Raw genomic sequence first — 41,881 nt, forward strand, 5'->3', positions numbered from 1 at the left:
GCATAGCCCCAGAGCCGATCACCACCTCCATAGGAGGTGGTTTTAAATTGACAATCAAAAAAGGAGCTTCATAGCTCCTTTTTTCTTTTTGGTTGACGCATCCTGATTGAACAGTCCTCATTTACGGCACAGCGCAACATCACCTTGTGCTCGTATTAACCACACACCTGATCCCGGCCCTGGGCTTTGGCCTGATATAACAGGGTATCTGCTCTGGAAATCAGCTTATCATAATGCAACAGGCCGGTATTGACCGCCACACCAAAACTGGCTGTGACTGTTAAACCTGGCGCCAGATCCTGCCATTCGAGCTGTGCTATACCATGGCGCAACCTTTCACAAACTTCGCGGCCTTGTTCCAGACTGGTTTGAGGCAATAACAAAGCAAATTCTTCGCCGCCCCAGCGCGCCGAAATATCGATGTCACGGCACTGGGCTTTAATCAGACCCGCCAGACGTCTTAGCACGGTGTCACCGGTCAGGTGGGAATAGGTGTCGTTAATACGTTTAAAATAATCAATATCAATCAGCACCAGACAAAGTGGCTGCTGTAAACGAGCCGCTTTGGCAAATTCAGCCGCCAGTTGTTCATCAAAAGCCCTTCTGTTGGCAAGACCTGTTAAGCCATCCTCCCTGGCCTGCAAAGCAAATGCTTCGGCTTGCTGCCGTAATTGTTCTGCCAGCGCCGATTTTTCCGTCACCACCTGGCGAAGTTCAGTCGCCTGCTGCTGCAAAGCAGCGGTTTTTTCGCTGACTTGCTGACGCAGCCGCATTTCGTTATGACGCACACTGAGCATACGGGCGCGATACAGCAGTACCAGCAGCAACACAAACGCTAGACTGACACTGACAATAAAATCCGTGCGCTGCCACAACCTTGGCTCAATGACAAAATCAAATTGTGCCGGCTCTACCGACCAGTCTCCATCCGGATAAGCGGCGCTGACCAGAAATCGATAAGCGCCTGGCGCCAGATTGGTATATTCCGCCACCTGCTGCGGACCACGCTCAACCCAGTGCTGATCAAAACCCAATAGCTGAGTGCGATATTGAATACGGGTGGGCATTACGTAACTTAAACCGGCAAATTGCAGTGCAATACGGCGGGTGCCGGGCGGAAAAGTTGCCGCAGAAGTTGTATACAGCTGACCATCGGCACTGATTTTCTGCACCACCACGGGCGGAGTTTTTACCGCAAAATCGGCCAGTCTTGACGGCTCTACCATGGCCACCCCCTGCGACGTAGCGAACCATAAAGCACCACTGCTAAGCGCAGCAGCAGCCGGCATAGAACCGCCATTACACTGGGCACTTTGCATGCCATCACTTTCGCCATACAGCTCGTAATTCACCAGTTTTGGCAGGGCGCCACTGGTAACAGCCACAGCGTCTTGTTGCCTGATGCGTAGCACTCCTCTGTTGCTGCTCAGCCAGAAGTACTGATCCTGCTCGGGCACTATGGCAAAAATTTTATCAAATGGCAGGCCTTGTGCCAGACCAAGTTGTTGTATCACTTGTTTAGCCGCATCAAAACGCAATAAGCCCCTGTCAGTTGCCAGCCAGACATCGGCAGAGCTTTTTGCCTGATAAAAACTAAACACATAATGTACATCTTCAAATTGCTGCAATTGCAATGGCTGGATCTTGCCGTTTGCAAACACAGCACCACCACTACCGGTGCCAATCCAGATGCGGCCATCAGGCGACTGATGCAGTGCCGTAATAAACTCACCGGGCAAACCGTCAGGCACATGATAATGCTGCATATCACCATCTTTGAGCCGCGTTAAACCGCCTGAACTGCCGATCCAGACGGTGCCATCGGCAAGCGGCAACAAAGCCCGGATTTCGTTGGAAACAAGGCCATCCGCTCTGTCATAGTGTGCAATCAGCTCAGTGCCACGGTAACGCAACACCCCTTCGGCGTAGCTGCCCACCCAGACATCACCATCTGGCCCCTGCGCCAGACTCAGTGCTGACACCGGATTTGCATCAAGGCCCTGTACAGAATCGATCTGTTGCCCCACCACTCTGTTCAGGCCATTGCTGGTACCCACCCAAACCGAACCATCCTGATGCTGCAATAAAGTGCGCACATAGTTGTCAGCTAAACCTTTGCTGGTGGTGAGATTAGTAAAAGGTGTATCACGCAGCCTTAACACCCCACCATTGGTGCCAATCCAGATGCTGAGCTCTTTGTCTTGCCACAGCGCCAGCACCCTGTTATTGGGCAAACCTTCACTGACGGTCAGTTGTTCCAGGCCTAAATCGGATAAGCGCATTACACCGCGGTTGATGGTGCCGATCCAAAGATGTTGTTGCTGATCCAGCATCAGGGTCGCCACAGCAATACCGGCCAGTTGTGGATGCAACGGCACAAATCCGCTGCCGTCTTTTTTAAACACACCTTGCTCAGTACCAATCAGTAGCTGGCCGGCTCCGGTTTGTGCCAGCGCAAACACAGAAGTCAGTGGCACACCGGCTTCAGTGGCCACCAGTGTGAACACAGGGCTTGGTGCTTTTGGATCAAACCAATACAACCCTTGCTGAGTTGCCAGCCAAATCAAACCGTCTTTGTCTTGTAGCACACGGTAAATTACAGAGGGGCGCAGGCCGTCTTTGACGGTAAATTGTGTTTTTGTGCCATCGTGCGACAGCCGGAATAAACCGCCGCCTTCGGTTGCCATCCATAAATCGCCCTGATGGTCTCGCAGTAAGTCGTTGATCAGCGTGCCTATTGCAGGTAAATGTTGCCATTGGCTATCTTTGAGCAGTGCCATGCCACCGCGGGAGCCACCCAATAATAAATCGCCGTTGGCAGCCAGATGAAAGGCCCGGATCCCCAGATCCGGCAGACCGGTTTCAGCGGTACGGCCAAATAAACTGAAATTACGGCCATCATAACGGGCTGCCCCTTCCCAGGTGGCAAACCATAAATAACCGTCTTTGCTTTGGGTAATGGCGTTAATGGTATTGTGGGGTAAACCATCGCGGGTGGTCAGGCTTTCACGGAAATAGTCACTGAGTGGCGTGGTGCGGGCCCAAACCTGAAAACTGCTCATCATCATAAGCAGAACTAAGCTAACTACACTGCGCCAAAATAACATCTGCTTGCATCTGCACTTATCAACAACAAGGAAAGTTACGATAACGCAAAGCGGGGGCAAAGCGCAAAATAATAGCCTTTGTTGGTTTATTTTTGTGACCAAACCGTCAGGTAACAACTGCCCTGTGCTTTGACTTGTCGCCAAATAAAGCTAACAGCGACTGAGGCTGTCAGCCTTTGCCGACCTGATGCAATGACAACAACCTTTGTCTGAGCCATAAACCGGCTGGCCCCAGTTTTTTCGTTTGATGTTGCCAGAGTTCCAGCTGCACAGGTAACAACGAAGGTTCATCTTTGAGCTGCAGTTGAGTTACCTTGTGCTCTGCCAGCGCAGGTTGCAACACAGACAGTGGTAACCAGGCCCAGCCCAGATTCTGTTCAAGCAGCGCCAGCACCGCCATATCCCCTTCCAGCCACCAGACCTGGCTGCAAATCCGGCCGCGTTGGCGCTCCAGACTTTCACCCCGCCCTGTTACCATCAGTTGCCGGTATTGTTGTAAATCCGCCACTGTGACTTGCGCAAGCTGCGCCAGCGGATGCTCAACCGACACTGCAGCAGCAAATGTCAGCTGCTGCAGTGGCCAGCGTAAAAATTGGCTGCCCGCCTGCTGTGGCTGAAAACAAATGCCCAAATCTGCGTTGCCGCTGTCGAGCAGTCGGGTTAAATCTTCCAGGAGCGGAAATAATATTTGCAGCTCAAGCGCCGGAAACCGCTGCGCCAGCTCAGCCAGTACAGGCGCCAGCCAGGGCAGCTGGCCTTCGTCATCGACGGCAAGACACAACCGGCTTTCAACAGCGCCGGACAAATCTGCCGCAAGCTCACTCAGCTGCTGCATTTGCCGGCGTACCAGCTGGGCCTGCGCCACAATACGGGCACCGGCCTTGGTTAGCACAGGGTAACGGCCGCTGCGGTCAAACAGCTGCAGATTTAAATCAATTTCCAATTCACTGATGGCATGACTGACTGCCGACTGCGCTTTATTCAGCTTGCGCGCCGCCGCCGAAAAAGACCCGGCCGCCACCACCGCCAACAAAATATCCAGCTGCTGCATATTCATCTATCTGATTTCCAGATGGGTTCTAACTTAGTTATCTACAGAATGACAGATAGAATAAGCCGCAGCAACACTGAGTCCATCACATAGCAACAGGAGCAAAACGATGAGCCAAAGAGCAGCAGCCACAAGAACAACGGCAGCATCGGCAGCTTCAGGCCGCAGCCGCAAAGACAGGCTCAGGATGGCGCTGGGTTTTGAAGGCATAGGCTTGCTGTTGTTGGTTCCGCTCAGCAGCCTGTTGTTTGACAAATCTGCAGTGACCCTGGGTGTGCTGGCGGTGTTAATGTCGCTCTTAGCAACCTGGTGGAATTATCAGTTTAATCTGTGGTTTGACCGCTATTATTTAGCGCCCAAAGGCCGGAGTTATAAAACTGCGCCGGAGCGCCTTGGTCATGCACTGCTATTTGAACTGGGTTTACTGGCGGTGTTTTTGCCGCTGACCGCCTGGTATCTGGCGATCAGCTTATGGCAGGCGCTGCTGCTGGATTTAGGTTTTATGCTGTTTTATCTGCTGTACGGTTATTTGTATCACTGGGCTTATGATCTGCTTTTTCCTATCCCCGAGCAGCCGGCGAACAGCTAACAGCGGGGTGGCAGCGGCTTCACCTTCATGCTCAAAGCCGTATGCCACTAAGTCGGTTTTTTTGCTAAGCCGCCCCAGCACAGATGTTTAATTTCCAGATATTCATCAATGCCATAACGCGAACCTTCACGACCCAGCCCCGACTCTTTGACGCCACCAAAAGGGATCACTTCAGTGGAAATGGCGGTTTCGTTGATGCCCACCATGCCTACCTCCAGCGCTTCACCAAGCCGCCATAACCTGCTCAGATCCTGACTGTAGACATAAGCCGCCAGCCCGGCGGCACTCTGATTGGCAAGGTGAATTGCCTGCTGCTCGGTATCAAAGGGCATCACAGCAGCCACAGGACCAAAAACTTCTTGTTGCATCAGCTGCATCTGCGGCGTCACTTCTGTAAGCAGTGTGGGCTGATAAAAGTGTGGCCCAAGTTCGGACTGCTGCCCACCACAGTGTAATCTGGCGCCTTGTGTAACAGCGTCCTGCACCAGAGCCCGTACTTTGTGCACTGCAGCGGCATTGATTAAAGGCCCAATCTGCACACCAGGGGTGAGTGCATCCCCCAGCTTCAGCTGCTGAATTTCAGCGAATAACAATGCATTAAAGCGCTCGTACACGCAGCGTTCAACATAAATACGGTTAATACAAACACAGGTTTGGCCGGCATTTCGAAACTTTGCCGCCATCACACCGGCCACAGCCTGGCTTAAATCTGCATCGGCAAACACCAAAACCGGGGCATTGCCGCCAAGCTCCAGTGATAACCGTTTTACCGTATCGGCGCACTGGCGCATCAGTAATTTACCCACCGAAGTTGAGCCGGTAAAAGTCAGTTTGCGAACCATCGGACTTTGGCACAACACCTGCGCCACTGCAGCGGCGTTCTTGGTCGGCAACATCTGTAACACACCGGGTGGAAAACCGGCGCGCTGTGCAAGTTCCCCGAGCGCCAGCGCTGTCAGAGGTGTCAGCTCTGACGGTTTTAAAATCACAGTACAACCGGCGGCCAACGCCGGTGCTAATTTGCGGGTGACCATAGCGGCCGGAAAATTCCAGGGGGTAATAGCAGCTACGACGCCAACCGGCTGTTTGATGGTGAGCAGCCGCCTGCCCTGTGCAGTCGTTGGGATCAGATCGCCATATAACCTTTTGGCTTCTTCAGCAAACCACTCAATAAAACTGGCGGCATACCTTATTTCGGCGTTGGCCTCAGCCAGCGGTTTGCCTTGTTCAGTTGCTAAAATCAGCGCTAAGTCGTGCTGATGCTGCAAGACCAGCTGATACCAGTTTTTTAATAACAAAGCACGCTCAGAGGCCAGTTGTTGCTGCCATAAAGACTGTGCCTGCACCGCATGCACTATGGCCTGCTCAGCATCAGCAGCACTGGCATTATTCACCCAGGCGACATCTTTTAAATTGGCCGGATTGGTCACCACAAAATGATGAACACTAGTATTCACTTCAGCAGAGGCGTTACCGCTCAGGCCAATGTCAGGTTTTTGCAGCCAGACACCATTGAGTAATAAACCGGTTTTTATTAAAGAAGGATCCGCAAGTTGCATCCGAAACATCATCCAAAAACATACCCAGGGCCAGAGTATAACCTCAACTGCGGTCGCTGACGCCAGTTGCCTTCACCAGCGCCCTGTTTAGCCAGGCCGATAAAAAACCGGCAGCAAGAGCTTCTGCACTTGTCGCAAATTTAAGCTTTGAATTGGAGAAATTTTCAATACAGGCCAATACTTGCGACAAGAAAAACCAAAACAGGGAGACGCAGATGAACCTGCACAGTATCAGAGTAAAAAGCACAGTACCTATGGTGCTGCTCGCTTTCACCTTAGTGGTTGTGGTGGCGATGTTCAGCTATTTATCCGCCATGCAAAAAAGTGCGCTGGACGCCCAGGCCAATAATTTTCTAAAAGCCATTTCTTTAGTACTGAACGCCGACCGCGATTTATATCAGGCCAAACTTGCCACCACTTATGCGCTGAATAAAACCGGTGATATTGCCGCGCAGCAGCAGGACGCCCGCGACAACGCCGCTCAGGTCAAACAACGTTTTGCCGATTATTTAAAACATCTGTCGCAGTATCCGGACATCAGGGGCGAATTTTCCGGTTTTGACAGCCAGTTTAACCAGTGGCAACAAGCCAGCGAACAGCTGCTGAGCGCCGCCGCCAATGGCGCCGATACCTCGGTTTTACTCAGTGATGAAGAGCAAAAATTTGCTTCATTGCGTGATGTGCTGGATAAAGCCGGTGAAGCTGCACTCAATAAATCCATCAGCGAACAACAAGTGTTAAGCAGTGCTATCAGCCGTTTTCAAACCCTGGCTTATGGCATTTCAGCGCTGATTTTACTGATAGCCGGCTGGTTCAGTTATCAGATCCCGCGCCAGCTCACCTCACAAATTAACTTTTTAACCCGTCGTATTCACGAAATTGCCTCTGGCGAAGGTGATTTAACAGCCCGGCTCAATGTACAAAGCAAAGACGAGTTTGCCGAGCTCGCCCACGAATTTAACGCTTTTGTTGCCAACCTGTGCCAGCTGATCGCATCTGTTTTAAAACAGGCCGGCCAATTGAGTGAACTAACCGAACATTTGTCGGCTTCCGCATCCAGCACCAAAGACATTACCAATTCATTAAACACCGCGTCCGACACTATTGTCAGCGCGGTGCATGAAATGACCATCGCCAATAAAGAGATGGCCAATGTGGCCACCAATTCAGCGCAGGAAGCCGAAGCCGCCAGCCGCAATGCCGAGCAAGGTTTAACTGTGGTGAATAACGTCAACGACAGTATGCAGGCGCTTTCCACTGACGTAGACACTGCGCTTGAAAGCTCAGCTGAACTGCAAAACAGCTCGGCCAATATAGCCTCAGTGCTGGATGTGATCCGCGCTATTGCCGAACAAACCAATTTGCTGGCGCTGAACGCAGCGATAGAAGCAGCCCGTGCCGGTGAACAAGGCCGTGGTTTTGCGGTGGTGGCCGATGAAGTACGCACCCTGGCGTCGCGTACCCAACAAAGCACCAATCATATCCAGGAGATGATCCAAAAACTGCAGAGCAGGGTGAATGAAGCCTCAGGCGCTATTCAAAGCAGCAAAGCAAATGCTGACCGCACCCTGGCATTTTTTGCCAAAGCCGATGAAGTCTTCCATCAACTGCAACAATCATCACGTCGTGTCAACGATATGGCGACCCAAACGGCAGCTGCAACCGAAGAGCAAAGTCTGGTGTCGGAAGAAATTACCAAAAACCTGTATGCACTGAACGATCAGGCGGTGGCAGCAGGTGGTATTGCCCAAAAGAACGAACAGTTGTCGATGCAAATCAGGCAGTTATCGGACACCCTTTTTGGTCTGGTCGGCCGTTTTAAAGTGAACTAAACACCACAACAGCAAGAGTGCCAAAACAACAATGCCAGCATAAGCTGGCATTGTTGTTTGCTGTGCTCTGTGAAAAAAACGGTTAATCCGGCTTTTTCGACACACCCACCATGGCTGGACGTAATAAACGGCCGTTCAGTTCATAACCTTTTTGCATCACAAACATCACGGTATTAGGTTCCAGCTCAGCGCTTGGCTGAATCGACATCGCCTGATGGAACTCAGGGTTAAATGGCTGACCCTGTGGATCAATCTGCTGCACACCATATTTACCCACAGTGTCGAGCAAACCTTTTAATGTCAGCTCAACACCTTCAGCCAGCGCTTTGACCGCTTCATTGGCCGGGTCAATAAAACCTAAAGAACGCTCAAGGTTGTCCAGTACGGGTAATAAATCACCGGCAAATTTTTCCAGCGCAAATTTATGGGCTTTTTCCACATCCATGGCCGCACGGCGTTTGGTGTTTTCCGCATCAGCTTTGACCCGTAACGCCAAATCCTGTTGATCGGCGGCGTGGGCACGGGCGGCCGCTAATTCTGCTTCCAGCTTGGCAATCACTGCCTGCTCACCCGATAATTCCACTGTATCAGTGGCTTGGGTGGTTGCGTTTTCAGCCTGTGGCTCGTTATGTACCTTTTCTTGCTCGCTCATCTGTTCTTCACTCCAAACTTGGTGCGGCTATTATGGGGATTGTCACGCCCGATTCAAGTGCTTTGATAATTGTTGGCCACAGGCTTCCACCAGCGGGATCAGCCTGGCGTAGTTCATGCGTCTTGGGCCTAATAAAGCTAAAAATCGTTGTGGATCAGCCTGATACCTGACAGTAATCACACTGACATTATAAAGTTGTGCTATGCCCGACTCTTTACCCAAAATAAGTTTGGTATTGTTGTCTGTGGCCAGTGGTTGTAATAACTGCATCAGACAAGAAGGCTGCTCCAGCAATTGCACCACCTGTTGCAACGCCGGATCTTTAAGCGATTCAGCAGCTTGCAGTAAATGATGCTGACCAAATACCAGCGGCTGGTTTTGTTGCAGCTCATCCAGACTTAATTGCGCCATCACATCTTTTAATAATGCCGTAATGGTTTCATCTTCAGTGTTCAGCATCAGGCTCAGTCTGGAAATACCATCCAGCCACTGCTGATTACAAAGGGCGGCATTGAGCAAACACAGACTGCGGCTTAGCGTGTTGGCATGAATCCCCTGCGGCTGCCATAACACCCGGTGCAAAATGTCGCCCTCTTCGTCAATCACCACCAACAGCAGCCTGTCGGGGGCCAGCCGTACTAAATCAACCTGCCGGATCACACGGCCCGCCGCTTTAGGCGCACTAAAAATGCTGACCAAACCTGTCAGGTTGGCCAATAACTGACCGGCTTTTTGACATAACAGCGACACCGGCAACTGCGGCACCAGATGTTGCTGAATATCGTTGAGCCAGCGTGAGGGTAAAGGCTCCAGCTGCAGCATTTTATCGATAAAAAGCCGGATCCCCTGGGTGGTTGGAATGCGACCCGCTGAAGTGTGTGGTGAGCGGATCAGCCCCAGCTGTTCCAGCTGCACCATGCTGTTGCGCACTGTGGCTGAACTCACCTGCAAAGCGGCGTTTTCTGCGATCAACTTCGACGATACCGGCGAACCATCCGCCAGATACTGCTCTACGATGAGTTTTAAAATAAGCTCTGAACGACTCAGCCCTGCCGTCATACTGCCACCTGTGAATGAATACCTGCTTATAGTGGGGACTTACCACAAAAAAACAACCATCAGCACAAAACTAACACAACCGGCAGCCGGACTCTGGTACAGCGCCACCACACTTTGTATACTCAAGCCAAATCTTCGCTGGATCAATAAGCTATGAGCCATGCTTTTCGCACTATCGGCCTGATTGGTAAACCTAATCATCAGGGCGCCAATCATACCCTGGTCAGTTTGTACCATTTTCTCAAACAATATCAACTGCAGGTTTATGTCGAAGAAAAAGTGGCGGCTTCGTTAGGCTTAGCTGAAGTACAGGCAATGGATCTGGTCGACCTCGGCAAAAACTGTGATTTGGCCATAGTGGTGGGTGGTGACGGCAATATGCTGGGCGCTGCGCGGGTGCTGGCGCGTTTTGGCGTGGCAGTGCTTGGGGTGAACCGCGGCAATTTAGGCTTTTTAACCGACTTATCGCCGGAAAGTTTTCAGGTACCGCTGGCCGAAGTGCTGGCCGGTAATTATGTGAACGAACACCGCAATCTGCTGGAAATTGAAGTGCATCGCCACGACAGCATTAAAAGCAGTAACAGCGCCGTTAATGAAGCTGTGCTTCATGCCGACAAAGTGGCGCATATGATTGAATTTGAAGCCTATATTAACGGCGAATTTGTGTTTAGCCAGCGCTCGGATGGTCTGATTGTCAGCACACCAACAGGCTCAACCGCTTATTCACTGTCCGGTGGCGGCCCAATTTTAACGCCCGAACTGGACGCCATGAGTTTAGTGCCGATGTTCCCTCATACCTTAAGCAGCAGACCCCTGGTGGTGTCCGGCACCAGCGAAATCCGTCTTAAGGTTGCACCAAGTAACGACGCACATTTACAAATCAGCTGCGACAGCCATGTGATTCTGGCTGTGATGCCTGGTGATGAAATTGTGATCCGTAAACACCCCAAACCGCTGAAACTGGTGCATCCGCCAGGCTACAGTTATTTTAACGTATTGCGCAATAAGCTGGGCTGGGGTTCTAAACTCTATTAAATCAGGCTGTTACCAACAAGGGGCCTGCCCTGCACGCCCCTTCAGATAAAAATTTTTCCGCTTTGGCTTGTCAGCTTTAAAATTACTGTATAAATTCACAGTTATTCATTTTGTCTTTGACTGAACACTACAGGCCGCATCATGCTTACCCATCTTCATATCAGCAACTTTGCCATTGTCCGTGCGCTGGAAATTGAATGGCAACCCGGTATGACCACCATCACAGGTGAAACCGGTGCCGGTAAATCAATTTCACTGGACGCCCTGGCGCTGTGCCTGGGTGAGCGTGCCGATGGTTTTGTCGTACGCCCTGGTGCCGATAAAGCTGATTTAGTCGCCACTTTTGATATCAGCAAGCTGCCTGCAGCACAACAATGGCTGGCCCAGCAAGATTTAGCCATGGGTCAGGAATGTATAGTGCGCCGTGTGGTAGGCAACGAAGGCCGCTCCCGTGGTTATATCAATGGTGTGCAGGTGCCGGCGCAACAATTAAAAAGTCTGGGCCAGCTGTTACTGAGTATTCACGGCCAGCATGCCCATCAGTTATTGCTGAAATCTGAGCATCAGCGCCAGCTGCTGGATGCGTTTGCTGACCACCCAAGCTTATTAACCACAGTCAAACAACACTGGAAAGACTGGCAGCAGCTGAAGCAGGAATATCAGCAGCTGCTCACCTCACAGCAGCAGCGGGAAGCTCAGCGCCAGCTGCTGGAATATCAGGTGGCAGAGCTTGACCAGTTTGCCCCGCAACAAGACGAATTTGCCGAGCTTGAAACTGAACATCAGCGTTTAAGCCACAGCGCCGGTTTAATTGCTGCCAGTCAGCAAGGGCTGGAGCTTTTGACAGAATGTGAAGAAGGCAATGCATTAAGTTTATTAAAACAAGTAAGTTACCTGCTGGGGGACGCCAGCCAAATCGACCACAAACTTTGTGGCATAGAACAAATGCTGCAGGAAGCTTTGGTGCAGGTGGAAGAAGCCAGCCGCGAGCTGCGCCGTTACGGTGAAAAAGTAGAAGTAGACCCGGAGCGTTTAAACGACATTGATGAGCGGTTAAGCCAATGGCTCACGTTAAGCCGCAAACATCAGATCCCAAATGACCAGCTATTTTTGCACCATCAGCATCTGGCACAGCAACTGCAACAACTGGCCGGTGATGACGACAGACTGGCAGAGCTGGAATTGGCTATAGCACAGGCGGCGCGCAATTATAGTGAAGCGGCCGACAAGCTCAGCCAGGAGCGGCAACAGGCTGCATTGGAACTTAGCCATAAAATTGAACGCAGCATGGCTGAACTGAGTATGCATAACGCCCGTTTTGAAATTATGCTGCAGCAGCTGCCACTGGATAAAGCAAACGCCCTGGGCTGCGATCATATTGAGTTTATGGTCAGCACCAACCCGGGCCAGCCATTACAGCCGATGCACAAAGTGGCGTCAGGCGGTGAATTATCGCGGATCAGCCTGGCTGTGCAGGTGATCCTGGCCGATAAAGTCACCACCCCCACCTTAATTTTTGATGAAGTGGATGTTGGTATCAGTGGCCCTGTGGCTGCAGGTGTTGGCCGGTTATTGCGCCAGCTGGGTGCTTCTACTCAGGTGATTTGTGTCACGCACTTACCTCAGGTAGCCAGCCAGGGGCACCAGCAAATGTTTGTTGAAAAATATACCGACGGTGTGCATACCGAAACGCGGATGCGTACTTTGCAGGATGACGAGCGGGTGCAGGAAATTGCCCGTTTATTGGCCGGTGAAAATGTCAGTGCCAGTGCAATTGCCAATGCCCGCGAACTTTTATGTACGCCCTGAGTCAGATGAAAACTTTTAAACCCAAAATCATTGATGATTCGGCTAGGCGGCAACTGAATAAATCCCCGGGAGCATAGCTATTCGATGTGACCGGGGTGAATGAAGGCGGACAACAACGCCGAATCTTCAAGGATGAAGGGTTTAATCTCCCCCCATGCTTGCGGTATGATGCAAGCCTTACTAAAAAAATGAAGAGTGTTATGGCAGCTGTATTCTCAAAATCAATCAGCAAATGGCTGGTTGCCGCCTGTTGTGCCCTGTCAATGTCGGCCTGCAGCAATTGGATTTACCGGATTGATGTACCCCAGGGTAACTTTCTGGAACAAAAAGACATTGATAAATTACGTATCGCAATGACCAAAGAGCAGGTGCAGTTTGTACTTGGTAACCCTGTGGCTGAAAACAGCTTTGATGACAACATCTGGCATTATTTTTATTCACTGAAAAGCGGTACTGGTGATCGTGATTTTAAAAAGCAGCTGATATTAAATTTTGAAGAGAATAAGTTGGTCAAAATGACCGGCGATTTTGAAGTGCCAAAAGATTTTAATACCCCGCTGGATCAATAGCAAAAAGGCTACTGATGGCACACTGTGTTTGCTGAGTTTGAACACTTAAACAGCAAACAAAGCCTGAGCTTTAGCCGGGTAAAATCACAAATATCACGCTGTATAAACAAAAAGGACATCTGAACCGGATGTCCTTTTTGTTTATCTGGGTTTGATAGCTGTTTGATGATCCAAAGCGAATATTGAGAGCGACTGAGTCACAGCAAAAGCCTATTTTGCCGGCCCTTTAAAAATCAATCGTCCTGATGATGTTGCTGCGGCCGGCCACCTGTGGTTTTATCAGCCCTGCCTTCTTCTTTGGCTTTTTCGGCGCGGCGTCTGCGCATATCTTTTGGATCGGCAATAAGCGGGCGGTAAATTTCAATCCGATCACCGGCACCTACCCGCTCATCCAGTTTAACGGTACGGCTCCAGATCCCGACTTTGTTTTTATTCAAATCAATCTCAGGATGCGTTTTTAAAATACCGCTGTATTCAATTACTTGTTGCACAGTGCTGTCCACAGCCACAGTCAAACTTAACAAACTTTGCCGCTGTGGCAAGGCATAGGCCACTTCAACTGCAATCTGTTCAGTCATGTTGTTCTCCATACACCTGTTTGGCACGCTGAGTAAAAGCCTGCACCATCGCCATCGTTAGTTCATTAAAAATTTTGCCAAAAGCAAATTCCACCAACTTACTGGAAAACTCAAACTCCAGTGCCAGCACCACTTTGCAGGCCTCGTCACTTAACGGAATAAACTGCCAGCCACCCCGCAAAAACTTAAAAGGCCCGTCTACCAACTGCATATCCAGCCTGCTATAAGGCACCAGCGTATTGCGGGTGGTAAAACTTTTACTGATGCCGGCTTTAGACACCTGCAAACTGGCGGTTTGAATATTTCCATCAAAGGAAAGCACCTGGGCGGCACTACAGCCGGGCAAAAACTGCGGGTACGACGGCACATCGGTCACCAGCTCAAACATCTGCTGGCAGCTATAAAAAACCAATGCGCTGCGTTCAATTTGTGGCATACTCACTCCCCTGAATCAGGTCGGCGATTGTAGCAGAATCTGCACCTGTAACAAGTTTCAACGCCATGGCTCTCCCCTTTTCGCCATGTTGCACTTTCAAGCGCATTTTGAGCAAGCATGAGTAAAAAATCGAATAAAACCAATACAGGTGGCACCATTGCCACCAACAGAAAAGCTAGGCACGACTATTTTCTGCAGGACCGTTTTGAAGGCGGTATGGCGTTGCAGGGCTGGGAAATTAAAAGTATTCGTCAGGGCAAAGCCAATCTGACCGACTCTTATGTCATCCTGAAAAATGGTGAAGCTTATTTATTTGGTGCTGTCATTACCCCACTGAACAGCGCGTCCAGCCATGTAGTGTGCGACCCCGAACGCTCGCGCAAATTGCTGCTGAACAAGCGGGAACTGAATAAACTGATTGGCGCGGTAGAACGCGACGGTTTTACCCTGATTGCCACTTCCATGTACTGGAAAGGCCCCTGGGTTAAACTGGAATTTTATCTCGCCAAGGGTAAACGTGAATTTGATAAACGCGACGATATCAAAGACCGCGACTGGTCACGCGAAAAAGAACGGATGATGAAACACAGCAAACGCTAAAAAAATCTTCTTTTGGCGCTTGAAACTGGCGAAACAATCGCCATTTAGTAAACAAGGCGCCGGATAAAGCAGCAAAGCGACAAAGCATTGCTTGCCGCTACCGGTGTCAGGGCGTAGAATGCCCAAGTTACTGAAGCGTTCGCTTCACGAAGAATTCGGGGCTGATACTGGATTCGACGGGATTCACGAACTCCTAAGTGCATGCCGAGGGGCGGTTGGCCTCGTAAAAAGCCGCAAAAAAGTAGTCGCAAACGACGAAACATACGCAATCGCTGCCTAATAAGCAGTAGATGCTCTCCCCCCCGCGCATACCTGTAAGCCGGGATTTTGGGAGATCACCCCTAACAGGATCGCATGGCGGCTTTGTCCGGAGCCAAGATGCTAAAACCAATCGGACTCGCCCGACGATAGCCTGCCAGCTGGCGCTCATAGGGTTAACCAAATAACTGGATAAGCATGTAGTACTGAAGACGTAGGTTTTTCGGACGGGGGTTCAAATCCCCCCAGCTCCACCACAAATGAGAGCGGCGCAAGCTGCGCCGCTTCTCAAATCTCCTTTAAATCCAATAGCTTAAAACTACACCTTGTCGCCAATGACTTTGGCTACAGCAGTCCAGACACGTCTGGAAATTGTCACTCCAGTGCCAACTTTTGTCATCCCAGCGCCAACTTTTGCCGCAAGTTGCCCTCCCCCGCAAGTTTTACCAGCCGCGAAATACTGCAAAAATACCTCGCAGATCAGCAGCTGGTTGAAGAAAATCACGCCCTGTATTTACTGAACACCATCCATCAGAACATGGTGATTGAAGATTTAGACTTTTCTATCGACCACGCCAAACTAAAAGCCTTTGCCATTACACAAGCTGACTTTTGCAAAACTGCCGACCTCAGCACCGCAATTAACCACTTTGAAAAATACCAGCTTGGCAAACTTGCCTACACCGAACAGGAAATTAAAAACCGCCTGCAAGATGCCAAATTCTGGCTGCGCCGTATTCGCCGTAAAACGGCCTCGCTGATTAACCAAGTTGAACGTGCATTAGGTTATGTGTCAAAACGTCGTGCCGTGTATTGCGGCGATGTGTCGTTACATCGCTATAAGCAGAACCAGCAACTAAGTCAGCAATATATGCAAAACAGCTATTTGCAGAATGACGAAGGTTTCAGTATTTCTTTGGCAGAAATCGCACAGCACAACATTAGTAATCCGGTGATCCGTCGTCATGAATTGATGGTCAGAATTCGCGGTTTTGAAGAAGTCGCCCAGTATTGTCAGCATGCGGCGGTATTTGTCACTTTAACCACGCCATCAAGAATGCACGCCACAAATGCAAGCGGAATTCCGAACCCAAATTATGACGGTTCTAGCATCAACGATGCACAGGACTACCTAAACCACGTTTGGCAGCTATGTCGCGCCAAGTTTGACCGCGACGAAATTAAGCCCTATGGCTTTCGGGTAGTAGAACCGCATCACGACGGCACACCACACTGGCATTTGCTTTTGTTTATGCCAGTCGAGCAGATCAAAGCATTTAAAGAGATTGTCACCCATTACGGCCTGCAAGATTCGCCCGATGAGAAAGGCGCAAAACAGTATCGGGTTAAGTTTATTGATATTGACCCCAACAAAGGCAGTGCTGCCGGATATATCGCTAAGTACATCGCCAAGAACATCGACGGCTTTGAGGTTGGCACCGACACCAGTGGTCAGCCATCAAACTTAGCTGCAGCAAGAATTAACGCATGGTCAAAGGCTGCCGGTATTCGCCAGTTTCAGCAAATTGGTGGCCCTAGTGTCACAGTTTGGCGCGAGCTTCGTCGTCTAAAACAAACCGAAAATCAAACAGAAGAATTTAATGCAGCCCATGCTGCTGCCGACGCCTCGAACTGGGCTGCGTTTTGTATTGCCATGAATGCCGTTGATACACCACGCAAAGCGCATCTGATAAGCCCCTATTACGAAATCCGCGCCACTGAATCTATCGACTACCAAAGCGGAGAAATTCAAAGCTGCCCACTAAACCGCTATCAGGAATTACGAAAACCTGCGCTGTCGGGTCTGTCGCTGCTTGGTATCACTATTAAAACCCGCACGCGCAGATGGTCTTTGTCATCTGCGCCGCCGAGCCGAGATAGCACCAACCCGCCTTTAGGTGGGCTGGTGCTGTCGAGTGAGGTGGCAACCTTGGACTTGTGTAAATAACTGTACGGATGAAAAAATGAATAAAAAGATGAATACCCAAAGCACCAGTTTTACCGTAAATGAAGTGGTATTACTGCTAAACCTCACAGTCATCAAACAAGATCGTGGTGATAAGTTCCTGCCGGAAAACCTTGGAATTATCTGCGGTGTGCTGACCTTAAACGAAGAAGTTGAAATGGTGGTGAAGTTTATTGACCGCGTTTGCCAGTTCACAAAATCAGAATTTAACCGTCATTACCGGATAATCAACGAATGATTTTTCAAAAATTTGCGTTGACGGCTAAAAAATTCTGTTTTAATTTCAGCAACGAGGTTTACTCCAGAACTGATGTATTGATGTGTAATAACATCGCTTGGTTCTGGCAATTAAATAAAACACTGAAATTAAAACTTAGCAGCGCGCCACTCTTTCAACCTATACGGTTTCAACGCACAAGCGTCACTCTCTTGCCTACGGGCTCACCGCGCAAATACATACTATTAATCAATAGCATCCAAAACCTCAAAACTCTTAGCTCAGACTATCCCTATGGTCTGATTCAATCAGCTTTGAAACAAGGCCTGTTGTCGTATGCACACGCCTTAAGGAAATGGTTTATGCAAGATCAAAACGCTGACCCGCAAACAACGACTATCCGTTGGGTCACTATAGAAAAATGTGCGGAGCTTATCGGCTGGACAAAAGACGCGATCAATGCGCTGCGTGTGAAAGGCAAAATCCGTATGGATGTTCATTGGGTTAAACGAAACGGCCGGATCTTTATTGATATAGCCGCTTTGCAACAATGGATAGGCACAGGGAAATAAGCCATGAAACCAACTGAATTTAAAGGCATTTATGCCGGTGAAAGCTCTATCCGTATCGACTTTATGCTTAACGGTGAACGGTGCCGCGAGACTATCCGAGGCACACCAACCAAGACTCGTTTAAAAGAAGCAGCCCTTAAACGCGATCAAATCCAGTATGAAATTGATATGGGAAAATTTGATTACCTGAGTCACTTCCCCAATAGCCCCCGCGCACTGAGGCACACACCTAACAAAGCGGCGCATATCACAATCAGTCAATCCGTCGACATCTGGTTTAAACACAAAAGTAAAAACTGGACACAGGCAACTTATCGCGGAAACCTCAGTAAAGTTAGAACGCATGTACTGCCAAATTTCGGTCAACTGACATTGGCAGAATTTAAACCCTCTATGTTCAAGTTATGGGCATCGTCATCTACCCTGTCACCAAAGTCTATAAACGCAGTACGCTCAATTATGCTTGGCATTTTTAAAGAGCAATTTAATGATTGTGTGATCGACTCAAACCCCATCGAAAAATGTGAACCATTGCCAAAACGGACAAAGCGGGTCACCCCCTTTAATCCAGAGCAACGCGAAGCAATTATCGATGCCATTGCCAATCCCATAGCCCGTGACTTTTATATCTTTGCATTTAGTACTGGTTTGCGTACCGGCGAGCAATTGGGGTTACGCTGGCAGGACGTTGATTTTGAGAAAAAGCGTATTTATATCCGCCAATCTATCGTCAATGGCAAACTGGCTGGCACTAAAACTGACAGTTCCAACCGTACTCACCATCTCGATGACGAAGCACTACAAGTCTTGCTCAACATCCAACAATATCACCCCAGCAACCAGCCGGAAGAAAGGGTATTTATCAACCCTGCCAATATGAAGCCTTGGAAAGACGATGCTGTACCACGGAATCGCCACTGGAAACCCGCACTTAAAAGAGCGGGCGTACCCTACCAGCGGCCATATACCTGCCGGCACACTTATGCTTCAACCAAGTTAACTGCCGGATGTGATCCAAGCTGGCTGGCAAAACAGATGGGACATAAAGATTGGGGCATGATCCGAACCATTTACGCACAATGGATTGATTAAAGGATGCAAGCAGCTGCCACGGGGAGGAACCGCGCTTAGCGGCGGGGCACCCGTGGTGGCTGTCTGGCTTAACAATTTGAAACTATCTAAAAAAAGCACATATTATGAAAAGCTCAAAACATCAGCCTAACCGCCACGAACTTTAATTCTTTAATCCGCAGTTAATACAAACTCCTGCCCTATTTGCTGAAAGTGACTTGGTTTATCAATCTGAAAACCTGTCAGTTGCTGCCGTAATACCGGCTTTAATAAATCATCAAATACCGATACGTCTTGCTGGGTTGGAGACAACCATAAATCAAGTTGCTCGGGTGGCAACATCAGTGGCATGGCCTTGCTATGGTAAGGCAGTAATTTGGGGTGTGGTGGCAGGGTAATAATAGAACAAGAGTAAGTCAGTTCACCCGTTTCTTTATTCAGCCAGGTGCGATACAAACCACCAAAAGCAATCGCCTTTTCGCCGATAAAATCGTGGTAAACAGATTTACCATCAATCACCTCAGTTTCACCAAAACCTGATGCCGGTATGATGCAACGTTGCTGCCGGTATGCCATAAAACCTGCACTGCCTTTGGTATGTAATTTGTCGGAACGAGTATTAAACGAAGTGTATTGTGAAGGTTTAAAGCCTGAATCTGCGGGTTCCAGCAATAACCACCAGATTGCATCTTGCAACCGGCGCTGGCCGTTATGCTCCAGCACGACAGATACGGTATTGGTTGCCCTGATAAAACGCCCTGTTCTCAGGGCATTAGGCCAAAGTGGTATACCCAATTCTTCCAGCAAACCAATCACTAAAGGGTTATCAGTTACATTCAGCCTGCCGCACATAGCACCGCCTTCGCTTATAGCATCTGTTTATTATTTAAACACACCGTTGCATTTATTCAGCATTTACTTATATTAGTTTTGGGTAATTCCCCAATAAAAATACAAAAGGATATGTAGATGAAATTGCGGTCACTGTTTTTACTCTTTGTGATGTTGATTAGCTTTGCCACCTTTGCAGAACCAACAATCGAAACCACCAGTTTAGAAAACCCACAAATCACCAGCGACGTTAAGCAACCAGCTGATTTTCTTGACCAGCCAAAAACCCAATATTTAGCCGGTATTTTTCAGGAAAACAACAATCAGCTTTCAGCCAGTTCTGAATGCTGCAAGGTATGCCGCAAAGGTAAAGCCTGTGGCGACAGTTGTATCAGTAAGTCAAAAACCTGCAATGTTGGAGCCGGTTGCGCCTGTGATGGTTAGACATAACCTTAGTTAAATGCAGAAGTTAATTGCAGACTTTATTTGTCGTGAACGGTATCAATAGTTACTATGGCGTATATACCGTTAACGCATTGCGTTGGAGTTTGCTGTGAACTTTCCTTTAATAGTCCAGCTTTTGCAAAACCGCCTGCCAAACCTGATGGCCGTATACGCTTTTGGTAGTCAGGTTGAAGGCACCGCCGATAAAAACAGTGATTTAGATTTGGCAGTTCTGGTGGCCGGTTATGCCGACCCTATTGATTTATGGGATATCAGCAGCGATTTAGCCGAGCTGGTCAATTGTGAAGTGGATTTACTCGACTTTCGTGCCGCTTCGACTGTGATGCAATACCAGATCCTGACCAAAGGCGAGCGCTTGTTTGCCGTGGATAACAGCATTGGCAGTTACGAATCTTCTTTGCTTTCAGAGATGACCACATTAAACGAAGCCCGCGCCGGAGTGCTGGCCGATATTCAAAAGGATGGTTCTGTTTATGGCCGTTGATCAAAGCCCCCTACCCGATGACGTGTTAATTAATAAAGCGGCCACTATTGAGCGCTGTGTGAATCGCGCCCGTGAAGAATACGACAAAGACCCAGCCACTTTTGCCACCGACTTTACCCGTCAGGATGCCGCTATTTTAAATATCCAACGCGCTTGTGAAGCCGCTTTGGATATGGGGCAGCATTTAATTCGTAAACATAAGCTTGGTGTACCACAAAGTTCTCGCGATGTGTTTACCTTATTAGCAACAGGTGGGTTTATTCCAGCGGAGCTTGCAGATAACTTAAAGAAAATGGTAGGTTTTAGGAACATAGCTGTTCATGAATATCAACGACTTCAAGTGCCTGTGGCAGAGATGGTTATACAGCACCGCCTACAAGATTTTCAGCTGTTTTGCGGAACTTTGATCAAAAATACATAGAAAATCAAAGAGGTCAAATTTGACTTATTGCCATCTAACTTAAAAGGCAAATATCAAGACCTAACCCCGTAAGTGATCTTAGCGAAAGTATAATTATCGAATTATATTACATCTCCTAGCAACTTAACAATGTTCGATTCAAAAGCACTACAAATATCTTTATTTTCATTTTGACTAAACCAAGTGTCAAAAGAAGCTTCCCATAGAGTTTTCTGAGGAATCATTGTTCGGTCTGAAAATTCTTTGAAAAAGTCGTGATGATTTGTATCAACTTCTCGAACTATAAAATCAGTTAAGACCTGATGAAATTTAATTTCAAAGAATGACAAGAATTTACTCATATCATTAAAAATTGCGTGAATCAGTGTCTTTTCGGGAGCTAGTTTATTTGTACCAGGCAATATCACGCTTATATCTAAACAGGCAGGTTCTATAAGTCCTTCTTGATCAGCGTCAAAACATAGATATAGGTTGTTATAAGTAGAACGTTTTATTGAACTACCAATTTTTCTTAGATCACTCTCCCCGTTTTTTGATGAAATGTAGAAAAATGAATCTGGCGAGATCGTTTTATTTCTTTTAATAATAAGTTCAAAAAACATTATTGCTTTCACGTCTTCACAGACAAACAAAGCTTTTTTTGCTGAAATCAACCCTAATGACATTATCTGTGGGTGACATTCCTTAGCGTTTGACAGTAAAAATTTATTTGAGTCCTCTCTAGTCATATAAACTATAGGAAAGTGATATAGCTCTGAAACGACAACATCAGAATGAGTTGCAAATATTATCTGACGCTTTAAAAAGTTATTCATGCTGAAAATACATGAAATCAATCTCTGCTGCGCTTTTGGATACAAATATGTTTCAGGCTCATCCAATAAAAAGACATGCTCATTACTAAAGTAGAATATCTGCCAGAACAAATCAATTAAATAAAGTTCACCATGAGAAAGCTGGTTAATATTTCGCTCTACCCCATCGGACTGAACTTTCACAAAAATAAAAGGTTCAATATACTCAGCAGATACACCGGGAGCAAAATCTTCAATGTTATACAAAACAACACTCTCAAATTTAGCTCCAAGAACATTATTAATTCTTACCAAATGTTCTTCGGAAAATACAATAGAAGGGTAAGACTCCAGTTCTTCCAAACTGTCTTCTGTTTTAAAGTATGTATTGCAAAGATCTTTATTTCTAACAACCCTGTCAGAAGGGCTGTAGTAAATAAAATCAGAATTAGGCAATGACTCAATAAGATTTCCAAAGAATTCTGTCGATTTACTATCTTCAGCGAAATTTTTGAAGAACTTAGTTTTACCAGATCCATTGATCCCTACGACTACAAAAGAACCTGCTAGTAAATCCAAATATCCAGATCTACTTAAAACAGATTTAATACCCTTCTCCGGTTGAATTCCAAGAGCACGACGCTTCATATCATCCACTCTTGCCTTTCGCGGGATCACTACCATTTTAACTGTTCCCAGCCTTTGTCTTTTAATAAAGATGGTAAACCATATTCAGCGATTGAACTGTCAAAATTATCAAGCGAAAAAAGGACAGGTTCAACTAAATTTGAATAGTGAAAACTTAAAATTCTTATATCATGTTTATAGCAAAGCCAGCAGAAAAAGAATTGTCTAAATACAAGTGCTTTACCATCATTCACACTAACACTTATGCGATTTTGATATTCACGACTCATCAATTCATACTCACGAGACTCAGGCGACAGTGAATACTTGTAGTCTTGAAGGAATCGCCTGTAAACATTTAGCAGTAAATTCAACTGAACTTCATCTCTATTTTCGCATGTACACAAAAATATAATTAACGATATAAGTGCGGGCTTATTTAATTTAATTGAATTATTTCTTATACCTTTCGACAAGAATGCAATTGAATCACTTACTCTAATGTATATTTCACTTCTAAATCCATTATCTTCTCGGAATTTGCTTGTAATTTCAGAGTCATTTATTTTCTTACTTAAATCTGAGTATTCAAGTGCCATTAATGCCCGAGCTACAACATCATCGTAACTTTGTCTCGTATTGTTGAATCCAATTGTCGTCGAGCAGAACCCTAAACCCCCCATGAATTCCACTAAACTTTTAACCTGCTCACGAGCCTTCCCAAACAAGGTATTTCGGCGCTCAGCAGAGGTAAGTTGAGTATTTTGATTCAAGCGAAAAAACAATTCAAACGGCTCGCTACCCACATAATTTTCTACTTCATATGTGAATAAAGGAAAATTCTCTAATCGCTCTAATATGTCATTTGGAAGTTCAGAATAATATAATCCGTCTAAAGATTTAATAAAATCATCAATGGGTTCAATACTTCCATTTATTGGGAATTTACCCAAGAAAAAATTTTGTATAGCACGCAATCTTTGATGACCATCCAAAACTTCTTTAACATTTGTATTTTTATTTCGTATAAAGAATATTGGCGGAATCTGCCATTTTCTCAAAATAGTATCAATTAGCATTTGCTGTTTTTTGACTGCCCACACATCTCCCCTTTGAAATTCAGGGTCTAAATCAATGCTCCCTTTCTCAATCTCTCTAAAGACTGAGTATACATTTGGTGTCAACGGTAGTAGATTCATGGTTTTGTCCAAAGTCTTATTTTGATAGACTATAATGCTGTTTTATATAATTTGTCTAAGTGCGCTATATTTGCTAACAGTATGCTTTCTCACTACTTGCATTCGCAATTTTTTTGTACGCTTTTAAGTTTGGATTTGACTATAGTACTAAATGTACAAGCTAATGAAATTCAAAGCAAATTTAGTGGTTTAACCCCCCTGTGTCTAGATGCGTTTGAGACTTTTTTCATCCCTTCTATGCTCGATAATTTTATTTATTGAACAAAAGCACGCCGCTAGCCAAGCTACTATTCAAACACCTTACCCGGATGTAGTGACAGAAGTATTAGAGCGCGCAGCAAGCAAATGCGAAGAATGCAGTCAAACTGCACCACTCTGTCGGAGTCCAGATGCCCCCCCCCTATCTTGAGGTGCATCATCGAATTCCGTTAGCCGAAAAAGGGGAAGATACGTTAGAGAACGCAATAGAGCTTTGCCCGAATTGCCATATACAAGCTCACTTTGGTTAGTTTCGTCAAATCTATTCCAAAGTCGGGCGCTCTAAACATAACTAGTGAATAACCTATTCCTCGTTTGAATTGAATGTGCTAGATTTAGGTCAGATTTCATAGGGCATTAAATGCACACAAGAATGACAAAACTTTGATATGAATAGCATTATTATGGGTTCAAATCCCCCCAGCTCCACCAATAAAACAAAAGGCCACCTCCGGGTGGCCTTTTGTTTTATTGGTGTTTTAGCTTTATCAGCGCATCTTTATACAACGAAGTCCTTTATCCCCGCACTCGCCAACCAAACTGCCACAAATCAGAACTCCCAACCCGCTAATCCAGCAAAAAACACCAGTTATCGACTCTGGCATTGCCGCGGGCGGAATAACAGTGTTATAAACCTTTATCCCTGTTTTGGGTTTTATCAAGGATGTATACCATGGAATTGGTTCAGATTTTTATACTGTTTTTACTCGCTGTTGCCACTATCACCCTGATTGTTATTTCAATAAAACTGACCGACTTAGTTGCAGAGAGCCGCACTTTGCGATTGTCGGTGCAAAATATTGAGGCGGATGAGCTGTTTCAGCAAGGACATCAGAACCAACAGGCGCGGCAAACGCAGCAGCAGCGCCAGGAAGAAATCCTGCTGCTATTACACGATATTGCCAAACATATGTCACAACGCCAGACTGCTGAGCCGCAGCGCAGTAGCAGTGTGGAAAAAACCAGCACTGCATCTGCTACCGCCACTCTCAGCCGCATCAGCAGCCGTTAGCAGCAACGTTTTAGCAAAATTCCTGAAATGCCACCAAAAGCCGGCACAACATTAGCTCACGGCTAAAGGTTCGCATCACGGCAGACCCCAAAGCGCCACTACGCGCAGTTTTGCAGCAGTTAAACGCGAATTACACATCGCCGGGTTGACAGCACCATGGCTGCCCATGATGATGGGCGCCTGACAAAGCAGTCGCTTTATCTGGTTCAGGCAGCCTCTGCTGCCCCGCCTGCAGGGAAATTTTCATGTCTTTTATTCGTGCTCAAAATGGTTTTATCTGGGGTTTTGCCCTTGGCATCAGCGCTGCGTCTATGTTGTTTTATATCTGGCATATGGAAAGCCTGAACAAGCTGCAGCAACAATGGCTGGCTAGCCAGCAAACTCAATTGCAACAGCAGCAAAATTCCACGGCCAAACAAATAGAAACCATTGATTTACTAATGAAAAGTTACAGCATTACCGACGGTAGTGAAGATTTGGATATGCGCGCTGAGCTGATCCGGGCCAACCATATGCCACTGTTACTGGCCTTACAGCAACAATCAGGCACAGATGTCAGCGACTTAATAGATCCGGCCAAAGCTTTTAATTCAGCCCAGCTTTATGCCGCTTTATTGCGTATCAAACAGCAACATGAAAGACAGCAGGCGCGTAAACAACTGGATGAAAGAGCCAAAGCAACAGCGCCAAAGGCAGCCCAACCCTAGTTTTTTTTCCACTGAGCTGCCCACGCCGCTAAAAAATCAGCGTACACTGGAATGACCTATGTCCGGTGTACTTTGTGTTTATGAAACCAGCTTTACCCCATAATGAAGCCGAACGCCTGAAGTTTTTATACCAACTGCAAATTCTTGATACTCAGGCCGATCCGGACTTTGATGCTTTAACCCGCTTAGCGGCGCTGATATGCCAGTCCGATATGTCGGTGATTAGCCTTATAGACAAAAACCGCCAATGGTTTAAAGCCAAGCTGAATCTGCTGGACAACGAAACAGATCGGGAAACCTCATTTTGCGCCCATGCTATTTTGCAGCCTGAGCAGCTGACTTATGTGCCGGATGCCAGGTTGGATCCACGTTTTGCCGATAATCCAAATGTTACCCCACAGAACGGCATCCGCTTTTATGCCGGCGCGCCTTTAATTGTTAAACCCGGTGTTGCACTGGGCACTTTATGTGTCATCGATACCATCCCCCGCGAATTGACAGCGGCTCAGCAGGACGCATTAAAGCTCCTGGCCAAACAAGCCGTCAGCCTGATGCAAAACCGTTTACTGGCGCGGGAAAAAGCACAGCAACAACAAACTTTAACGACAGTCACTGAGCATGTACCCGTACTGCTGGGCCAAATTGACCGGCAACAACGTTATGTATTTTGTAATGCCAAATATTCTGCCTGGTTTGGTGTAAAGCCGGAACAGGCGGTCGGCCGCACTATCAGCGAAGTTTTTGGCAAAGAGCGCAGTGACGAACTTGCGCCCTGGCTGGCACGTTGTTTTGCCGGTGAACAGGTTGAATATATTAGCCCTGAGCGCAACGACCGGATCCTGAGCCTGTGTTTTGTGCCACAAAAAACAACACAGGGTGAGGTTGAACATGTGGTGATTGTTGGCACTGACATTACCGAAAGTCATTTACAACAACAAAAAACCCAACAAGAGCGCGACCGGCTTGACGCTATTATTCAGGGTACCAACCTGGGCACCTGGGAATGGAACATTCAGACCGGCGTTACTATTTACAACGCCCGCTGGTACCAGATGCTGGGACTGCCAGAAGAGTCTCACACTACCATTGCCACCTGGGAGCGCTTGTTACACCCGGACGACCTGCAGCCATCCACTGAGCTGTTACAACAGCATTTTGCCGGTTTATTGCCGTTTTATGATGTGAAGTTCCGAATGCGCCATCAGCTTGGGCACTGGGTCTGGATCCACGCTGTAGGCCGGGTGACCAGCTGGGATCAGTCAGGGAATCCACTGATGATGTTTGGTACCCATACCGATATCAGCCAGGACAAAAAACGCGAAGCCGAGCTGATGGCAAGCCGATCCTGGTTGCAGGCCGTGGTGGATTCATCCACTGAAGTGGCTATGATCTCCACAGATCCCAGCGGTATTATTCAGCTGTTTAACACTGGTGCAGAGCGCATGCTGGGCTACAGCGGTGCAGAACTGATTGGCAAACATAGCCCGGCGTTATTTCATGATGCCGCCGAGATTACCCGCCGCGCCGAACAACTCAGTAAACAGTACCAGGATAACATCACTGGTTTTGACACCTTTGTGTACACGGCCCGCCGCGGTACCGGCGAAACCCGGCAATGGACCTACATTTGCAAAAATGGTGAACGTAAACAGGTTCGGCTCAGTGTGTCTGTGATGCGCAACGACGATGGCAGTGTGCTGGGTTATATGGGCGTGGCAGTGGATATTACCCAGCTGGAGCAACTGAACCATGCGTTGTTACTGAGTGAACAAAGGCACCGTTCTATGCTGGAGAACCTGCCGGGCGTGGTGTATCGCTGTATTAATGACGCGCACTGGACCATGTTGTTTATCAGTGATGAAGTGGAAAAACTGACAGGTTATCCGGCAAAAAACTTTATCCGCAATAAAGTCACCAGCTTCGCCGGCATTACGCTGCCGGAAGACAGTCATAACAACAGAGTTGTGGTGGAACGTGAGCTGGCTAACCACAGCCGTTTTAGTGTTGAGTATCGTATCCGTCATGCCGATGGTTCGGTGCGCTGGGTGCAGGAACTTGGCCGCGGCATTTTTGATCAAAACAATCAGCTGCTCTATATCGACGGTTTTATCTGGGATATCACAGCCCAAAAAGAAGCACAGCTGGCACTGCGGGCCAGTGAACAAAAACTATCGTCTTTGTACCAGCTTGCTCCTCTTGCCATAGTGCTAAGCCGGTTTGATGATGGCGTTATTCTGGATGCCAACCCTGAACTGCAACATATGCTGGGCTATGACCACCACACCCTGATCCATAGCCGTTTTGCCGATCTGACCCCTGCCAGCTACGACGAACAGGAACAACAACAATTAAATTCGTTACAACAAACCGGTCGTTATGGCCCTTACGAAAAAGAACTGCTGCATCAGGATGGTCATTTGGTGCCTGTGGTGCAAAGTGGTGTGCTGATCCAAAGCGCCAGTGGCGAACAACAAAGCTGGTCCATTATTCAGGACATCACCGAGCACAAACGGATAGAACAGATGAAAAATCAGTTTGTTTCTACCGTCAGCCACGAACTGCGCACCCCACTGACCGCCATTTCCGGCGCGTTGGGGCTGATTGGCGGTGGCGCTTTGGGGGAAGTGCCAAAAAGCATGCAGAACATGTTGGCGATTGCACAGGAAAACAGTAATAAACTCAGCCAGCTGATTAACGATTTGCTCGACATTGATAAACTGGTGGCCGGCAAAATGCAGTTTGAGTTTTCTACCTGCTCTATCAAAGAGTTGCTGCAACAAAGTGTGTTACATAACCAACCTTATGCCGACAAATATCAGGCCAGCATCAGACTGGACACCGCTATCGACGGCACTGTGCAGCTTGATCCGATGCGCTTTCATCAAATCATGGCCAATTTATTATCAAATGCCGCCAAGTTCTCCCCCCCAGGCAGTGAAATTTTGGTGCGGCTCAGTCAATCCGGCCATGAAATGATGATTGAAATATTAGACGCCGGCCCCGGCATCAGTGTTGAGTTCCAGCAGCGCATGTTCGAGAAATTCTCACAAGCTGATTCAGCCGATGCACGTAGTAAAGAAGGCACAGGCCTTGGCCTGGCTATTGTCAAAGAGCTGACCGAACGCATGCATGGTCATGTCAGCTACCGCCAGCGCCCGGAAGGCGGCAGTTGTTTTGCACTTTATTTCCCGGCTCTGCTGCCTGGCAACAGCTTGCACCGCGATGCTGTACTGGTGGTGGAAGACGATCCGGCCGTTGCCGGTTACATAAAAATGTTACTGGAAACCTCGGGTTATCTGGTCAGCACGGCCTATAATCTGGCGAGCGCCAGAAGAGCTTTAAGTTTACGCAGTTTTGTTGCCATGACCTTGGATATGCATCTGCCGGATGGCCATGCTGCGGCCTTTATCAGTGAACTGCGCAGCCAGCGTCAGACCGCCAACTTGCCAATTCTGGTAATTTCGGTGGAAAAACAGGAAGGACAAACGCTCTATACCGGCTTTACTGCTTTTGACTGGCTGACCAAACCGCTGCAACCTGATGTTTTACTGGACAAGCTCCACAATTTGCTCAGCCCGGCCAAAGCCAGAATTTTACATGTAGAAGATGATCCGGCGCTGAGCGAACTGCTGCAGCAGCTTACCATCGATGAAGCCTGCACTGTCAGCGCAGGCTCGGTGGAAGAGGCCAGCCGGTTATTGCAACAGCAACATTTTGATCTGGTGGTACTGGATTTAGGTTTACCGGATGGTTCAGGCTGGGAATTGTTGCCGCTCATCGCTAAACAACATCAGCATATTCCGGTGCTGGTCTGGTCGTCTGAACAGGTCACTGCAGAACAATGTGCCAGAGTGGAGGCTGTGCTGGCCAAAGGCCAGCATGCCATTCCACAATTATTAGACACTATTCATCAGCTGTTGGTGTCGCAAAAATCCTGACCTGATTGCGACCGCCGGTTTTGGCCTGATATAAAGCCTGATCAGCCTGCTCTATCACCAGATCAGGCTGTAACTGGCCGTTACCACAGGCAATACCAGCGCTGAAGGTGCAATAAAACGTCTGGTTATCAAAACTAAAAGGGAAACCGGCAAAAGATTCACGCAGTTTATCAATAACGCCAAAAGCCTTTTCCACCGGGCAGTCCGGCAATACCAGTAAAAACTCTTCACCGCCGTAACGGCCTATCATGTCAGTTTTACGCAGTTGTTGTTTTAGCAGGTTCGCCAGACTGGTGATCACCTGATCGCCGGTTAAATGGCCATAGTTATCATTAACCTTTTTAAAGTGGTCGATATCCAGCATCACCACACTGACCTGCTGCTGCGCCCTGTCGCTGCGCTCCAGCTCGGTTGCCAGACGCTCTTTAATATGGGCGTGTTGCAATAAACCGGTCAGGCTGTCTTTGGTCATCACTTCGGACAGCTGACGGGCGCGCTGCGCCCTGGCAAAAATAGCCACCACCAGCGCATTGTCACTGATAGGTTTGGTCAGGAAATCATCACCTGCTTTGATCAACACCGCCATCTGCCGTTCGCTGTCGGTTTCTGATGATAAATAAATAATAGGTACACCCAGCCATTCATCCTGCAACCGGATCAGCTGTGCCAGCTCAGGCCCGGTACATTGCGGCATATTCACATCCAGCAGGATCACGTCAGGATGAAACTTGCGTAACCCAGCAAAAATATCGGCCGGATCATTCAGAATTTCAGCACGCAGGCCGGCAGTTTCCAGCACCAGCGCATAATGTTTGGCCAGCAGCTGATCGTCATCAACAATCAGCACCCTGAAAGCGTCACGCTGGCGCACTGCCAGCAACCTTTGTAACCGCGCTTCCAGCGCCTGGGCGTTCACAGGTTTCACAAAATATCCCAAAGCACCACAACGCACTGCTTTGAGGTAAAAATCAAAATGATCATGAGCGCTGATCACAAAAAGTGGTAACTGCTGCGGTAATTGTTGCTGGAGCCGCTCAACAAAACTAAGGCCAGACTCAGTTTCTTCAGGCAATTCAATATCGATGATCAGCGCATCCGGCAATTTACGCAGCAGTGCCGCCTGCAACAAATGGCTTTGTTTAAACCACTCCACCACATAACCAAAAGTGGATAAAGTCAGGCACAGATGCCGCGCTGTATCACCTTCATCTTCCAACAGATAAATCAGCGTTTGTTTTTTCTCGTCATGTTTGGTCGCAACGGGCAGCTGCCGCTGCTGGATCACCAAACGTTTTTGCTGACGTAACTGCGAAAAAATATGGCGGAAACTGTCAATTTGCTCCGCAGCAGGGGCTTGAGCTTCTGCAAGCCAGTTTTTGGCCTGGAGTTCAAGCACCTTGGCGGACTGCCCCAACTCGTGAAAACCAAAAGTACCGGCAGAACCTGCCAGAGTGTGAAAACTGGCCAGCAGTTTTGCCACCAGCGGACGCCAGTCTGACGGTGAGTCCAGTTGATCCAACAGCAGCTGCAACTGCGGCAATTCCTGCTGCAGCCTTTCCAGATATTGCTGGTGCAGCAAGGCCATTTGTTGCTCAAGCTTTTCTTTTGCGTTTGTCATGCGTCCGCTTCGCTTTATTCCGATGCCTTACTATAGCAAAGTTCCCTGAATAACCAAGCGGTTAGAACACTGCCATCCACTACAAACGTACTGTCAGCCCCTGTGCCAGGCTTTGCCGGTAGGTCAGATAAGACGGAATAGCCCCCAGCAACAAGGCCAGTGCCAGCAGTGCCGCCAGCAAAACAGCGGTATGACCATGCCAGGGCAACCAGGAAATCACCAAACCATAACTGCTGCTCAGCAGTGGCTGTAACCCTGCTAAAGTGCCACTGAGCAGCAGTAAAGCACTGCCGATACTGGCCAGACTGATACAAAACACTTCGAGCTGAATAAGGCAAAACAACTGCCAGGGCCTGGCTCCCACAGCACGTAATATCGCCATTTCGCGTTGCCGCTCTTTCATTGCTGCCAATAAAGTGGTCACCATCCCAATCAGCGCCGCTATCAGCACCAGTAAGGTCACCAGCAATAACATGTTTTCCACCATCGCCAGCATTTGCCACAGTTCAGCAAGGGCTGCGCCTGGCAAAATGGCGGTTAAAGGTTCAGCTTTAAACTCATTAATTTGCCGCTGAATGGCAAAGGTTGCCACTTTGGATTTTAACCCCAGCATAAAAGCCGTCAGCACCTTGGGCTGCAACTGTTGCAGTTGTGCTTCGCTCAGTTTGGGCGTTTTGCCAAAACCAGGCGCACCGCCCTGCCAACCCAGATGAATAGCTTCAATACTTTCCAGGCTGACATGCACACTTTGATCAACCGGAGTGCCCGTCGCCGCCAGAATACCTGCCACGGTAAAAGGCTGATCTTTATGCTGGGTAAAACTGACAGCTCCCACCCCATGCGACAAAATAATTTTATCGCCAAGCTGATACCCCAGTTTTTCCGCAACAGCGGCCCCCAGCACCACCTGATACACAGTGCTAAAAGCTTCACCTTGCGCAAATGTCAGCTGTTGTTGCTGGCCATAACGAAAATAACGGAAATAATCAGCATTGGTGCCAATGACACGGAACCCTCTGTGGGAATCCCCCAGCGCCATTGGAATAGCCCAGGCCACCTGTGGATGGGAAGCCAGCTGCTGATAATGCTGATAACTGATGTTATTGGTAGCGTTGCCAAGGCGAAATACCGAATACAACAATAAATTCAGCTGGCCGGAGCGCGCGCCTACGATTAAATCTGTGCCCGACACTGTGCTGGTAAAACTGCGTTTGGCCTCCAGGCGCAAATGATCAATACCCAGCAATAACGCAATACTGATGGTCAGTGACAACAAGGTCATCAGCACAGTGCCGCGCCTGTGCCATAAACTTTGTCTGGCCAGTTTTAACAGCATAAAACATCCTCCGAGCCTGGAACTGCGGCCGCCAGCGGTTGAACACCATCACTGAGCGCATCCATCCGCAATTGCCATTTAAAATAACGGGCAAGCCCAGCGTCATGGCTGACAAAAAGCACTGTGGTGCCACAGCGGTTGGCTTCGCTGAGCATCAGGCGGATAAAGGCATCTCTGTTGTCGGCATCCAATGCTGAAGTCGGCTCATCGGCAATCAGCAGCGCAGGTTCATTGAGCAAGGCTCTGGCAATAGCCACCCTTTGTTGTTGGCCCACACTTAAATTCACCGCACTTTGTGGCCATAAAGCTGCATCAAGGCCAAGGGCACTTAATAACATCTGCGCTCTTTGGGTGGTGGCCGCGCTGCTGTTGCCGGCAAATTCAGCCGCCAGCAACACGTTATCCAGCACTGATAAATAACTGATGAGATTTAATTGCTGAAACACCACACCTATATCTTTGGCACGCATCAAGTCGCGTCGTGCTGCTGTTTGGGGTTGAAACAGCGCCCCCTGGATGTGGATTTCACCGCGGCTTAACGGATGAATACCCGACAACAAATTCAGCAAAGTGGTTTTACCTGAACCCGAAGCACCACGGATAAATAAATGCTGCCCGACATCAAGCTGCAGATCGGGTAACTGCAGGCTAAAAGCGGCTGGTCCCTGGTAACTGAAATAAAAATTTTTGAGTTCAAGCGCGGGAAAATTCGGTTCTGCAGGCACAAGCATTCTCGGCAAAGTGATATGATAAGACGCAATTATTACTTTATAACATAAGCGCGAGAGTAAGCTCCAATGTTCAAGCCGTTGTTGATGGGATTATTCCTGAGTCTGGTCGCATTCCAGACTTCTGCCGCCAAAAGCGAACAAGCAGCCAGTGCACAAGCTGTGCAAACACTGGAATGGACAGATTTATTACCGCCGGAAGATCTGGCCAAAATGGAAGCCTTGCCAGAAATCAGCCATGAAGGCGGTGAAGGCAGTGGTTCTGCGATTAATAAACTCAATCAGGACGATCCAGCCAGCCAGGCCTGGGCTGAAGTGCTGCAGTCTGCCAAAGTGCGCGGCGAGCTGAACGGTAAAAAAGTGCGGATCCCGGGTTTTGTGGTGCCTATTGAATATGATGCCGAACAAAACATTACCGCCTTTTTCCTGGTACCTTATTTTGGCGCCTGTATTCACGTGCCACCACCACCACCAAACCAGATTATTTTTGTGACCAACGCCAAAGGCTTAAAGGCCGACATGATTTATAACCCGTTTTGGCTGGAAGGCACTTTAACCACTGAAACCATGAGCCACGACCTGGCGAACTCGGCCTACAGCATTAAAGCCGATAAAATCAGTGAGTATGTGTACGAATAAAAAAGCCAGTGCCAGACCTGAGCTGTATCAAACAAAAAAGCCTGATGTTTATCAGGCTTTTTTGATGGCCAAACCGCAGACCCCAATATTGAGAAGGCTTACCGGATTAACTTTAGCACCGCATTTTTTGCAGTTAACTCGGCCACACCAGCCTCACCGTTCACCAGATATTGTACATTCAGGCTTTCCAGCGCCGGACTTTGGCTAAACAGGCTAAAACTGATATCGGATAATTTTAATGGTGCCTGGCATAAAATCTGAAAATCTACATATAAATCAGCGTGGTTGGCATCACCCTGCTCTTCGCGGAAATTCTGCCCGCTGATGCTGCAATTGGCCGCTGTGGCAAGCGCAAACCAGCTGCCACTTTTAAGCATCTCCAGCTGCTGCTGTTGTTGCTGCCTTTCTGCGTCAGTACTGGCTTTGTGTTCAAAACCAACAATATTGGCCGCTGCAGTGCTTAACACCAGCTCAGCTTCATTCCCATCCAACACAAAAGTCAGGCTGGCTTTGCCATGCTGATGGGCGCCATGTTCGGCATGTTGCTGCGCCTGTGCCAGCCCTGCAGCTAACATCATAGTGGCCATGAGCAGCTTGCCCGGCCAGCATTTTTTGCTCCGATTTGTGTTCATTGTTACTCCTGTGCCGCAATCATTGTGGCCAAATCATACCGCAATCAAACCACACTGCAATCGCCAGCGCGCAGTGCTTAGACCAGCCTGCGGCAAAATCAGTTTATCCGGTCTGATCCTTCCGCCGGTCGAGTGCGTAATGTCAATATCTTGTTGATTTGAGTGCCAGTCTGATTGTTATGGCAAAACTGATTCTGATCTTGGGTGATCAATTAAGTCCGGCCCTTGCCAGCTTAAGGCAATGGCAAAGCGGCGATCTGGTGCTGATGGCGGAAGTTCAGGCTGAAGCCGGTTATGTACGCCATCACCAACATAAAATAGTGCTGGTCTTCAGTGCCATGCGTCACTTCGCCGCCAGCCTGCGCGCCCAGGGCATAGAGGTAAAGTATTTTCAGTATGAAGAGCGGATTTCATCGTTATACGAAGCCGTTGCCACGACGTTGAGCCAGCAGCCACAGCTGAGCGAAGTATTGCTGACTGAAGCTGCCGAATACCGGCTGGCACAAGAGATTACAGCCTGGCCGGCCTTATTAAAAAAGCCGGTGACAGTGCTGCCGGACGATCGTTTTATCGCCAGCACCGAGATGTTCAGACGCTGGGCAGACGGGCGCAGTCAGTTCAGGATGGAATATTTTTACCGTGAAATGCGCCGTTACACCGGTCTCTTGATGAACGGCAGCGAGCCAGAAGGCGGTAAATGGAATTATGACCATGACAACCGACAAAGTTGTCCTGATGATTTGGCTTTACCAGCACCGGCAGCGGTGCCGGTTGATGCGATTACAGCGGACGTGATCCGTCTGGTCAAACATGAATTTAGTCATCATATGGGCGATGCAGACACCTTTTCTCTCGCCGTCACTGGCAAGGACGCCAGGGCGGTTTTTCTTGATTTTGTCAGTCAGCAATTGCCGCTGTTTGGCCGTTATCAGGACGCAATGCAGCTTGATCAGCCGTTTTTATTTCACAGTGTCAGCGCCATGTATCTGAATATTGGTTTATTGGATGTGCGCTGGATGTGCCAGAAAGTGGAGCTAGCCTATCGGGAAGGCAAGGTGCCGCTGAACGCCGCCGAAGGCTTTATCCGTCAGTTAATTGGCTGGCGCGAATATGTACGCGGTTTGTACTGGTTGCTGATGCCGGATTATAAAAACCTGAACTTTTTTGCCGCAGAGCGGGCGCTGCCCTCTTATTATTGGCATGGCGATACCAACATGCGTTGTATGCAGCAGGCCATTGACCACACGCGGCAACATGCTTATTCCCACCATATTCAGCGACTGATGATCACCGGCAACTTTGCACTCTTGGCCGGTTTGTCAGTGGCTGAAATGAACGACTGGTATCTGTCGGTGTATGCCGACGCTTTTGAGTGGGTGCAGCTGCCCAACACCAGCGGTATGGCGCTCTTTGCCGACGGTGGTGTACTGGCGTCTAAACCCTATGCTGCCAGCGGCAATTATATTCAGCGCATGAGTAACTACTGTCAGCACTGTAGTTATCAGGTAAAACAGGTCACGGGTGAAGGCGCCTGCCCTTTTAACGCGCTGTATTGGGACTTTCTGGCCCGCAACGAAGATAAACTGGCCAGCAATGCCAGGATGCAACTGGCCTATCAGCAATGGCGACGTAAACCGGCCGACTCACAACAGGCCATCCGCGATTATGCGGCTGAGCTGTTAATCAAACTGGAAAAACTCTGAGTATGACCCGCCTGGTGCTGCTTAATCAGGCGCTGCGCCTGACCGACAATGCCCTGCTGCAACAACAGGGCGATTGTATGGCGCTGGTGCTACTGGAAAAATCGCAATTTTTCGGCAGCCAACTTGGCATCACAAGAGCAAGCCCGCTGCGGCTTGGCCATCAGCTATGGCTGCTGGAAGATTTCAGGTTACAACTTGCCAGCTTAAAAGTACCACTGCTTTGTGTACTGGCCGACAGCCAGTCACTGCTGCCGGAACTCATTCACGAACTTGGCATTCGCTCTGTGGTGATGGCTGAGCCTGTAGCCGACGAAGAGCGGCAATTGCAACAGCTGGCCGCACAATATGTGCCTGTGTCATCTGTTGATTTAAATTCACTGCTTGGTGACAGCTTGCGACCTGAGCTTGCCGCTTTGCCCGACAGTTTTAGTCAGTTTAGAAAGGAGCGTGAGCCAAAGCTGCAGGTAAGCTCAGCTTGCGCTGACAACAACATCAGCGGACGCTGGCTGGGCGCCACTGAACTTGCCAAAACAAAAGAAAGTGTGGCAAAGCTGCTGGCGCTGGAGTCAAAGTGGCAACAGCAGTTGTTGTTATGCCCCAAACCACAGCAGATACCGCTTGCCACAGAAGAGCAGCAACAAGCACAGTTTCTTGCTTATCTTTATCAAACAAAAGCCATTTACCACTACAAACAAAGCCGTAACCAGTTTTGTGATCTTGCTGCTGACGGCACCATACCGCCTGCCGGCCAAACCCCAAGCTACGCCAGTTTTTTATCCACTGCGCTCAGTCACGGCAGCTTGTCGGTGCGCTGGGTCTGGCAGCAAATTTGCCAGCTGGAACAAACTTTGGGTGGCAATGACTCAACCTACTGGCTGAAGTTTGAGCTGTTGTGGCGCGAATATTTTCGCTGGCAACAGCGCAAATTTGGCAATCTGTTGTTTCACCAGCGCGGGCTTGGCCGGCATCCAGTGCCTGAACCACAAGGCGATATGGCACTACAACAACTGAAATTTCAGCTCTGGTGTCAGGGGCAAACCGGTGTGCCACTGGTGGATGCCAATATACGTTTTCTTTTGCAAAACGGCCTGATGTCAAACCGAGGCCGGCAGCTGGTGGCAAGTTATCTGATTTACGATTTAGCGCTCGATTGGCGTTTTGGCGCTGCATTTTTTGAACAACAACTGCTGGATTATGACGTGGCCAGCAACTGGGGCAACTGGGCTTATATTGCCGGCGCGGGCACAGCACCGGGCCGTTATTTTAATCAGCTGAAACAAGCACTGCAGTACGACCCTGCCGCTGTATTTATTCGCAGTCAGTTGCCAGAACTTCACAGTTTGGGACTTGCTGCACACTTACCTTATGTCGCAAGCGCCGCCGCGCCTTATGCGGCACAACTTGCTTTACCGCCAGCACGGCCAGACTGGCACAGCAGCCTGGAAAAACTGCAACATCAGCTGCAATACCCATGATCAGCATTTTGTGGTTTAAACGTGATTTACGCCTGGACGATCACGCTGCGCTAACAGCCGCCGCAAAACGCGGGCCAGTGTTGCCGCTTTATATTATTGAACCCGACTACTGGCAGCAGCCTGATACTTCACTGCGCCACTGGCAATTTATCAAAGGCGCTTTGCTGGAGCTCGATAAACAGCTGCGCTCGCTTGGCCAACCTTTATTGGTACTGCGTGGCCCTGCCAGTAAAGTGCTAGTGCAGCTTTGTCAGCAATATCAGGCAACTGCAGTGTTCAGTCATGAAGAAACAGGTAATTTATGGAGTTATCAGCGTGATGTCGCTGTCGCGCAAGCACTCAAAGCCCATGGGGTGGCCTGGTTTCAGTTTCGTCAGTTTGCTATTTTCCGGCCGCTGCTAAACCGCGATCATTGGTTTCATCAGGCCGACGACTGGTTAAAATCACCACTGGAAAAACCGCCGCCAGCGCTCACGCCGGTGTTTGCAGCTGTTGTCACGCCACATGCTGAACCTCCAGCAACCCGGGCTCATCTCGAGCAGAAACTGACTGAGCTGGCGCCAACCAGACAGCATGATTTACCGCCTTGCCACAGCATGCAGCAGGCTTTTGCATTCAAAGACACAGTGCATAGTTTTTTTGCAAACCGCGCAAACAATTATCAAAAACACATTTCCTATGCCGCCAAAGCAGATCAAAGCTGCTCAAGGCTGAGCCCTTATTTAAGCTACGGCATGCTCAGTATGCGCGCTTTACAACAGCAGTGTGTGCAACAAATGCAACAGTTGCAGCCGGGTACCCGCAAAGTGGCATTACAGGCTTTTTTCAGCAGGTTACGCTGGCATTGTCACTTTATGCAAAAGCTGGAAGATGATCCTGTGATTGAAATGGCCAATATGCATCCGGGTTTTGACGGCATGCGTGAGCTGGATTTTAGCCGGGAAAAATTTGCTGCTTTTTGTGCCGGTCAAACCGGCTACCCGCTGATAGACGCCGCTATCCGCTGTTTGCTTAGCACTGGCTGGCTGCATTTTCGGGGCCGCGCCATGCTGGTGGCTTTTGCGTCTTATCATCTGTGGTTACATTGGCGGCCAACTGCACTTTTTCTGGCGCAATGTTTTGTTGACTACGAACCCGGTATTCATTACCCGCAAATTCAGATGCAATCAGGCACCACTTCGATGAATCCCAACCGCATTTATAACCCGCTGAAACAAAGTCAGCAAAAAGATCCAGAGGGGCATTTTATCCGGCGCTGGTGCCCTGAACTGGCGCTGCTGCCAGACAGTTGGCTGCATAGCCCCTGGTTGTTACCAGCTCAGTTACAGCGGCGTTATGGTGTCCTGCTGGGCATCGACTATCCAATGCCGATAGTACAACTGGAACAAGCGATGCGCGAAGCCAGAGCAAAACTATCGGCCTGGTCGGCGCAACAGGACAAAACCTTGTGGCGTACCCAGCAGCAACAGCTGGTACAACGTCATGCCAGTCGGAAAAAACCGGTGAAATCTACAAAAGCTGCAATAACGTCAGCGAAAACATCAACAACACCACAACAGCTGCAGATCTTTACTGAAGACTCAGTTTAGTTTGTGCTTTTACGCGGATACTGTAACTGGGCCGGACTTTGTTGCTCCAGCCACAGCACTGTGGCGGCAATTTGGCTTAAAGCGGCCTGAAAAAAACCAGCATCAATCCGTTGCCAGTCATCACTGGGGCTATGGTAATCAGCATGGATATCCACGCCAAAATATAAATAAGGAATACCGGCGCGCCTGAATACACCATGATCACTGGCATTACTCCAGTCGACACTGGCGCTGCCTCTGCTTTCTGGCCGCCGTTCACTGGCCAGCACCAATCGTACACCGTTTTTTTCAGTACGCGGCATTTGTGTGATCAGCGGCAAACTGCGTTTGCCAAGCAGATACAACTTATTGTTTCTTTCCCCCCGGCCAATCATATCGAGGTTGATATTTAACAACATTTTTGCGGGGCTGACCGGCGGCTGTGCTAAAAAGGCTTTGGCGCCATCCAAGCCATGCTCTTCAGCATCTGTGGCCACAAACAGGTAAGAATAAGCCGGGCACTGGCTTTGCAGCATAGCGGCAAGATATAACATACCGGCCACGCCGGATGCGTTGTCATCAGCGCCGTTATAAATCCGCTTGCCCTGGGGTTTCAGGTGATCGTAATGTGCTGTTACCACAATATAAATGTCCGGGTAACGACAGCCTTGTTTCAGACCAAGCAGATTCACGCCCTGCTGCTCAGTAAAACCAAGCTGATAACGAAAGGGCTGGCGGTAATTGTCGGCAAAAGAGGTTAAACCCAGGGCGGCAAAACGTTGTTGCAGATATTGTTGTGCCAGCACACTGCCCTGACTGCCACTACTGCGCCCAGCCATCTCATCCGACGATAATTGTTGTAAGTCCTGCCAGGCCTGACCAAACAAAGCGGCTTGCTTTATCTCCTCAGCATGAGCTAAGGGTGGTGTTGGCTGTATCGCCGCAATTGAACCCTGTGACAGCAGCACAGATAACAACAGGCATAACAGCGCCGGGCAACCAAGCCGGCGCTTTAAAGGCGCAATAAACTTAATCTTGTCTTGCCACTGCATTCAGCATATCCAGCTTATATTGGTAACGACGCTGTTCAGTCGCGGAGTCGGTATATCGTTTGGCTGCCTGCAGGTAATAACTGGCTTTGGCCAGATCCTGTTTCAGCAGATAACTACGCGCCAGACCAAAATAAGCTTCCGGCACATGAGGTTGTAGTTTCAGACTACGACGAAAGTGTTGAATGGCATCATCGGCCGCCTGAAACTCCAGCGCTTCATTGCCCTGCATAATAAAATAATAAGGGTTGGTCCGGCGTTTTTTCTCAACCTTTTCTTCCAACACTGCGGCCTCTTGCTCTCTGCCGGTCATCGCATACAACATCGCCAGATTAGACATAGTGTTGGTGTGTTCCGGCTCCAGCTGCAGGCTATGCAGATACACCTGCTCGGCCAGGCTTAACAACTCTTTTTTCCGATACAACACGGCCAGATTGTTCCAGTTTTGTGCCAATTGTGGCGCAGTGGTCACAGCAGCTTTGAGGTAATGATAGGCAACATCATAATCACCAATCGCTATCGCATCTGCGGCCTTGTTGTTGTAAAACATTGCAACAATAGCTTGTTTGGAAATGCGTTTTGCCTGTTGCCTTGCCCGCTCCGGCACCATATCAAAATCAATCAGATAACCATTGCCTCTGAGCAAAACAACATACTGCCCGGCGTCGCGGATTTTACCCGGATAAATCATCAGGTTGACATGACCGTTTAACATACTGTTGCCAGAACGGGTGACCCAATATTCAGGGACTGCAACATCCTGAAAATGCGCTTCAAAACCAAGATGTTGCGCCAGGCTGTAAGCCAGTATGGTCAGCGACAGACAATTGGCTTCTTTTCTGGCATAAGTTTCACTGGCAATCAAAGTCGCACTGTTGACATATTCCAGCGGAACATTGTCATTGCCAAAAATAAAAGTCAGCAATGCCAGGCTGCGGCCATCCGCATATTCGTTGGGTAGCACCTGCTGTCGCGCCAGCGCAATAACCGCAGGCGGCAAGGCAAAAATTTCCTCTTCGGTTTCGACCTTGGTCTCAACCGGCTTAAACTCGGAGTCCTGTAATAACAAGGTGGACGCAAACAACGGATCCTGGGTAGCTGGTAATTGCTGACAAGCGCTAAGGACCAACATTAAAGCGGCGGATAAAAGTTTGAGCGCTGGCTGCTGAATGAATAGCGACATCACACACCTCAACTGCAGTTCATACAGCTTTGAGTGTATACCGCAGTGCCGGTGCTGGCGTTATCGGAGGACTGAACAAATTGTGACAAAAAGTATCAGCACGGCAAAAATATTTGCCAACCTGCTGGGCCACCACAGTTGTGATTCAATACGAAGCTTACAACGGCACAACACGTTTTGCGCTGCTGTAAAAACAAAAAATCCAGCATAAAGCTGGATTATTTGGTGCCTAGGGGGGGACTCGAACCCCCACG

The 41,881-nt window shown here is 48.6% G+C and carries 37 protein-coding genes and 1 other RNA gene; 22 read left to right on the forward strand and 16 right to left on the reverse strand.

Annotated elements, in window-relative coordinates:
* Nucleotides 1–155: 155 nt before the first annotated feature.
* Nucleotides 156–3,062, reverse strand: a complete 2,907-nt coding sequence (locus V7P87_RS10270; RefSeq protein WP_333797351.1) for a ligand-binding sensor domain-containing diguanylate cyclase — start codon at nucleotides 3,060–3,062, stop codon at nucleotides 156–158.
* 214 nt (nucleotides 3,063–3,276) lie between these two features.
* Complete coding sequence (locus tag V7P87_RS10275; RefSeq protein ID WP_333797352.1) at nucleotides 3,277–4,164, reverse strand: LysR family transcriptional regulator; 888 nt, start codon at nucleotides 4,162–4,164, stop codon at nucleotides 3,277–3,279.
* A 103-nt stretch (nucleotides 4,165–4,267) separates the two neighbouring features.
* Here V7P87_RS10275 and V7P87_RS10280 point away from each other — a divergent pair, with 103 nt between their 5' ends.
* On the forward strand, nucleotides 4,268–4,747 hold the full coding sequence (locus V7P87_RS10280) for a PACE efflux transporter (protein ID WP_333797353.1): 480 nt from the start codon (nucleotides 4,268–4,270) through the stop codon (nucleotides 4,745–4,747).
* A gap of 47 nt (nucleotides 4,748–4,794) precedes the next feature.
* On the opposite strand, the gene V7P87_RS10285 is transcribed toward V7P87_RS10280, so the two are convergent.
* On the reverse strand, nucleotides 4,795–6,306 hold the full coding sequence (locus tag V7P87_RS10285; protein ID WP_333797354.1) for an NAD-dependent succinate-semialdehyde dehydrogenase: 1,512 nt from the start codon (nucleotides 6,304–6,306) through the stop codon (nucleotides 4,795–4,797).
* A gap of 215 nt (nucleotides 6,307–6,521) precedes the next feature.
* Between V7P87_RS10285 and V7P87_RS10290 the strand changes: the two genes are divergently transcribed.
* Entirely contained in the window at nucleotides 6,522–8,138 is a 1,617-nt protein-coding gene (locus V7P87_RS10290) for a methyl-accepting chemotaxis protein (protein WP_333797355.1), read from the forward strand.
* An 82-nt stretch (nucleotides 8,139–8,220) separates the two neighbouring features.
* Here the strand turns inward: V7P87_RS10290 and grpE are convergent, their stop codons facing one another.
* Together grpE and hrcA are read right to left on the reverse strand one after the other, a co-directional pair.
* On the reverse strand, nucleotides 8,221–8,790 hold the full coding sequence (gene grpE / locus V7P87_RS10295; protein WP_260658053.1) for a nucleotide exchange factor GrpE: 570 nt from the start codon (nucleotides 8,788–8,790) through the stop codon (nucleotides 8,221–8,223).
* A gap of 42 nt (nucleotides 8,791–8,832) precedes the next feature.
* The gene (hrcA, locus tag V7P87_RS10300) at nucleotides 8,833–9,849 is read right to left on the reverse strand and encodes a heat-inducible transcriptional repressor HrcA (RefSeq protein WP_333797356.1); all 1,017 of its coding nucleotides are present in this window, start codon (nucleotides 9,847–9,849) and stop codon (nucleotides 8,833–8,835) included.
* A gap of 153 nt (nucleotides 9,850–10,002) precedes the next feature.
* On the opposite strand from hrcA, the gene nadK reads away from it, so the two are divergent.
* From nadK to V7P87_RS10315, 3 genes are all read left to right on the forward strand, one after another.
* Complete coding sequence (gene nadK, locus V7P87_RS10305) at nucleotides 10,003–10,884, forward strand: NAD(+) kinase (protein ID WP_296299764.1); 882 nt, start codon at nucleotides 10,003–10,005, stop codon at nucleotides 10,882–10,884.
* A 141-nt stretch (nucleotides 10,885–11,025) separates the two neighbouring features.
* Nucleotides 11,026–12,693, forward strand: coding sequence for a DNA repair protein RecN (recN, locus tag V7P87_RS10310; protein ID WP_333797357.1), 1,668 nt, complete (start codon nucleotides 11,026–11,028; stop codon nucleotides 12,691–12,693).
* Nucleotides 12,694–12,788: 95 nt separating this feature from the next.
* Nucleotides 12,789–13,262 carry an outer membrane protein assembly factor BamE gene (locus V7P87_RS10315; protein WP_333797358.1) on the forward strand — a complete coding sequence of 158 codons (474 nt, stop codon included), beginning with the start codon at nucleotides 12,789–12,791 and terminating at the stop codon, nucleotides 13,260–13,262.
* A gap of 233 nt (nucleotides 13,263–13,495) precedes the next feature.
* Here V7P87_RS10315 and V7P87_RS10320 read toward each other — a convergent pair whose 3' ends face one another.
* Nucleotides 13,496–13,840, reverse strand: a complete 345-nt coding sequence (locus V7P87_RS10320) for an RnfH family protein (protein ID WP_333797359.1) — start codon at nucleotides 13,838–13,840, stop codon at nucleotides 13,496–13,498.
* Nucleotides 13,833–14,276: a type II toxin-antitoxin system RatA family toxin gene (locus V7P87_RS10325; RefSeq protein WP_333797360.1), complete on the reverse strand. Its 444-nt coding sequence runs from the start codon at nucleotides 14,274–14,276 to the stop codon at nucleotides 13,833–13,835. Before V7P87_RS10325 ends, V7P87_RS10320 begins: the two co-directional genes overlap by 8 nt.
* Before the next feature lie 117 nt (nucleotides 14,277–14,393).
* Here V7P87_RS10325 and smpB point away from each other — a divergent pair, with 117 nt between their 5' ends.
* The 6 genes from smpB to V7P87_RS10355 all read left to right on the forward strand — a co-directional run bounded on the left by smpB (nucleotide 14,394) and on the right by V7P87_RS10355 (nucleotide 18,981).
* A complete protein-coding gene (gene smpB, locus V7P87_RS10330; RefSeq protein ID WP_260658045.1) occupies nucleotides 14,394–14,876 on the forward strand; it encodes an SsrA-binding protein SmpB in 483 nt (160 codons plus the stop codon).
* A 157-nt stretch (nucleotides 14,877–15,033) separates the two neighbouring features.
* Nucleotides 15,034–15,391: a transfer-messenger RNA gene (gene ssrA / locus V7P87_RS10335) on the forward strand.
* Between the two features lie 281 nt (nucleotides 15,392–15,672).
* Nucleotides 15,673–17,082: a replication endonuclease gene (locus tag V7P87_RS10340; RefSeq protein WP_333797361.1), complete on the forward strand. Its 1,410-nt coding sequence runs from the start codon at nucleotides 15,673–15,675 to the stop codon at nucleotides 17,080–17,082.
* 16 nt (nucleotides 17,083–17,098) lie between these two features.
* Nucleotides 17,099–17,338, forward strand: a complete 240-nt coding sequence (locus V7P87_RS10345) for a hypothetical protein (protein ID WP_333797362.1) — start codon at nucleotides 17,099–17,101, stop codon at nucleotides 17,336–17,338.
* Nucleotides 17,335–17,889, forward strand: coding sequence for a hypothetical protein (locus V7P87_RS10350; protein WP_333797363.1), 555 nt, complete (start codon nucleotides 17,335–17,337; stop codon nucleotides 17,887–17,889). The genes V7P87_RS10345 and V7P87_RS10350 overlap by 4 nt, the downstream gene beginning before the upstream one ends.
* Nucleotides 17,890–17,892: 3 nt before the next feature.
* The gene (locus V7P87_RS10355; protein ID WP_333797364.1) at nucleotides 17,893–18,981 is read left to right on the forward strand and encodes a tyrosine-type recombinase/integrase; all 1,089 of its coding nucleotides are present in this window, start codon (nucleotides 17,893–17,895) and stop codon (nucleotides 18,979–18,981) included.
* A 150-nt stretch (nucleotides 18,982–19,131) separates the two neighbouring features.
* Here V7P87_RS10355 and V7P87_RS10360 read toward each other — a convergent pair whose 3' ends face one another.
* Nucleotides 19,132–19,812, reverse strand: a complete 681-nt coding sequence (locus tag V7P87_RS10360) for an SOS response-associated peptidase (RefSeq protein WP_333797365.1) — start codon at nucleotides 19,810–19,812, stop codon at nucleotides 19,132–19,134.
* A gap of 117 nt (nucleotides 19,813–19,929) precedes the next feature.
* On the opposite strand from V7P87_RS10360, the gene V7P87_RS10365 reads away from it, so the two are divergent.
* From V7P87_RS10365 to hepT, 3 genes are all read left to right on the forward strand, one after another.
* Nucleotides 19,930–20,235 carry a hypothetical protein gene (locus V7P87_RS10365; protein WP_333797366.1) on the forward strand — a complete coding sequence of 102 codons (306 nt, stop codon included), beginning with the start codon at nucleotides 19,930–19,932 and terminating at the stop codon, nucleotides 20,233–20,235.
* Nucleotides 20,236–20,344: 109 nt separating this feature from the next.
* Entirely contained in the window at nucleotides 20,345–20,740 is a 396-nt protein-coding gene (mntA, locus tag V7P87_RS10370; protein ID WP_333797367.1) for a type VII toxin-antitoxin system MntA family adenylyltransferase antitoxin, read from the forward strand.
* On the forward strand, nucleotides 20,730–21,161 hold the full coding sequence (gene hepT, locus V7P87_RS10375) for a type VII toxin-antitoxin system HepT family RNase toxin (RefSeq protein ID WP_333797368.1): 432 nt from the start codon (nucleotides 20,730–20,732) through the stop codon (nucleotides 21,159–21,161). Before mntA ends, hepT begins: the two co-directional genes overlap by 11 nt.
* Nucleotides 21,162–21,262: 101 nt before the next feature.
* Here hepT and V7P87_RS10380 read toward each other — a convergent pair whose 3' ends face one another.
* Nucleotides 21,263–22,603: an AAA family ATPase gene (locus V7P87_RS10380; RefSeq protein ID WP_333797369.1), complete on the reverse strand. Its 1,341-nt coding sequence runs from the start codon at nucleotides 22,601–22,603 to the stop codon at nucleotides 21,263–21,265.
* A gap of 29 nt (nucleotides 22,604–22,632) precedes the next feature.
* Nucleotides 22,633–23,781, reverse strand: a complete 1,149-nt coding sequence (locus V7P87_RS10385; RefSeq protein ID WP_333797370.1) for a DUF262 domain-containing protein — start codon at nucleotides 23,779–23,781, stop codon at nucleotides 22,633–22,635.
* Nucleotides 23,782–24,170: 389 nt separating this feature from the next.
* Between V7P87_RS10385 and V7P87_RS16725 the strand changes: the two genes are divergently transcribed.
* The 4 genes from V7P87_RS16725 (at nucleotide 24,171) to V7P87_RS10400 (ending at nucleotide 29,696) form a co-directional block, all read left to right on the forward strand.
* A complete protein-coding gene (locus tag V7P87_RS16725; protein WP_442967956.1) occupies nucleotides 24,171–24,290 on the forward strand; it encodes an HNH endonuclease in 120 nt (39 codons plus the stop codon).
* Between the two features lie 422 nt (nucleotides 24,291–24,712).
* Complete coding sequence (locus V7P87_RS10390; protein ID WP_333797371.1) at nucleotides 24,713–25,051, forward strand: hypothetical protein; 339 nt, start codon at nucleotides 24,713–24,715, stop codon at nucleotides 25,049–25,051.
* Between the two features lie 245 nt (nucleotides 25,052–25,296).
* The gene (locus tag V7P87_RS10395; protein WP_333797372.1) at nucleotides 25,297–25,758 is read left to right on the forward strand and encodes a hypothetical protein; all 462 of its coding nucleotides are present in this window, start codon (nucleotides 25,297–25,299) and stop codon (nucleotides 25,756–25,758) included.
* Between the two features lie 80 nt (nucleotides 25,759–25,838).
* Nucleotides 25,839–29,696, forward strand: coding sequence for a PAS domain S-box protein (locus V7P87_RS10400; protein WP_333797470.1), 3,858 nt, complete (start codon nucleotides 25,839–25,841; stop codon nucleotides 29,694–29,696).
* On the opposite strand, the gene V7P87_RS10405 is transcribed toward V7P87_RS10400, so the two are convergent.
* The 3 genes from V7P87_RS10405 to V7P87_RS10415 all read right to left on the reverse strand — a co-directional run bounded on the left by V7P87_RS10405 (nucleotide 29,662) and on the right by V7P87_RS10415 (nucleotide 33,375).
* Nucleotides 29,662–31,314, reverse strand: a complete 1,653-nt coding sequence (locus tag V7P87_RS10405) for a diguanylate cyclase (RefSeq protein ID WP_333797373.1) — start codon at nucleotides 31,312–31,314, stop codon at nucleotides 29,662–29,664. The two genes, V7P87_RS10400 and V7P87_RS10405, sit on opposite strands and share 35 nt — an antisense overlap.
* 79 nt (nucleotides 31,315–31,393) lie before the next feature.
* Nucleotides 31,394–32,650 (reverse strand): ABC transporter permease, encoded by a 1,257-nt coding sequence (locus tag V7P87_RS10410; protein WP_333797374.1) that lies wholly within the window; start codon nucleotides 32,648–32,650, stop codon nucleotides 31,394–31,396.
* The gene (locus V7P87_RS10415; RefSeq protein WP_333797375.1) at nucleotides 32,641–33,375 is read right to left on the reverse strand and encodes an ATP-binding cassette domain-containing protein; all 735 of its coding nucleotides are present in this window, start codon (nucleotides 33,373–33,375) and stop codon (nucleotides 32,641–32,643) included. Before V7P87_RS10415 ends, V7P87_RS10410 begins: the two co-directional genes overlap by 10 nt.
* 72 nt (nucleotides 33,376–33,447) lie before the next feature.
* On the opposite strand from V7P87_RS10415, the gene V7P87_RS10420 reads away from it, so the two are divergent.
* Nucleotides 33,448–34,017, forward strand: coding sequence for a DUF3299 domain-containing protein (locus V7P87_RS10420; RefSeq protein WP_333797376.1), 570 nt, complete (start codon nucleotides 33,448–33,450; stop codon nucleotides 34,015–34,017).
* Nucleotides 34,018–34,115: 98 nt separating this feature from the next.
* On the opposite strand, the gene V7P87_RS10425 is transcribed toward V7P87_RS10420, so the two are convergent.
* The gene (locus V7P87_RS10425; protein WP_333797377.1) at nucleotides 34,116–34,649 is read right to left on the reverse strand and encodes a ZrgA family zinc uptake protein; all 534 of its coding nucleotides are present in this window, start codon (nucleotides 34,647–34,649) and stop codon (nucleotides 34,116–34,118) included.
* A 179-nt stretch (nucleotides 34,650–34,828) separates the two neighbouring features.
* On the opposite strand from V7P87_RS10425, the gene V7P87_RS10430 reads away from it, so the two are divergent.
* From V7P87_RS10430 to V7P87_RS10440, 3 genes are read left to right on the forward strand one after another with little or no spacing between them, the layout of a single operon-like run.
* Nucleotides 34,829–36,352 (forward strand): cryptochrome/photolyase family protein, encoded by a 1,524-nt coding sequence (locus V7P87_RS10430; RefSeq protein WP_333797378.1) that lies wholly within the window; start codon nucleotides 34,829–34,831, stop codon nucleotides 36,350–36,352.
* Between the two features lie 2 nt (nucleotides 36,353–36,354).
* Entirely contained in the window at nucleotides 36,355–37,827 is a 1,473-nt protein-coding gene (locus V7P87_RS10435) for an FAD-binding domain-containing protein (protein WP_333797379.1), read from the forward strand.
* Entirely contained in the window at nucleotides 37,824–39,416 is a 1,593-nt protein-coding gene (locus tag V7P87_RS10440) for a deoxyribodipyrimidine photo-lyase (RefSeq protein ID WP_333797380.1), read from the forward strand. Before V7P87_RS10435 ends, V7P87_RS10440 begins: the two co-directional genes overlap by 4 nt.
* On the opposite strand, the gene V7P87_RS10445 is transcribed toward V7P87_RS10440, so the two are convergent.
* Nucleotides 39,413–40,447: a M28 family peptidase gene (locus V7P87_RS10445; RefSeq protein ID WP_333797381.1), complete on the reverse strand. Its 1,035-nt coding sequence runs from the start codon at nucleotides 40,445–40,447 to the stop codon at nucleotides 39,413–39,415. The genes V7P87_RS10440 and V7P87_RS10445 overlap by 4 nt on opposite strands.
* On the reverse strand, nucleotides 40,425–41,627 hold the full coding sequence (locus tag V7P87_RS10450) for a tetratricopeptide repeat protein (RefSeq protein ID WP_333797382.1): 1,203 nt from the start codon (nucleotides 41,625–41,627) through the stop codon (nucleotides 40,425–40,427). The genes V7P87_RS10445 and V7P87_RS10450 overlap by 23 nt, the downstream gene beginning before the upstream one ends.
* Nucleotides 41,628–41,881 lie beyond the last annotated feature (254 nt).

The organism is Rheinheimera sp. (assembly GCF_036782235.1).
Classification (GTDB): Bacteria; Pseudomonadota; Gammaproteobacteria; order Enterobacterales; family Alteromonadaceae; genus Pararheinheimera.

Coding starts and splice junctions, on each gene's coding strand:
- V7P87_RS10450 (WP_333797382.1), bottom strand. CDS start 41,627: ATGTCGCTATTCATTCAGCAGCCAGCGCTCAAACTTTTATCCGCCGCT.
- V7P87_RS10350 (WP_333797363.1), top strand. CDS start 17,335: ATGATTTTTCAAAAATTTGCGTTGACGGCTAAAAAATTCTGTTTTAAT.
- V7P87_RS10410 (WP_333797374.1), bottom strand. CDS start 32,650: ATGCTGTTAAAACTGGCCAGACAAAGTTTATGGCACAGGCGCGGCACT.
- smpB (WP_260658045.1), top strand. CDS start 14,394: ATGAGTAAAAAATCGAATAAAACCAATACAGGTGGCACCATTGCCACC.
- V7P87_RS10390 (WP_333797371.1), top strand. CDS start 24,713: ATGGAATTGGTTCAGATTTTTATACTGTTTTTACTCGCTGTTGCCACT.
- recN (WP_333797357.1), top strand. CDS start 11,026: ATGCTTACCCATCTTCATATCAGCAACTTTGCCATTGTCCGTGCGCTG.
- V7P87_RS10270 (WP_333797351.1), bottom strand. CDS start 3,062: ATGAGCAGTTTTCAGGTTTGGGCCCGCACCACGCCACTCAGTGACTAT.
- grpE (WP_260658053.1), bottom strand. CDS start 8,790: ATGAGCGAGCAAGAAAAGGTACATAACGAGCCACAGGCTGAAAACGCA.
- V7P87_RS10275 (WP_333797352.1), bottom strand. CDS start 4,164: ATGAATATGCAGCAGCTGGATATTTTGTTGGCGGTGGTGGCGGCCGGG.
- V7P87_RS10385 (WP_333797370.1), bottom strand. CDS start 23,781: ATGAATCTACTACCGTTGACACCAAATGTATACTCAGTCTTTAGAGAG.
- V7P87_RS10380 (WP_333797369.1), bottom strand. CDS start 22,603: ATGAAGCGTCGTGCTCTTGGAATTCAACCGGAGAAGGGTATTAAATCT.
- V7P87_RS10280 (WP_333797353.1), top strand. CDS start 4,268: ATGAGCCAAAGAGCAGCAGCCACAAGAACAACGGCAGCATCGGCAGCT.
- V7P87_RS16725 (WP_442967956.1), top strand. CDS start 24,171: ATGCCCCCCCCCTATCTTGAGGTGCATCATCGAATTCCGTTAGCCGAA.
- V7P87_RS10345 (WP_333797362.1), top strand. CDS start 17,099: ATGAATAAAAAGATGAATACCCAAAGCACCAGTTTTACCGTAAATGAA.
- V7P87_RS10445 (WP_333797381.1), bottom strand. CDS start 40,447: ATGCAGTGGCAAGACAAGATTAAGTTTATTGCGCCTTTAAAGCGCCGG.
- V7P87_RS10320 (WP_333797359.1), bottom strand. CDS start 13,840: ATGACTGAACAGATTGCAGTTGAAGTGGCCTATGCCTTGCCACAGCGG.
- hepT (WP_333797368.1), top strand. CDS start 20,730: ATGGCCGTTGATCAAAGCCCCCTACCCGATGACGTGTTAATTAATAAA.
- V7P87_RS10290 (WP_333797355.1), top strand. CDS start 6,522: ATGAACCTGCACAGTATCAGAGTAAAAAGCACAGTACCTATGGTGCTG.
- V7P87_RS10425 (WP_333797377.1), bottom strand. CDS start 34,649: ATGAACACAAATCGGAGCAAAAAATGCTGGCCGGGCAAGCTGCTCATG.
- V7P87_RS10340 (WP_333797361.1), top strand. CDS start 15,673: ATGGTGATTGAAGATTTAGACTTTTCTATCGACCACGCCAAACTAAAA.
- V7P87_RS10420 (WP_333797376.1), top strand. CDS start 33,448: ATGTTCAAGCCGTTGTTGATGGGATTATTCCTGAGTCTGGTCGCATTC.
- hrcA (WP_333797356.1), bottom strand. CDS start 9,849: ATGACGGCAGGGCTGAGTCGTTCAGAGCTTATTTTAAAACTCATCGTA.
- V7P87_RS10435 (WP_333797379.1), top strand. CDS start 36,355: ATGACCCGCCTGGTGCTGCTTAATCAGGCGCTGCGCCTGACCGACAAT.
- V7P87_RS10395 (WP_333797372.1), top strand. CDS start 25,297: ATGTCTTTTATTCGTGCTCAAAATGGTTTTATCTGGGGTTTTGCCCTT.
- V7P87_RS10325 (WP_333797360.1), bottom strand. CDS start 14,276: ATGCCACAAATTGAACGCAGCGCATTGGTTTTTTATAGCTGCCAGCAG.
- V7P87_RS10405 (WP_333797373.1), bottom strand. CDS start 31,314: ATGACAAACGCAAAAGAAAAGCTTGAGCAACAAATGGCCTTGCTGCAC.
- V7P87_RS10285 (WP_333797354.1), bottom strand. CDS start 6,306: ATGCAACTTGCGGATCCTTCTTTAATAAAAACCGGTTTATTACTCAAT.
- V7P87_RS10365 (WP_333797366.1), top strand. CDS start 19,930: ATGAAATTGCGGTCACTGTTTTTACTCTTTGTGATGTTGATTAGCTTT.
- V7P87_RS10360 (WP_333797365.1), bottom strand. CDS start 19,812: ATGTGCGGCAGGCTGAATGTAACTGATAACCCTTTAGTGATTGGTTTG.
- nadK (WP_296299764.1), top strand. CDS start 10,003: ATGAGCCATGCTTTTCGCACTATCGGCCTGATTGGTAAACCTAATCAT.
- V7P87_RS10355 (WP_333797364.1), top strand. CDS start 17,893: ATGAAACCAACTGAATTTAAAGGCATTTATGCCGGTGAAAGCTCTATC.
- V7P87_RS10400 (WP_333797470.1), top strand. CDS start 25,839: ATGAAACCAGCTTTACCCCATAATGAAGCCGAACGCCTGAAGTTTTTA.
- V7P87_RS10430 (WP_333797378.1), top strand. CDS start 34,829: ATGGCAAAACTGATTCTGATCTTGGGTGATCAATTAAGTCCGGCCCTT.
- V7P87_RS10440 (WP_333797380.1), top strand. CDS start 37,824: ATGATCAGCATTTTGTGGTTTAAACGTGATTTACGCCTGGACGATCAC.